Below are 54,376 nucleotides of genomic sequence, written 5' to 3' on the forward strand. Positions count from 1 at the left end.
GATCTCGCCCGGCAAGGCCTCGCCGGCCGACGAGCACATGCGCAGCGACACGGCTTCACGTGCCGGCAGCCTGGGCGATGCGAGCATGCCCGCGAAGCCCGTGGGCGCGCCGAAGAACACGGTCGGCTTGTGCTCGGTCCAGCGGCGGAAGGTGGCGTCGGGCGTGGGCCGCTCGGCCATCAGCACCACGGTGGCGCCCACCGACAGCGGAAAGGTCAGCGCGTTGCCCAGGCCGTACGCGAAGTACATCTTGGCGGCCGAGAAGCACACGTCGTTCTCGGTCAGCCCGAGCACCGGCTTGCCGAAGAGCTCGGCCGTCCACCACAGGTTGGCGTGCGTGTGCACGGTGCCCTTGGGCTTGCCGGTGGAGCCGGAGGAATAGAGCCAGAAGCCGGGGTCGTCCGACGCGGTGGTCACCGGCGCGGCCAGCGGCTGGGCGGCGGCGATGGCGGCGTCGAACTCCAGCGCACCTTCGGGCAATGCGCCCACGGGCTGCGACACGAACAGCGCCTGCACTTCATGGCCGCCGCGCGCCATCGCTTCCTGCAGCGGCGGCAGCAGCGCGCCCGACACCAGCACCGCCTGCGCGCGGCTGTGGTCGAGCATGTAGGCGTAGTCGTCGGGCGTGAGCAGCGTGTTGACGGCCACGGGCACGATGCCCGCGTACAGGCAGCCGAGGAAGCTCACCGGCCAGTCGTTGCTGTCGAGCATCAGCAGCAGCACGCGCTCTTCGCGGCGAATGCCGGCGGCCTTCAATGCCGATGCCAGCCGGCGCGCGCGGTCCTCGAGCTGGCCGTAGCTCAGCGTGCCGCGGTCGTCGATGTAGGCGATGCGTTCGGCGCGGCCGCGGTTGAGGCCGAACAGGTGTTCGGCGAAATTGAAGCGGGGGGGCAGGCTCATCGTGTTGTCTCCTTGGGGCCCGTTTATTCTTCTAGAGGCCCAGCGCGGCGAGCACGCCGGGGCTGGCTTGCACGGCCGTGCGGCGGTGGTAGAAGTCGAGCGCGCGCAGGCCGCCCAGCTCGGCGCCGCCACCCGCGCGGCCGGGGCCGCCGTGCAGCGACATCGGCATCACGTTGCCGTGGCCGGTCTGCGCCTGCGCCACCTCGGGCGTGATGACGTGCACGCGGCCGTGGCTGGGCGCCACCGCCAGCGCGGCCTGCGCCAGCGCGGCGTCGTCGCTGCCGTACAGCGAGGTCACCAGCGAGCCCTGGCCGCGGTGCGCCAACGCGATGCCGTGCGCCAGGTCGCGGTATGGCAGCAGCGTGGCCACGGGGCCGAACACCTCGACGTCGTGCACGCGCTGCGCCGCGTCGGCATCGCGCGCGCCGAGCAGCACGGGGCCGATGCAGGCGGCCACCTCGGGGTCGGCGTCGACCAGGGGCTTGTCGCGGCCGTCGTGCAGCACGGTGGTCTGCGCGGCCAGCGCGTCGAGCCCTTCGCGCACCGCGTTCAGCTGCGCGCGGCTCACCAGCGAGCCCATGCGCACGCCTTCGTTGCGTGGGTTGCCGACGCTGATGCCCGCGAGCTTGGCGCCGATGGCTTCGGCCGCCGCGTCGTACACCTCGGCCGGCACCAGGATGCGGCGGATGGCGGTGCACTTCTGGCCCGACTTGACGGTCATCTCGCGCACCACTTCGCGCACGAGCAGGTTGAACGCGTCGCTGCCGGGCGCGGCGCCGGGCAGCAGCAGGGCGCTGTTGAGGCTGTCGGCCTCGATGTTCACGCGCACCGAGCGCTCGGCCACCGCGGGGTGCGAGCGGATGATGGCCGCCGTTTCGGCCGAGCCGGTGAACGAGGCCACGTCGAAGGGCTGAAGCGCATCCATCAGGCCGGCGGAGCTGCCGCACACGACGGAGAGCGCGCCGGCGGGCAGCACGCCCGCGTCGACCACATCCTTCACCATGCGTTGCGTGAGCCAGGCGGTGGCGGTGGCGGGCTTGACGACCACGGCCACGCCCGACAGCAGCGCCGGCGCGGCCTTTTCCCACAGGCCCCACGACGGGAAGTTGAAGGCGTTGATGAACAGCGCCACGCCCCGCGTGGGCAGCTGCAGGTGCTGCGACTGGAACACCGGCTCCTTGCCGAGCTTGACCGCGTCGCCGTCGCGCAGCGCATGCACGTCGCCCAGCGTGTCGCCCCACTTGGCGTACTGGCCCACGGTGAAGATGGCGCCGTCGATGTCCACGGCCGAGTCGTTCTTCACGGTGCCGGCGTTGGCGGTGGCGATCTCGTAGTACGCGTCGCGGTTGGCCTGCAGCACCTTCACGATGGCGCCCAGCAGCCCGGCGCGCTGGCGGTAGCTGAGGGCGCGCAGCGCTTGGCCGCCTTGCTCGCGGGCGAAGGCGAAGGCCGCCGGCAGGTCGAGCCCGGTGGCGTCGACCCGCGCGAGCTCGGTGCCCAGCACCGGGTCGAACAGGGGCGTGCCGGCGCCCGATCCGTTTTGCCAGCGGCCGGCGACGTAGTTGGAAAGGAGTTCGGTCATGGGGTGAACTTGATCTGCCCTTCGGGCAGTAGATAGAGAACGAGTGCGCGGCCCTGGGCCACGGTCGGGCGGTGTGCGGTGCCCGGCCCGTAGACGCACCAGCCCGCGGGCCGCCCGTCGAACGTGGCGGGGTGGTCGTCCAGCGGCATGATCAGGTCGATCTCGCCGTTGGGGTGGGTGTGGTGCGGGCCGGCGATGTCCTGCATGTCGACCACGTCGACCGAGAAGCGGTGCAGCGCGTCTTCGGCCTTGAAGACGCGGCCGTACTTGATGCCGCCGCCTTCGCGCTCGCACAGCCAGCCTTCGGCGACGCCGCCGATGCAGGCCTGGCGCAGCGCCTCGAAGCGGGCGCTGCCGGCGCCGTGGGTGGCGTTGAGCCACTGGTCGAGCGTGCCGTCGAGCGGCTTGCCGGCGATTTCTGCGGTCAGGCCGGCAATCAACTGGTGGAATGCTGCCTTGCCAGGGGTGGCTGGGTTGCTGTCGGACATCGGGGGGCCTCGAACGTTGGAAACGACCTTGCGCGATTGCTGCGTGTGCAGTATCTTGCTTGTGGCCGAACAATAAGCATCGAGACAATGAGTGTCAAGCAATATAGTGCATATATGGTGTTTACCCTGAGCGCGCACAATCCCGCCGAAGAACGAGGAATTGCATGAACGAGCATGTAGACGCGGTGCTGGCCACCGCGCCGGAAGGCGCCAACGGCGGCGCCGCCACCCAGGCCGGGGAGGCCAAGAACCCCTTGCTGGCGGCGCTGGGCGATCGCGTGCGCAACCTGCGCGCGCAGCGCGGCCTCACGCGCAAGGCGGTGGCCCTGTCGGCCGACGTGTCGGAGCGCCACCTGGCCAACCTCGAATACGGCATCGGCAACGCGTCGATCCTGGTGCTGCAGCAGGTGGCGGGCGCGCTGCACTGCTCGCTGGCCGAACTGGTGGGCGACGTGACGACCAGCTCGCCCGAGTGGCTGCTGATTCGCGAACTGCTCGAAAACCGCAGCGAAGCCGACCTGCGCCGGGTGCGCGTGGCGCTGGGCGAACTGCTGGGCACGGCCTCGGTCGACCCGGCGCGCCACCGCCGCATCGCGCTGGTGGGGCTGCGCGGCGCGGGCAAGTCGACGCTGGGGCAGATGCTGGCCGAAGACCTGGAAATTCCGTTCATCGAGTTGAGCCGCGAGATCGAGAAGCTCGCGGGCTGCAGCGTGCGCGAGATTCACGACCTGTACGGCACCAACGCCTACCGCCGCTACGAGCGCCGCGCGCTGGAAGAAGCGGTGCAGATCTACAGCGAGGTGGTCATTGCCACGCCCGGCGGCATCGTCTCCGACCCGGCCACCTTCAACGAGCTGCTGTCGCACTGCACCACCGTGTGGCTGCAGGCCGCCCCCGAGGAACACATGGGCCGCGTGGCCGCGCAGGGCGACACCCGCCCGATGGCCGCGAGCAAGGAAGCGATGGAAGACCTGCGCCGCATCCTGAACGGCCGCGCCGCCTTCTATTCGAAGGCCGACCTGTCGGTGGACACCAGCGGCAAGAGCCTGTCGCAGAGCTTCCAGGCCTTGCGCGCCGTGGCCCGCCAGTCCATCGGCCTGGTCTAGCCCGCCGCGAATCTGAAAAAAAGAACAACAGGCATTGACTTGCCTGTGTGCATGCAGCATGATGCATGTCATCGGAGCAAGAAAGTGCACTATCTTTCCTGTTCACGGTTTCCGAACACAGCCCCACAGGAGACTTCTGCATGACCGACACCACCACGCTCCAGGCGCCCGCGCGCGTCGACTACCGCACCGAACCCGGCAAGTACCGCCACTGGTCGCTGAGCTTCGACGGCGCCATCGCGCGCCTCGTGCTCGACATTGCGGAAGACGGCGGCATCCGCCCCGGCTACAAGCTCAAGCTCAACAGCTACGACCTGGGCGTGGACATCGAGCTGAACGACGCGCTGAACCGCGTGCGCTTCGAGCACCCCGAAGTGCGCAGCGTGATCGTCACCAGCGGCAAGGACCGCATCTTCTGCTCGGGCGCCAACATCTTCATGCTGGGCGTTTCCAGCCACGCCTGGAAGGTGAACTTCTGCAAGTTCACCAACGAAACGCGCAACGGCATCGAAGACACCTCGAAGCACTCGGGCCTGAAGTTCCTCGCGGCCGTGAACGGCGCCTGCGCCGGCGGCGGTTACGAGCTGGCCCTGGCCTGCGACGAGATCCTGCTGGTGGACGACCGCTCCTCGGCCGTGTCGCTGCCCGAAGTGCCGCTGCTCGGCGTGCTGCCCGGCACCGGCGGCCTGACGCGCGTGACCGACAAGCGCCGCGTGCGCCATGACCTGGCCGACATCTTCTGCACCAGCGTGGAAGGCGTGCGCGGCCAGCGCGCGGTCGACTGGCGCCTGGTCGACGCCGTGGCCAAGCCCGCGCAGTTCCCGGCCGCGGTGCAGGAGCGTGCCTCGCAGCTCGCCGCCGGCAGCGACCGCCCCGCCGACGGCAAGGGCGTGGCGCTGACCCGCATCGAGCGCACCGACAGCGCCGACGGCATCGCCTACTCGAACGTGAACGTGCAGATCGACCGCAGCAAGCGCACGGCCACCATCACCATCAAGGCGCCCACCGGCGCGCAGCCGGCCGACATCGCCGCCATCGAAGCGGCAGGCGCCGCCTGGTGGCCGCTGGCGATGTGCCGCGAGCTCGACGACGCCATCCTCAACCTGCGCACCAACGAGCTCGACACCGGCACCTGGCTGCTGAAGACCGAGGGCGACGCCGCCGCCGTGCTCGCATCGGACGCCGTGATGTTCGCAAACAAAGACCACTGGCTGGTGCGCGAGACCATCGGCGCGCTGCGCCGCACGCTGGCGCGCCTCGACGTGTCGTCGCGCAGCCTGTTCGCGCTGGTGGAGGCCGGCTCCTGCTTCGCCGGCACGCTGGCCGAGCTGGCCTTCGCCGCCGACCGCACCTACATGCTCGCGCTGCCCGACGACGCCGACCGCGCACCCAAGCTCACGCTGGGCGAGGCCAACTTCGGCTACTTCCCGATGGTGAACGACCAGAGCCGCCTGCAACGCCGTTTCTACGAAGAAGCCGCGCCGCTGGAAGCCGCGCGCGCCGCCGTCGGCAAGGCGCTGGACGCCGACGAGGCCGTGAAGCTGGGCCTGGTGACGGCCGCGCCCGACGACATCGACTGGAGCGACGAGATCCGCATTGCCATCGAGGAGCGTGCGGCCATGTCGCCCGACGCGCTCACCGGCCTGGAAGCCAACCTGCGCTTCGCGAGCAAGGAAAACATGAACACCCGCATCTTCGGGCGGCTCACCGCCTGGCAGAACTGGATCTTCAACCGCCCCAACGCCGTGGGCGACAAGGGCGCGCTGAAGGTCTACGGCACCGGCGAGAAGGCCGGCTTCGACCTGAACCGCGTTTGAGCACCCGACCGTCCGAACAACCCAAGGAACAACGATGAGCACGATCAACTACGGCGAGAAGATCCCCAACAACGTCAACCTCGGCGAAGACCGCACGCTGCAGCGCGCGCTCGAAGGCTGGCAGCCCAACTTCATCAACTGGTGGGACGACGTGGGCCCCGAAGGCTCCACCAACCACGACGTGTACCTGCGCACGGCCGTGAGCGTCGACCCGCAAGGCTGGGCCCAGTTCGGCCACGTGAAGATGCGCGACTACCGCTGGGGCATCTTCCTGAACCCGGGCGATGCCAACCGCGAGATCCACTTCGGCGACCACAAGGGCGAGAAGGCCTGGCAGGACGTGCCCGGCGAGCACCGGGCCAACCTGCGCCGCATCATCGTGACGCAGGGCGACACCGAGCCCGCCTCGGTCGAGCAGCAGCGCCACCTGGGCCTGACCGCGCCCAGCATGTACGACCTGCGCAACCTGTTCCAGATCAACGTGGAAGAAGGCCGCCACCTGTGGGCCATGGTGTACCTGCTGCAGAAGCACTTCGGCCGCGACGGCCGCGAAGAAGCCGACGCGCTGCTGCAGCGCACCTCGGGCGATGCGAACAACCCGCGCATCCTGGGCGCGTTCAACGAGAAGACGCCCGACTGGCTGGCGTTCTTCATGTTCACGTACTTCACCGACCGCGACGGCAAGTTCCAGCTGGCCGCGCTGGCCGAGAGCGCGTTCGACCCGCTGGCGCGCACCACCAAGTTCATGCTGACCGAAGAGGCCCACCACATGTTCGTGGGCGAGAGCGGCGTGTCGCGCGTCATCGCGCGCACCGCGCAGGTGATGAACGAGCTGAAGACCGACGACGCGCAGAAGATCCGCGCGGCCGGCTGCATCGACCTGGCCACCATCCAGCGCTACCTGAACTTTCACTACAGCGTGACCATCGACCTGTTCGGCGCCGACCAGTCGAGCAACGCCGCCATCTTCTACAGCTCGGGCCTGAAGGGCCGTTACGAGGAAGGCAAGCGCGACGACGACCACGTGCTCAAGGGCCAGACCTACAAGGTGCTCGAAGTGCGCGACGGCCAGCTCGTGGAGAAGGACGTGCCGATGCTCAACGCGCTGAACGAAGTGCTGCGCGACGACTTCATCAAGGACTCGGTGGCCGGCGTGGGCCGCTGGAACAAGGTGCTGGAAAAGGCCGGCATCCCGACGCGCCTGACCGTGCCGCACAAGGCCTTCAACCGCCAGATCGGCGCGCTCGCGGGCATCAAGATGTCGCCGGACGGCCGCGTGGTGAACGACATCGAGTGGGCCGCCAAGCGCGACGAATGGCTGCCGAGTTCCGAAGACTTCGCTTTCGTGGCATCGTTGATGGGCCGCGTGGTGGAGCCGGGCAAGTTCGCCGGCTGGATTTCGCCACCGGTGATGGGCATCAATCGCCAGCCGGTGGACTTCGAGTACGTTCGTTTCGGCTGATTGGGGTATCACTCCCTCTCCCCTTTGGGGGAGAGGGCAGGGGTGAGGGTAGGCGGCGTCCCCACGACAAGCTGCCGCCCCCTCACCCTGACCCTCTCCCCAAGGGGCGAGGGAAAGGAGAAAAAGACATGGACATGGCCGTTGAAGCCGGAGTCATCAAGCAGCACCTGATCGACCCCGAGATCTGCATCCGCTGCAACACCTGCGAGGCCATCTGCCCCGTGAACGCGATCACGCACGACGACAACAACTACGTCGTGCGCGCGGACACCTGCAACGGCTGCATGGCGTGCATCTCGCCGTGCCCCACGGGCTCGATCGACAACTGGCGCACGATGCCGCTGGTGCGCGCGTACACCATCGAAGAGCAGCTGACCTGGGAGTCGCTGCCCGAGGAGCTTTCGCCTGAAGAGCTCGAGGCGGCCGGCGTGTCCGGCGCTGCGGCCGATGCTGCCGACGTGCCCGCGGAAACACAGGCGCAGGCGCAGGCCCAGGCGGCGGTCGACTCCGTCGAGCCCGTCTTCAATTCGGCGCAGTACGGCGCCAGCGTGCCGCCCTGGTCGGCGGCGCATGCGTACACCAACCTCTTTCCGCCGAAGACCCCGACGACCGCCACCGTGGTCGGCAACTTCAACTGCACCGAGGCGGGCTTCGACAGCGAGACCCACCACATCGTGCTCGACTTCGGCGTGGTGCCGTTCCCGGTGCTCGAGGGCCAGTCGATCGGCATCGTGCCGCCCGGCGTGGACGCCATCGGCAAGCGCCACCATGCGCGCCAGTACTCGGTGGCCAGCCCGCGCAACGGCGAGCGGCCCGGCTACAACAACGTTTCGCTCACCGTGAAGCGCGTGACCGAAGACCACGAAGGCGACCCGGTGCGCGGCGTGTGCTCCAACTTCGTGTGCGACCTGAAGGTGGGCGACACGGTGCAGGTGGTGGGCCCCTTCGGCTCGTCGTTCCTGATGCCGAACCACCCCAAGTCGAACATCGTGATGATCTGCACCGGCACCGGCAGCGCACCCATGCGCGCCATGACCGAGTGGCGCCGCCGGCTGCGCAAGAGCGGGAAGTTCGAAGGCGGCAAGCTGATGCTGTTCTTCGGCGCGCGCACGCAGCAGGAGCTGCCGTACTTCGGGCCGCTGCAGTCGCTGCCGAAGGACTTCATCGACATCAACCTCGCGTTCTCGCGCACGCCGGGGCAACCCAAGCGCTACGTGCAGGACATGATGCGCGAGCGCGCCGCCGACCTGGCCGCGCTGCTGAAGGACGGCAGCAGCCACTTCTACGTGTGCGGGCTGAAGAGCATGGAAGAGGGCGTGGTGCTCGCGCTGCGCGACGTGGCGAAGGACGCGGGGCTCGACTGGGACACCGTGGGCGCCGCACTGAAGCGCGAAGGCCGGCTGCACCTCGAAACGTACTAAGCTGCGGCGGATGCAGTTCGCCGACTTCCATGCGGGCCAGGTCATCGAGGCCGGCCCCTACGTGCTCACCGAAGCCGAACTCGTGCAATTCGCGCGGGCGTACGACCCGCAATGGTTCCACACCGACGCGCACGCCGCCGCCGACAGCCCCTTCGGCGGGCTCATCGCCAGCGGCTGGCACACCTGCGCGATCGCGATGCGGCTGGTGGTCGATGCGGTGCTGGCGGGGTCGGAGTCTTTCGCGTCACCCGGGCTCGAGCAGGTGCGCTGGCCGAATCCGGTGCGGCCTGGCGATGCGCTGCGCCTGGTGGCCGATGTGAGCGACGTGCGGCGTTCCGAGAAGCGGCCCACGCTGGGCATCCTGCGCTGGCGCTGGCGGCTGTTCAACCAGCGCGAGCAGATAGTGCTCGAGGTGGACGTGACCAGCCTGTTCAAGCTCAAGCCTGCGGCCTGAGCGCTGCACGAAGAAAAAACCCGCAACGCGCGAGCGCTGCGGGTTTTTTTGTGTGTGACAGCCTGGTTGTTACTTGGTCAGGTCGACCGCGCCGGAGCCCTTGGCCTTGCCGTTGGCCTTCACGCCCGCGCCGGGGGCCTTCAGCCCGCTGCCTGCGGAGCCTGCGGCACCGGTCGCGCCGTTGAGCGTGCCGCCGACGGTGTTGGTCAGTCCACCGGTGGTGTTGCCGACAGCGCCTGTCGCACCGCCGACCGTGCCGCCAACTGCGCCGGTCGCGCCACCGAGCAAGCCGCCTGCCGATTGGCCCAGACCACCTGCGGCGTTGCCGGCACCACCCGTGTTGGCGGATGTGTTGGCGCCTGCGGCCGCGCCGGTGTTGGCACTGGCAGCGCTACCTTGTGCGGGGGCTGCCTTCGCGCCCGCCGAGGTGTTCACGTCGGCATTCACGCCCACGCCTACACCCACGCCTTGCGCCTGCGCCATGCCGCTCACGGCCAGAAGGCCGGCGAGCAGGGCGCCGACGAAGATTTGCTTGTGTTGTTGTTGCTTCATGTGTGACTGTTCCTTTCGTTGAATGGTCACGAACCGGCTTTCGGCTGGTTCGGGTTGCACCTTCAGCGTTGGCACACGTGTCGCCGTGTGCGCGACAGTCGCCCTTGCGTGTGGGAACTGGCTGTCAGCGGCGGCGGGGGCTCGCGCGCTCGCGTCGACACGTCGGACAGGGAAAGACCCGACAGCGCGCAGGTGCAAACCGCCACTGGGCGCGCACGCTCCAACACACGCAACTAATAATGTTGCATGAAACGAGACAGCAAGCTTTCAGGCGTTCTCCACGTGCTGCTGCACATGGCCGAGATGGACGGCCCCGTCACCTCCGAGTCGCTCGCGGCCGCGATGCACACCAACCCCGTCGTCGTGCGGCGCGTGATGGCGGGCTTGCGGCAGGCCGGCTTCGTGAGCTCGGCCAAGGGCCATGGCGGCGGCTGGGTGCTGTCGTGCTCGCTGGGCGCGGTCACGCTGGGCGACATCCACAACGCCGTCGGCGCGCCCGCGCTGCTGGCCATGGGCAACCGCACCGAGAGCCCGGGCTGCATCGTCGAGCAGGCCGTGAATGCCGCGCTCGACGGCGCCTGCCAGGAGGCGGAGGCGTTGCTGCTTCGGCGTTTCAACAGCATCACGCTGGCCGACCTCTCCAAAGACTTTCATCGCCGTATGACGGGCGGCGGCTTTACCTTGAAGGACATCGAACATGCGCCATGACGCCTTGATCGTGGGCGGCAGCTTTGCCGGCCTTTCCGCTGCCATGCAGCTCGCCCGTGCGCGCCGCAACGTGTGCGTGGTCGACGCGGGCGCGCCGCGCAACCGCTTCGCCGCGCAGTCGCACGGCTTCTTCGGACAAGACGGCGTGCCGCCGCTGAAGATGATTGCCGACGCGCGCGACAAGCTGCTCGCGTACCCGACGGTGCGGTTCGTGCAGGCCAGCGTTGCCGCTGCAAGCGTCGACGACGCGGGCGGGTTCGCCGCCACGCTCGACAACGGCGAGCAGCTCTCCGCCCACAAGCTGCTGCTGGCCTTCGGCGTGCAAGACGGCTTGCCCGACATTCCCGGCGTGCGCGAACGCTGGGGCACCAGCGTGCTGCACTGCCCCTATTGCCACGGCTACGAATTCGGCGGCCGGCAACTGGGCCTGCTGTTCGCCGGCGCGCTGCCGCCGGACCACGCGTTGCTGATCGCCGAGTGGGGCCCGGTCACGTTCTTTTTGAATGGCAGCGACGCGCTCGACGCCGATGTGCGCGCGAAGCTGCAGGCGCGCGGCGTGACCATCGAGCCGGGGCGCGTCGCCGGCCTCGAAGGCCCGGGCACCGACCTGACCGCCGTGCGGCTGGACGACGGACGGCGCGTGCCGATCGACGCGCTTTACGTCGTGCCGCGCACGCGTCCGGCCAGCCCGCTGGGCGAGCAGCTCGGCTGCGCCTTCGACGAGGGCCCGCTCGGCCCGGTGCTGCGCGTGGACGCCATGAAGATGACGACCGTGCCCGGTGTGTACGCGGCGGGTGATGCGGCCATGGCGTTCACCAATGCCACGCTGGCCTCGGCGGACGGGCTGACGGCGGGTGTTTCATTGCACCGGTCGCTGGTGTTCGGCGGCTGATTTCAAATTTTTTCTACAAATCGGTGAAAGTGCCAAAAAAGCACCCTATAATCTGAGGCTGTCGCGGGAATAGCTCAGTTGGTAGAGCGCAACCTTGCCAAGGTTGAGGTCGAGAGTTCGAGACTCTTTTCCCGCTCCAAATCGCGCAAAAAGGCCACCTCACAAGGGTGGCCTTTTTCATTGGCGATTCGGTTCTTGCGGTTCAGTTGCTGCTTCGGCCGTCACTTCAGTTCCTGGCCGGCAGCACCGTCCCCCGGCTCTCCCCGAACCCGATGCGCGCATGCCCGGGCTTTTCGCACCAGCCGCGCAGCAGCACCGCGTCGCCGTCTTCCAGAAAGCTGCGTTGTTCGCCATTGGCCAGCGTGACCGGGCTTTGCCCCGCGCGCGCCAGCTCGATGATCGCGCCCGCTTCGCCCTCGCCGGGCCCCGAGATCGTGCCGCTGCCGAACAGGTCGCCCGGGTTCAGGCTGCAGCCGCCCATGGTGTGGTGCGTCACCATCTGCGCCACGCTCCAGTACTGGTGCCTGAAGCTGGTGGCCGACAGGCGCGACGGCCCGGTCTTCTCCCTGCGCGCCTTCTCGCTTTCGAGCCACACCTCGAGCCGGATGTCGAGCGCGCCGCTTTCGCGATTGGCCGCGTCCTCCAGGTAGGGCAGCGGTTGCGGATCGCCCGCGGCCCGCGTCCACGCCTGGCGATAGGGCGCCAGCGCCTCCATCGTCACGATCCACGGCGAGATCGTGGTGGCGAAGTTCTTCGCCAAAAAGGGCCCGAGCGGCGCCATCTCCCAGAACTGGATGTCGCGCGCCGACCAGTCGTTGAGCAGGCAGATGCCGAAGATGTGCTCGCCCGCGTGTTCCAGCGCAATCGGCTCGCCCTGCGCATTGCCCGTGCCGATCCACACGCCCATCTCCAGCTCGTAGTCGAGTCGCGCGCAGGCTTGATAGGTCGGTGCCTTCGCGCCCGGTGCCATGGCTTGCCCCATCGGCCGGTGAAAGCGCTGCCCGCTCACGCCGATGGTCGACACGCGCCCGTGGTACGCCGTCGGAATCCAGCGAAAGTTGGGCGTCACGTCGCCGTCGGGGTTCATCAGGCGGCTGATGTTCAGCGCGTGGTCGATGGATGTGTAGAAGTCGGTGTAGTCGCCGATGCGCGCGGGCACGGTGTATTCCACCTCGGCCTGCGGCACCAGGCAGTCGCGCAGCGCCTGCACGGTGGCGCTCGGTGCGTCGTGCTTCAGCAGCTCGAACAGCGCGTGGCGCAGCGCCTTCCACGCGCCTTTGCCGAGTGCGAAGAAATCGTTCAGCGCAGGCAACGCGGCCGCGCGTGCTGCATCGCGTGCCGCACCGTGCGCGGGGCCGTCGAGTTGCTGCGTCGATACCAGCGCCGCCAGGTCGAGCACCTGGTCGCCGATGGCCACGCCGCCGCGAAAGGCCTCGGCGCTGCCCGCGCGGCGGAACACCGCGTGCGGCAGGTTCTGAATGGGAAAGTCGCAGCCAGTGGCGTTCGCCGAGTCGACCCAGCTGCGTGCATCGGCGTCGTGTGTGTGGTTGAGCGCGCTCATCTGCAAACCCTTCACACCGACGCCATCAGCGCGTCGTCGAAGATCGCGACCGCGCGCGTCCAGCCCGCCGACGCGCCGCGGATCTTGTGCGGAAAGCAGCTGATGAAGAAGCCGGTGGGCGGCAGCACCTCGAGGTTGTGCAGCTTCTCGATGTGGCAGTAGCCGATGTCGCGGCCGGCCTTGTGGCCTTCCCAGATGAGCGAGGCGTCCTGCGTCTCGCCGTACTTCCTGGCGGTGTGCACGAAGGGCGCGTCCCAGCTCCAGGCGTCGGTGCCCGTGAGGCGCACGCCGCGCTCCAGCAGGTACATGGTGGCTTCGTAGCCCATGCCGGCGCCGGCCGACACGTAGTCGTCGTGGCCGTAGCGCGAGCCGGCGCGCGTGTTGACGACCACGATTTCCAGCGGGCTCAGCGTGTGGCCGATGCGTTTCAGCTCGGCCTCCACGTCGTCGGCCGTGACCACGTACCCGTCTGCGAAATGGCGAAAGTCGAGCTTCACGCCCGGCTGGAAGCACCACTCCAGCGGCACGTCGTGGATGGCGATGGCGGGCTTCTTCTCGCCCAGCGCCTTGTCCATGGTCGAGTGAAAGTGGTACGGCGCATCGAGGTGCGTGCCGTTGTGCGTGGACAGCTGCACCAGCTCCACGGCCCAGCCTTCGCCGTCGGGCAGGTCTTCTTTCTTCAGGCCCGGAAAGAAGGGCTCGATCTGCTCGTAGGTCTGCTCGTGCGTGAAGTACTGGATCTTCGGCGCGAAGGCCGGCGGGTCGGACATCACGTCGTTCTCCAGGAAGATCGACAGGTCGACGAATTGGCGTGGCATGGGGAGGCTCCTTGTTTTCGTGGGAATGAAGAGGACGACGAAGCAAAGCGGGTCAGGGCTGCTGCCAGCGCAGCAGGCGCCGTTCGGCGAAGGCGAGCAGCGCATTGCTCGCGAAGCCGATGAGCCCCAGCAGCACGATGCCGGCGAACAGCTCGCTGGCGCGGAAGGCGCGCGCGGCCAGCAGGATGGCCTGGCCCAGCCCGGTCTGCGAGGCAATCATTTCGCCCACCACCGCCACGATGAGCGCGATGGTCAGCGCCAGCCGCATGCCGGCCAGGATGTCGGGCATGGCGTTGGGCAGGCCCATCTTCCAGATGTACGCGGCGCGCGACATCTGCAGGCAGCGCGCCACTTCCGACAGCCGCGGCTCCACCGCCGCGAAGCCGTGCACCGTGGCCAGCAGCACCGGCCACATCGCGCCGAAGGCGACCACGAAAAGCACCATGCCGGGGTTGAGCCCGAAGATCGAAATGGCCAGCGGCAACAGCGCCGAGGCGGGCAGGGGGCGAATGAATTCGAGCGTCGGCTGCACCCACGCGCGCACCGCGGGCGACACGCCGATGGCCGCGCCCAGCACCACGCCGAACAGCGACGCCAGCAACCAGCCTTCGACCATGCGCCCGACCGTGGCCCGCGTGAACGCGAGCAGCTCGCCGTTGCCCGAATCGCCGGAGAGGTTGAGCCCTTCGAGCAGGCTTGCGAAGGTGGCCTGCGGCGTCGGCAGGAACACGCGGCTGACCCAGCCCGCGTTGCTCGCGACCCACCACAGCGCCACGAGCGCGAGCAGCACGCCCAGCGAGCCGAGCCAGTTCCAGCCCGCGTGTTCGCTGCTGCCGTTCATGGCTGCACCCCCATGCGCCGTGCCACGGTGCGTTGCAGCAGCAGCATGCCCGCGTTCACCGAAAAGCCCACCACGCCGATCCACCCCAGCCACGCGAGCATCAGCGCGGGGTCGAAGCTCTGTTGCGCGATCATCATCGCGTAGCCCATGCCGTTGGGGTTGGCGGCAATCTCGACCGTCACGGCCACCACCAGCGCCACCGCCACGCCGAGCCGCAGCGCCACGAACAGCCGCGGCACGATGGCCGGCAGCACGATCTTGAAGGCCCGCTCGCGTGCCGACAGCCCCAGCACGCGGCTTACCTCGAGCAGGCGCGGCTCCACCTGCTGCACCGCCGCCTGCACCAGCACCAGCAGCGGCCAGAAGGTGGCGAAGGCGACGATGGCCAGCTCCATGCGCACGCCGAAGCCAAAGCCCAGCATCGCGAGCGGAATCAGCGCGACCGAAGGCACGGGCCGCAGCACCTCGATGGACATCGACCCGAGCTGCGCCGCGCGGCGCGACAGCCCGAGCACCAGCCCCAGCGCAATGCCCAGCACCGCGCCCAGCAGCAGCCCGAGCGCCGCCGTGCCCAGCGTGAAGCCCGTGGCCTGCCAGAGCGAGCCGTCCATCGCCGCGCCCGCGAAGGCCTTGGCCGCGGCACTGGGCGGCGCGAGCGAGTCGCTGCCCAGCGCGGCAGCGCGCCGCGCGTACCACTCGAAGAGGCCGACGAGCACCACCGGAAGCACCCACGGCCGCACCCACCGGACGACGCCGCGCTCAGTCATGGCCCTGCTCGATGAAGGCGAACAGCTCACGCCGCAACTGCAGGTATTCGGGATGCTCCTTGGTCGTCAGCTGGTCGCGCGGGCGCGGGATCTTCACGTCGATCATTCGCGCCAGGCTGGGCCGGCCCGGGCCCGGGTTGGCCTGCAGCGCGATCACGCGGTCGCCGAGGTAGATGGCCTCTTCCAGGTCGTGCGTGACGAACAGCACCGTGAGCCCGTCGTCGCGCACCAGCCGCGCGAGCTCGTCCTGCAGGCTCTGGCGCGTGAGCGCGTCCAGCGCGCCGAAGGGCTCGTCCATCATCATCAGCTCGGGCTTCTGCGCCAGGCAGCGCGCAATCTGCGCGCGCTGCTGCATGCCGCCCGACAGCTGCACCGGAAACTTCTGCGCATGCCTGGCGAGCCCGACCTTGCCCAGCACGTCGGCGATGCGCGGCGCGCGTTCGGCCGCGGGCACGCCGGCCGCCTCGAGCGCCAGGCTCACGTTGCCTTCGACCGTGCGCCAGGGCAGCAGCGCGCGGCCGTAGTCCTGAAACACGAAAGCCACTTCGCGCGAAGGCTCGCTCATCTTCACGCCGTTGCGCCGCACTTCGCCCGCGCTGGCGGTGACCAGGCCGCTGGCCGCGCGCAGCAGCGTGGTCTTGCCGCAGCCGCTCGGGCCCACGATGCAGACGAACTCGCCGCGCGCCACGTCGAACGAGGTGGGAGAGAGAATTTCGCGCCCGCCCAGGCGGATGGTCACGCCGTCGAAGCGAAGGAACGGGGGGGGCTCTATCTCCGGCCCCGCCGGGCCCGCCGGACCCGCCGCGCCGTTGGCCGAAGGAAAGGTGCTGGCGGCCAACGCGGCACGCGCCACCACAGGAGCGGGTGCCGCAATCACTTGGCCACCAGCTTCGCCACGTCGATGTTCGTCTTGAGCATGTCCTGCTCCTTCATCAGCCCGGTCCAGTAGGCGAGCTGCTTCTCGGTCACCACGGGGCCGGGCGGAGAGACCTGCACCTTGGCCAATACCTCGGGCGGCAGCTTGATGTACTTGCCGATGGCCGCGCGCACCTTGGCATCGTTCTTCGGCTGCTGCATGAACGCGCCGGCTTCCACCAGCGCCTCGCGAAACGCGCGCGCCGCGCCCGGGTTCTTCGCCACCCAGTCGCGCTTGGCCGCATGCACGATGGTCTGGTTGTTCTCGGGCAGGAAGGTCGAGTAGTACGAGGCCACGTAGCCCGCGCCGCTCTCGGTGATGCGGCTCATGAACGGGTCGGCCGACACCACCGCGTCGACCGAGCCGCCGCGCAGCAGGTCGGCATGCTGCGGGAACGCGGCCTCCACGAAATTGACCTTGCGGTAGTCCACGCCGCTGTCCTTCAGCCAAGCGCGGAAGGTCACGTGCAGGAAGGCGCCCAGGCCGGGCACGCCGATCTTCTTGCCCACGCAGTCCTGCGGGCCCTTGATGCCCGAGCCCGCGCGCGCCACCAGGCCGAAGCCGGTGATGGTCTTCGAGGTGAGGCCGCCGCCGGCCACCAGCACCAGGTCGAGCCCGCCGTCCACCGCCTGCAGGAACACCGAGGGCGTGGGCCCGCCGATCTGCAGCGAGTCGGACTGCAGCGCCGCCGGAATGGTCGAGTTCAGCGGAATGAACTTGAGCTCGACCTCGAGGTTGCGCTTTTTGAAGTAGCCCTCCTCGGCGGCCACGAACACCGAGGCGAAATCGGTCACGGCGGTGTAGCCGAACACGATCTTCGGGTTGGCCTGCGCGAAGGCGGGCAGCGTGGCCGACGCCGCCGACGCGGCCACCAGGGCCGAGAGCAGGGTGCGCCGTTTCATCGTGGGAGTGCTCGTCATGGGGTCTGTCTCCTGGGGGTGGTTCTTGTGCGTGGGGTCTTGGCGACTGCGGCTGCTGCGGTGGCTGTGCTGGCCTTCGGCTTCGGCAGCGCCGCGCGCAGGCCACCGACGATGAAGTTCACCAGCATCGGCGCCACGGCCGGGTCGGCGCGCTTGTTCTCGCCGCGCGACAGGCGCTCGATGCGGCTGTCGTTCAGGTGGTGCAGCAGCGAGCCCAGCGCGAACTGGTAGCCCCAGGCGGCCTGGCTGCGCGTGGCGTGCGGCAGCGCGGCGTGCAGCGCGTCGATGTAGGCCTCGGCCAGCGGGTCGAAATAGCTGCGCAGCACGCGGTCGGCTTCCTCGGTGGCGTGGTACAGCTCGCGCGCCACCAGCAGCGCGTAGTACTCGCCCTCGGCGCTCGCGCGCAGCGCCAGCACGGGCGCGGTGAAGGCATCGATGATGCGCGGCAGCGTGCGCGCGTCGTCGGGGGCGATGTCCACCGTGGCCAGGCCGGCGAGCCGCGCCTCGATGGAGTGGCCCCAGTGCTCGAAGATGGCGTGGAACAGCTCGTGTTTCTGGCCGTAGTAGTAGCCCACGAGCGCCAGCGGCACGCCGGCCTCCTCGGCAATCTGGCGGATCGTGACCACGTGGTAGCCGTGGCGCGCAAAAAGTTTCTCGGCCGCCAGCAGGATCGCCTGCTTGCGGTCGGGCCGCGCAGTCTCGGGCGTGACTGCGGCGGCGGCTGGCGTGGGGGCGCGCGAGGCGCTGCGCCTTGCGGCAGGTGTGCGGGTGCTCATCGGGGCGTATTGAACGCTTGTACAAAAACATTGAACACGCGTACAAACCCTGAGGTCAACCCTCATTGAGCACCGTGGTTCGCAGCGCTACGCTCGTGGCATGCCTCCTTCATCTCAGCCTTCATCGCAGTCCTCGTCTCCCTCTACCGACACCGCTTCGAGCACGGTTCCCGGCGTTGCCCGCAACGTCCCCCAGATCCGCCTTTACCAGGACTGGCTGCGCACGCAGCGCGGCCTCTCGTTCGACAGCTACGACGCGCTGTGGCGCTGGTCCGTGACCGACCTGGACGCCTTCTGGCAGAGCATCTGGGACTACGCCCGCATCGAATCGCCCACGCCGCACACCGCGGTGCTGGCCGAGCGGCGCATGCCCGGCGCGCGCTGGTTCCCGGGCGCCCAGGTCAACTACGCGCGCGAGGTGCTGCGCCATGTCGACGCCGCGCACGCGGCCGGCATGCCGGCCATGGTGAGCGACAACGAGCGCGGCGAAGTGCGCGAAATGTCGTGGCCCGAAATGCGCCGACAGGTCGCATCCGTGGCGCTCACGCTCAAGTCGCTGGGCGTGCAGCGCGGCGACCGCGTGGCCGCCTACATGCCCAACGTGCCCGAGACCATGGTCGCGTTCCTGGCGTGCTCCAGCATCGGCGCCGTGTGGAGCGTGTGCGCGCCCGACATGGGCACCGCCGCCGTGGCCGACCGCTTTCGCCAGATCGAGCCCAAGGTGCTGATCGCGGTGGACGGCGTGCACTACGGCGGCAAGCCGCTCGACCGCAGCGGCGTGCTGCAGGAGCTGCGCGGCCAGCTGCCCAGCGTGCGCAAGCTGCTGCTGGTGAAGTCGCCCTACGCCACGCAGGCCGTGCCGCACGACGTCGAATGGGGGCACGCCACCGACCGCTACGACGACAAGGTGGCGGCCTTCGAGCCCGAGTGGCTGCCCTTCGACCATCCGATCTGGATCGTGTATTCCAGCGGCACCACCGGCCTGCCCAAGCCCATCGTGCACGGGCAGGGCGGCATCATCCTCACCATGCATGCCTGCGGCCTGCACAACGACGTGGGGCCCAGCTACGGCGCCAACAATTTCGGTGAGCGCTACCACTGGTACAGCTCCACCGGCTGGGTCATGTGGAACTCGCAGCTCTCGGGCATGGCCTTCGGCGCGACCATCTGCATCTACGACGGCAACCCGGCCGGCAGCAAGGACAAGCCCGACTGGGGCGTGCTGTGGCGCTTCGTGGCGCGCCACAAGGTCACCTTCTTCGGCGCGGGCGCGGCCTACTTCACCAACTGCATGAAAGCCGGCCTGGTCGCGAAAGACTGCGGCGACCTCTCGCGCGTGCGCGCGCTCGGCAGCACCGGCTCGCCGCTGCCCGAAGAGGTGCAGCGCTGGGGCTCGCGGCAGATCCTCGACGCGGGCTCGAAGGACGTGTGGTGGTGCAACATCTCGGGCGGCACCGACTTCTGCGGCGCCTTCGTGGGCGGCAACCGCGAGCTGCCCGAGGTGCCGGGGCAGATGCAGTGCCGCGAACTCGGCCACGCGGTAGAGGCCTGGAACGAGAGCGGCCAGCCTGTCATCGGCGAGGTGGGCGAGCTGGTGTGCACCCAGCCCATTCCGTCGATGCCGCTGTACCTGTGGGGCGACGACGGCAACGCGCGGTACCTGTCGAGCTACTTCGACACCTACCCCGGCGTGTGGCGCCACGGTGACTGGATCAAGATCGGCACCGACGGCGGCTGCGTCATCTACGGGCGCAGCGACGCCACCATCAACCGCCAGGGCCTGCGCATGGGCACCAGCGAGATCTACAGCGCGGTCGAAGGCCTGCCCGAGGTGCTCGACTCGATGGTGGTCGACCTGGAGTACCTGGGCCGCGACAGCTACATGCCGCTGTTCGTGGTGCTGCGCCCCGGCGTGGCGCTGGACGACGCGATGCGCGCGCGGCTGAACAACGCCATCAAGACCTCGCTGTCGCCGCGCTTCGTGCCCAACGACATCTTCCAGGTGGCCGAGATTCCGCGCACGCTGTCGGGCAAGAAGCAGGAGCTGCCGATCAAGAAGCTGCTGCTGGGCCAGCCCATCGAGAAGGTGGTCAACCGCGAGGCCATGGCGAACCCCGCGAGCCTCGACTGGTACGTGGCCTTTGCCGCGGAGCGCGCGGGCGCGGCCACGACTTCGGCCACGGCGTCGGCCACGACTTCAGCATGAGGCGGCGATGAACAGGCGCACCAACCTGCTGGGCTTTTTCGCATTGGCGAGCGCGTCGTTGTTGAGCGCCTGCGCCATGCCTTCCACGCCTTCCACGCCTGCGGCCTCCGGGGCCTCCACCGCCGCGCTGCGCGTGAGCGGCACCGTCGGCTACCGCGAGCGCATGGCCCTCGACCCCAAGGCCGTGGTCGTGGTGCAGCTGCTCGACGTGTCGCGCATGGACGCGCCTTCCACCGTGCTGGCCGAACAGCGCATCGAAGCCAACGGCAGGCAGCCGCCCTTCGCCTACGAGCTGAAGGTGGATGCCGCGCGCATCGACCCGCGCATGCGCTATGCCGTGTCGGCGCGCATCTTGCGCGGCGAGCAGCTGCTGTTCATCAACGACACGCAGCATCCGGTGCTCACGCAGGGCGCCGGTGCCAGCGTGGACCTGGTACTGGTGCGCGTCGCGCAGGCCCCTCGCTGAGCCGGCGGCAATTCACTCGGCATCAACCCGGCATCAACTCGTCAGGAGCTCGTACAGCACCATGCGCGTCTGCCGGCCGCGCAGCTCCACCAGCTCCTCGATGCGCCGCGCGTGCAGCCGGCCGGCCAGCCCGGCAAAGGTCACCTCCGACATCAGCATCTGCGTGCCCAGCTGCTTGTTGATGCCCTCGATGCGGCTCGCCACGTTGATGACGTCGCCGAAGGCCGTGTAAGAGAGCCGGTCGTTCGAGCCCAGCACGCCCGCGATCACCGTGCCCGTGTGGATGCCGATGCGCGTGCGGAACTCGGGCAGGCCCTGGTCCTGCCACTTCTGGTTGAGCTCGCTCATTTCCACATGCAGTTCCAGCGCGGCCAGGCAGGCCTTGTGCTCCGCGTCGGGCAGGTCGGCCGGCGCGCCCCACAGCACCATGATGCCGTCGCCGATGAACTTGTCGACCACGCCGCCGTGCCGCGCGAACACGCCGGTGGCCAGGTTGAAGTACTCGGTCAGCATGCCCACCAGCACGTCGGTGTCCAGCGACTCCGAGATCGAGGTGAAGCCCTCCACGTCGGTGAACATCACCGTGATGCGGCGCGGCGAGCCGTTGGGCGCGAGCGCGTTGCCTTCGTCGATGAGCTGGTTGATCACGTCCACCGGCACGAACTTGCTGAAGGCCCGCAGGCTGCGCGCGGAGTCGTCCAGCGCCTGGTCCAGGTGCTGGATCTCCAGCACCCGGCTGGTCTCGCGCGGCAGGTTGTCCAGCTCCAGCAGGCCGATGCGCCGCGCGATGTGCGAGAGGTTTTCCACCGGCGAGGTCACCAGCTTCGACAGCCTCAGCGACATGAACAGCGAGATCGCCAAAAAGGCCAGCGCCATCAGCAGCCCCCACAGCACCGCGCGGCGCAGGTCGCCCAGCAGCATGTCCTCGGGCACCCAGCTCACCAGCTGCCAGCCGGTGGCGGGAATGCGCGATGTCTGCGCCAGGTAGCGCCGCCCTTCGTGGGTGAACGAGAACTCCGTGTCGTCGCCGCTGCCGGCCGTGCCGTCGGCCAGCATGTGCTGGTGCAGCGCGCCCAGCACGCCGCTGGGCGCGTCGAGCTTGTGCATCACGCCCGGCTGGTCGCTGCGCGCGAGCACGCGGGCGTCGGCGCTCAGCAGCGCGCTGTCGCCGTAGCCGCCGCTGCTGAACTGCCGCACGAACTCCGACAGCCGTCCCAGCGACACGTCGCCCGCCACCACCAGCGCCTGCGGGCTGCTGTCCGCGTAGCGGCGCTTGCTGGGCAGCGCGTAGGTCACGCCCAGCTCCTGCGCGGCCGCAAACACGTAGGGCCGGGTCCAGATCGGGCCCTGCGTGCGGCTGGCCTGCAAATACCAGCTGCGCTGCGTCGGGTTGTAGTCGCTGCGGTACGAGGCGATGCGCTGCGTGGCGTAGCGCTGCTGCACGTCGGCCTCGGCGTCCAGCGGCAGCTTGTACTGCCAGGTCTCGGTGGTGAAGCCCGCGCCGAGCTCGATGTGGCGCATGGCCGGCACCGGGTAGCGCAGGGCCATCAGCATCTGGCCCCGCTCGTTGCTCACGTAGATGCTGTCGAGCTCGGGCGACTGCTGCAGCAGCGTCCACAGCAGCTCGGCCGTGTGCTCCGACTGCTCGCCCGCGGGCCGCAGGCTGGGCGCCGTGCCCACCGCGTTGACGACCGACTCGGCCTTCTGCAGAAAGGCCAGCACCTTGTCCTCGGTGCGGTCGTGGTTCGACTTGTGGGCCGACACGCCGATGCGCGACACCAGCCGCTGCGAGCCCCAGTAGCCCAGCGACACGAGCAGCAGCGACTGCGCCAGCGCCACCGCGCTGACGATGGTGCCCACGTCGACCCTGAAGCGGCGCGAGCGCCCGGGCGGCGCAGCCGCCGTGGCGGCGACAGGTTCCATCGGCGGCTCTGCGGCCGCGGCCGAGTTTCCGGTCGAGTTCCCGGACGAGTTCTTGTTCATGCAGCTCCCTGGCATCCATCGGACACACCCGCGGCGCCAAGGCCGCGGGTCGGCCTGCGGAGAGCCCACGGCCCCGATCGTGTGCGTCAGGGATCCTGGTGAGTGCCGCAGGCGGGCGAGATTTTCGCTTGTGTTCGCGGGCGGGGTGTCTCAGGCCTGTCTAGACCGCATGCCCGGGAAGGCACGGACGCTGCGGCGGCGCCGCTCAGCCCGCGTCGTGAAAGATCAGCCCCAGCGTATGGCGCCGGCCCGAGCGCAGCCGGCTCACGCCGTGGCGCATCGTGACGCGGTAGCTGCCGCGCGTGCCCGTCACGGGACGCTGGTTGACCGCGAAGACCACCGCCTCGCCCTGCGCCAGCGACACCACCTCCGCGCGCGACTGCATGCGCGGGCGCTGCTCGGTCAGCACGAACTCGCCGCCCGTGAAGTCTTGCCCCGGCACGCTCAGCAGCACCGTGAGCTGCAGCGGAAACTGCAGCTCGCCGTACAGGTCCTGGTGCAGGCAGTTGTAGTCGCCCGCCTCATAGCGCAGCAGCAGCGGGGTGGGGCGCAACTGGCCCGCGGCGTGGCAGCGCGCGAGGTAGGCGGCGTGCTCTGGCGGGTAGTCGGCCGGCTGGCCCATGGCCGCGGCCCAGGCGTTGGCCAGGGGCGCCAGGCGTTCGTACAGCGCGCTGCGCCAGGCCGCGAGCTTCTTGGGCAGTGGGTACGCGAAGTACTGGTACTCGCCCTGGCCGAAGCCGTGGCGCTGCATCACGACGCGGCTGCGAAAGCGCTCGCTCTCGTCGTACATCGCGATGAGCGCGGCGCATTCGTCGGGCGTGAACACGGGGCCGGCGATGGCGCAGCCGCGCGCGGCAAGGTCGGTTTCGATGCGGGGCCAGTCGAACGCCGCGACCTGGGAGGCGGGAGATGTCATGGCACGCAGTGTGTCGTTTCAGCGGGCGCGCGGCTCGCCGTTTCCGGACACGTCTTTCAGCCGCTCGCAACGCAACGAAACACAAGAGCAATGCAGAGCACTCGCGAGGCAGAATTCCGCGCATGACCCCATCGAACCCTTCCCCCGACAAGGCCGGCGCCGACTGGCAACTCCCCTGGAGCGGCGGCTGCCGCTGCGGCCAGGTGCGCTTGCGCATCACCGCGCCGCCGCTGCTGGCCATGGCCTGCCACTGCACCGGCTGCCAGCGCATGAGCGCCAGCGCGTTCTCGCTGTCGCTCGCCATCCCGACGCCGGGCTTCGAGGTGGTGTCGGGCGAGCCCGTCATCGGCGGGCTGCACGGCGACTCGCACCACTACTTCTGCCCGCACTGCAAGAGCTGGATGTTCACGCGCACCGAAGGCATGGACCAGTTCGTCAACCTGCGCCCCAGCATGCTCGACCACCACGAATGGGTGGCGCCCTACGTGGAGACCTGGACCGACGAGAAGCTGCCCTGGGCGACGACGCCCGCGAAGCACAGCTTCGGCGCGCTGCCTGCGATGGAGGCGTTCGCGGGGTTGATCGAGGCGTATGCGAAAGAGGGTGCGCGGCCTCCCAAGACTTTTTGAATGAAGCCGACCGGCGTCGCAAGACCGGGGTGGCCGCTGCCGAGCATCATGGGGGTCTTCGAATCGACAAAATGCCGATGAACTTCACGACGACTCACGCCGGATCGGTCTATGCATAACTACACGAGCCTCAACGCCGAGAAGGCATTGATCTGGCGCATCGTCCATCGGGACAACTTGCAATGGCTCTTGATGCATGGCCTGCATTGCCGCAGCTCCGCGGAGCAGGACCCCGACTATGTGGACATCGGCAACTCGGAGCTCATCGACAAGCGCGCGCATCGCGTCGTGCCTGTCGCGCCCGGTGGGAGTCTCATCGACTACGTGCCGTTCTACTTCACACCCTTCTCGGTGATGATGATGAACATCCGCTCAGGCCGCAGCGTGACGCAGCGGGCCAACGAGGAAATCGTGATGCTCGTTTCCAGCTTGCATCGAGTGCATGAAATGGGAATCCCGATTCTGTTCACGGACGCCCACGCGTATCCTCCGGCAACGCGGTTTTTCAATGACCTGAATTCGTTGGGCGAGATTGACTGGCCCATCTTGCAGGCGCGTGATTTCAAGCGCGATCTGGACGATCCTAGAAAACTGGAGCGCTATCAGGCCGAAGCCCTCGTGTACCGCCATTTGCCCGTTCACGGACTGCTTGGCATCGTGTGCTACACGGACGCCCTGAAACTCGAAATTGAGACCAAAATAGCCGAGCTGGGCCTGCAGCTGCCCGTTCACGTCCGTACAGGCTGGTACTTCTGATGATTAACTACACCCAAGGCAACTTGCTCGAATCCGGCGCGCAAGCACTGGTCAACACCGTGAATACCGTCGGTGTCATGGGCAAGGGCATCGCCTTGATGTTCAAGGAGCGCTTCACTCGCAACTTTCAGCTCTATGCCGCGGCTTGCAAGGCCGGTGAAGTGCGAACCGGGCACATGTTCGTGACCGAAACAGAAGAGTTGGATGGGCGTCGATGGATCGTCAATTTCCCGACCAAGCAGCACTGGCGCTCACCCTCCAGGCTCGAGTGGGTCGTCGAGGGATTGCATGATCTTCGACGCTTTCTGATCGAGAAGAAGGTCAAGTCGATTGCAATTCCCCCGCTGGGAGCCGGCAACGGTGGCCTGGAATGGGCGCTGGTGCGGGAGCAGATTGAAAATGTTCTGTCCGATCTGCCGGATGTGGACATCGTCGTTTTTGAGCCGACGGTCCAATATCAAAATATTTCCAAGCGCAGCGGCGTCGAAAAGCTCACGCCGGCGCGTGCACTCATTGCGGAACTGGTGCGCCGCTACTGGGTATTGGGCATGGAATGCAGCCTGCTCGAGATTCAGAAACTGGCTTGGTTCCTGGAGCGGTCCATCGAGCGAACCATGCCGGCGAGCAACCCACTCAAGCTCGATTTCAAGGCGCATATCTACGGCCCGTTCACGCCAAGACTCCGCTTTGTCTTGAACGATCTGGACGGCAGTTACCTGCACTGCGAAAAGCGCATCAGCGATGCCGGACCTTTGGATGTGATCTGGTTCGACGACGGCCGCAAGGACATGGTGAACGCCTATTTGCGCAGCGACGGCAAGGCTTACCTGCACGCGCTGGAAGACACGGCTGCACTGATCGACGGGTTCGAATCGCCCTTCGGCATGGAATTGCTGGCCACCGTCGATTGGCTGCTTTCACGCGAAGGCGTCAAGCCGTCCGTTGCGGCGATTCGCGCAGGGTTGGAGCAATGGCCCGTCGCGGGAGCCGGCGCGCGAAAGAGCCGGATTTTCGATGACCGCTCCATCGCAATTGCGCTGGAGCGGTTGTCGGCTGTTCCGGTTCAGGCTGGTTCCGCAGCTACTGCGCCTGTTCCAGCAGCCAATCACTGAAAAACTTCAACAACGGCCGCTGGTCCGCGCGCTCCGGCGTGACCAGGTAGTAGTTCCGCTCCCCCGACAGCGGCCGCGCGCACGCCACCACCAGTTCGCCGCGCGCCAGCTCGTCGGCCACCAGCATCGTCGGCATCAGCGCCACGCCCAGCCCGTGCGAGGCCGCCGCCGCGAGGATGGAGAACAGCTCGTAGCGCGGCCCGCCCCGCGCGTTGGGCGCGTCGATCTGCTGCGCATCGAACCACTGGCGCCAGCCGTCGGGCCGGGTGCTCTGCTGCAGCAGCGGCATCTTCGCGATGGCCGCGGGCGTCACGGCCTTCGCCTTGTGCCGGTGAGCCTGCAGGAGCGACGGGCTGCACACCGGCACCACGTCCTCGTGCATCAGCAGCAGCGCATGCGTGCCCGCCCAGTTCTCGACCTGCGCGGGCGTGCCGGCATACAGCGCGGCGTCGAACTCGGCGTCGGCGAACAGAAAGGGCCGCGTGCGCGTCTCGATGTGCACCACCACGTCGGGCTGCAGCGCCGCAAAGCCCTTCAGCCGCGGCATCAGCCAGCGCGTGGCGAAGGTGGGCACGGCCGCCAGCGACAGCGAGCCGCCTTCGCCCTGGTGCGCCATGGCGTCGAGCGCGTCGCGCTCCATGGCCTGCAGCCGCATGGCGGTCTGCCGCGCGTAGGCCGCGCCGCTGGCCGTGAGCGCCACGCCGTGGCGTGTGCGGCGGAACAGCGCCACGCCCAGGAAGGCCTCGAGCGTGCCGATCTGGCGCGACACCGCGCTCTGCGTGAGCGCAAGCTCCTGCGCGGCGCGCGTGTAGCTCTCGTGGCGCGCGGCGGCGTCGAAGCACACCAGGGTCTGCAGGGGTGGGATCTTGCGGCGCATGTATGCCTGGAATGTATGAATGGGAACGGGGCCTTGCCAATGAAGATGCGGCTCCAACATCTTGCAAGACATTCTACGAACGCATATCTGGGTGCGGAATCCTCGTTTGCCTCGGGGCCCCCGGGTGGCTAGGATCGGGCTATTCCCTTCAATTTTTCCTTCAATTTTTTCTCTTCCGGAGACCGCCACATGGCCGCCAAAGCGCAATTCCACTGGGACGACCCCCTTCTTCTCGACCAGCAACTGACCGACGAAGAACGCATGATCCGCGACGCGGCTAACGCCTACTGCCAGGAGCGCCTGGCGCCCCGCGTCATCGAGGGTTTCCGCACCGGCGAGACCGACCCGGCCATCTTTCGTGAAATGGGCGCGCTCGGCCTGCTGGGCCCGACGATTCCCGAGCAGTACGGCGGCCCCGGCCTCAACTACGTGGCCTACGGCCTGATCGCCCGCGAAGTCGAGCGCGTCGACTCGGGCTACCGCTCGATGGCCAGCGTGCAGAGCTCGCTGGTGATGGTGCCCATCTTCGAATTCGGCACCGAAGGCCAGAAGCAGAAGTACCTGCCCAAGCTCGCCACCGGCGAATGGATCGGCTGCTTCGGCCTGACCGAGCCCGACCACGGCTCCGACCCCGGCAGCATGGCCACGCGCGCCAAGAAGGTGCCGGGCGGCTACTCGCTCAGCGGCTCGAAGATGTGGATCAGCAACTCCCCCATCGCCGACGTGTTCGTGGTGTGGGCCAAGGAAGTCAGCGAAAGCGGCACGGTCGGTCCCATTCGCGGCTTCGTGCTCGAAAAGGGTATGAAGGGCCTGAGCGCCCCGGCCATCCACGGCAAGGTGGGCCTGCGCGCCAGCATCACCGGCGAAATCGTGATGGACGGCGTGTTCTGCCCCGAAGAAAACGCCTTCCCCGAAGTGCAAGGCCTGAAGGGCCCCTTCACCTGCCTGAACAGCGCCCGCTACGGCATCTCGTGGGGCGCCCTGGGCGCAGCCGAAGACTGCTGGCACCGCGCCCGCCAGTACACGCTGGACCGCAAGCAGTTCGGCCGCCCGCTGGCCGCCAACCAGCTCATCCAGAAGAAGCTGGCCGACATGCAGACCGAGATCACGCTGGGCCTGCAAGGCAGCCTGCGCCTGGGCCGCATGAAGGACGAGGGCATCGCCGCGGTGGAAATCACCTCGATCATGAAGCGCAACAACTGCGGCAAGTCGCTGGACATCGCCCGCATGGCGCGCGACATGATGGGCGGCAACGGCATCAGCGACGAGTTCGGCGTGGCGCGCCACCTGGTGAACCTGGAAGTGGTGAACACCTACGAAGGCACGCACGACATCCACGCGCTCATCCTGGGCCGCGCCATCACCGGCATCGCAGCGTTCGCGAACTGATCGAAGGCATGAGCAACAAGCCCGCAGCACTCGACGGCATCAAGGTCCTCGATCTGTCCCGCGTGCTCGCGGGCCCGTGGTGCACGCAGATACTGGCGGACCTGGGCGCCGACGTGGTCAAGATCGAGCGCCCCGGCGTCGGCGACGACACGCGCACCTGGGGCCCGCCCTTCATCAAGGACGCGGACGGCAACGACACCGACCAGGCCAGCTACTTCACCGCCTGCAACCGCAACAAGCGCTCGGTCACCATCGACATGGCCACGCCCGAGGGGCAGGCGCTGCTCAGGCAGATGGCGGCGCAGGCCGACATCGTGGTGGAGAACTTCAAGACCGGCGGCCTGAAGCAATACGGCCTCGACCAGGAAAGCCTGCGCGCGGCCAACCCGCGCCTCATCTACTGCAGCGTGACCGGCTTCGGCCACGACGGCCCCTATGCCGAGCGCGCGGGCTACGACCTGATGATCCAGGCCATGACCGGCATGATGAGCATCACCGGCCGCCCCGATGAAGTGCCCGGCGGCGGCCCGCTGCGCGTGGGCGTGGCGCTGACCGACCTGTTCACCGGCGTGTACGCCAGCACCGCCATCCTGGCGGCGCTGCAGGTGCGCGACCGCACCGGCGAAGGCCAGCACATCGACATGGCGTTGCTCGACGTGGGCATGGCCATCCTCGCGAACCAGGCCAGCGCCTTCCTCAACACCGGCAAGGCACCCGGGCGCCAGGGCAACACGCACCCCAGCCTGGCGCCGTACCAGGACTTTCCGACGCAGGACGGCGCCATGCTGCTGGCCGTCGGCAACAACGGCCAGTTCGCGCGCTTCTGCGAAGCGGCCGGCCACCCCGAGTGGGCGAGCGACGCGCGCTTTGCGACCAACACGCTGCGCGTGAAGCACCGGCTGGTGCTGATCCCCATGATGGAAGAGCTCACGCGCACCCGCACCACGGCCGCGTGGGTCACGCTGCTCGAGGACAAGGCCGTGCCCTGCGGCCCGATCAACGACATTGCCCAGGCCTTCGACGACGCGCAGGTGCAGGCGCGCGGCCTGAAGGTGACGCTGCCGCGCGACGCGGGCGACGGCATTGCCAGCATCACCGGCGTGGCGAGCCCGCTGCGCCTGTCGGCCACGCCGCCGGTGCTGCGGCATGCGCCACCGGCGCTGGGCCAGCACACGCGCGAAGTGCTGGCTGAAATGGGCATCGACGCAGCCCGTTTCGACTCCCTGCGTTCAGCCGGCGTCGTCTGACCCGACCGCTGGCCACGCGGCCAGCACGAATTCGATGCGCTTCGCCCTCGCGGCGAGGCGCATCGACCTGTGGCGCCTGACGCCCTGCACACCCCGCACGCTCAGCCGCCTTGCCGCGGCAACTTCCTCCAGAGATTTGTACGCCACTGTGTCCGGGTGGCGCGGCGTACACACGCGCATGCAAAGGGGCGGGGGTCTCGACACATCGGAGATACAGCCGGTCGATGTAATTCATTCATCGCCACCGACGGACACCCCACAGAGGCGGCGATGGTGCTCAAGCAGCACTTGCCCCGTTCATCGTCACCTCATTCATCTTCGAAAGACACTGCCATGCAAACCACCAAGCTCCTGATCGCCGCCGCCGCTCTCAGCGCCTTCGCCATGGGCGCCAGCGCAGAGACCTACCAGGGCGTCCTGCAATTCCAGTCGAACGCCAGCCGCTCCGCCGTGCAGGCCGGCGCCGTCGTCGCCGCCCACAGCGCCGATGCCTACGCCGAAGGCGCATCCGCAGGCGCGCCCACCGTGGTGGCCGGCCTGGGCGACCGTGCCCAGGCACGTGCCGACGCCATCGCCGCCGCCCGCGCCGGAAACATCTACGCCGACGGCGCGGGCGCAGGCCCCGACGAGCGCTTCGCCAGCACGCTGGACCGCGCCACCGTGCGCGCCCACGCGGTCGCCGCCGCCCACGGCGTGGACCGGCTCGCGCTCTGAGCCGCTTCATTCCCCCGCATTCATTTCACCCAAGGAACCCTCATGACCGACAAGCAAGTCCTCTACACCGGCAAGACCCACACCACCGGCGGCCGCCAGGGCGCCTCGCGCAGCAGCGACGGCCACCTCGACATCCAGCTCTCGCCGCCCGGCGGCAACGGCACGGGCACCAACCCCGAGCAGCTGTTCGCCGCGGGCTGGTCGGCCTGCTTCATCGGCGCGATGGGCCTGGCCGCCGGCAAGCTGAAGGTGAAGCTGCCGGCCGACCTGGCGGTGGATGCCGAGGTCGACCTGGCCAACGAGGACGGCCAGTACTTCCTGCAGGCCCGCCTGAACGTGAGCCTGCCGGGGCTCGATCGCGAGGTCGCGCGCCAGGTGGTCGACACCGCGCACCAGACCTGCCCGTACTCCAAGCTCACGCGCGGGAACATCGAGGTCGAGTTGAACCTGGTCTGAGGCTTTGGCCTGCCGCGGGCCCCGCTGGTCAACGGCCAGGCCCGCGCGCTCAGCGGCGTCGGGCGCGCAAGCGCGTCAGCCCGCGCGCCCGATGATCGCCACGCCGAACACCACCACGCCCAGCACCAGGTTCATGCCCACCAGCTGGCGCACCGTGTTCAGCAGCGAGGCCGCCTTGGGCCACGCGCTTTCCTCCACCGCGCGCCGCAGCGCCCTGAACACCGAGGCGCGGATGTACACGTAGATGGCCGCCATCACGATGGCGATGCTCATCATGGCCTCCACGCGCCAGTGCACGCCGCGAAAACCGCCGGTCGCCAGGATCATCGTCACGCCCGTCACGAACAGCAGCGTGACCGACGCGTCCACCCCTACGAAGAAGCGCCGCAGCGTGGCCGCCATCATGCGCAGGCGCAGCGGCGGCTCCAGCGTGGCGACGGCGGCGGGGCGCACCGCGAAGTGCATGGTGGCCATGCCGCCGACCCAGAAGGCGGCGCACAGCAGGTGGATGAAAAGCGGGATCAGGTAGGACATGGGGCCCGATCAGAACACCGAAGGGCCGGCGCGCGCAACGTGCTCGCGTGAAGAGCCCGCGCCTGTCATGCCGCCACGCTGCGCCGGCGCGGGGCCGGCCGCTTCTCCAGGCCCGGCGTCGTCAGCTCCGCGTAGCGCCGCATGTCGGCCACCACGCAGCGCAGCAGCTCCGCCGCGGCCGGCGACAGCATGCGCCCGTGGCGCGACACGATGTGCGAGCGGCCCTGCGACAGCAGCGGGTTCTTCATGGGCAGCTCGACCAGCTCCGGGTGCGTGGCGCTCGGCGTGAGCGAAATGCGCGTGCCCAGCGAATACCCCAGCCCCGCCGACACGAAGTGCCCCAGCGCGCTGAACGAGGTGGTGGTCAGCAGCGAAGGCAGGCGCACGCCCTCGCTCACCTCGGCCGCCTCGATGTGCTGGCGCACGCCGAAGTTGCGGTGCAGCGTGGCGCCGGGGTAGGGCAGCAGGTCGGCGAGCTTCAGCGGGCGGCCCAGCCGTGCCAGCGGGTGGCTGGCCAGCACCAGCGCCTGGATGGGCTGCGGGTGGCTCTGGTGCGAGGTGAGCCGCTCGTCCTTCGGCGGCTGGAACAGCATGCCGATGTGGGCGCGCTCCTCGACCACGCGCTGCACGATCTCGTCGGTGCTGGCCACGTCCAGGTCGATGGTGATCTTCGGGTGCGTGGTCATGAAGTCGCGCAGGCTGTGGCGCATCAGCCAGTCGACGTAGCCCTCGCCGGCCACCACGTCGATGTGGCCGCGCTCGATCTTGCGGATGCTGTCCATCTGCGCCATCAGGTGCTGCTTCTGGCTGTTCTGGCGGCGCACGTAGCCGGCCAGCATCTGCCCGGCGTCGGTGGGCACCACGCCGCGCCCGTGGCGCTCCAGCAGGGGCACGCCGCACTCCTGCTCGAGCAGGCCGATGGCGCGGCTCACGGCCGAGGGGTCCATGTCGAGCACGTCGGCGGCGCCGCGCACCGAGCCGCTGTCCAGCACCTGCATGAAGTAGCGCACGCGGCGCGTGTCGAGCTTGTCGTCCATGGCGCGGTCTCCTGGTGTTCGCGTCGAGTGTTGCATTTGATGCATCGAATATCCCGATTTACGGTCATTGATGCAAGAGCCCCGGCGACAGAAACTCGCCCGCATTCCGCCAGAAGAAGCCCACACCCCATGACCTCTGCCGCCTCCGCCAACTCTGCTCACCCGGCCCAACCGGTCCACTCGGCGCTTGCCGATGCCGCGCCCGCCGCCCGCGCCTCCGGAAAACTCAAGCTCGCGCTCGTCACGCTGGCCATCGTGGCCGCGGCCGAGCTCATCGGGCCGGTGCAGTTCAGCGTGGGCCCGGGCAAGGTGGCGCTGCTGCCCATGCTGTGGGCGCTGCTGATCGCGGCGGTGTGGGGCATCGCGCACCGGCGCGTGCCCGGCGTGGTGCGCGTGGCGACGGCCGAGCAGTCGTTCGCGGGCGGCCTGCTCAACGCGGGCCTGCTGCTGTTCATCGTGAAGCTGGGCCTGACCGTGGGCGCCGCGCTGCCGCAGATCAAGCAGGCCGGCTGGGCGCTGCTGTTCCAGGAGTTCGGCCATGCGCTGGGCACCCTGGCGCTGGGCCTGCCGCTGGCGCTGCTGCTGGGCATCAAGCGGGAAGCGGTGGGCGCCACCTTCTCGGTGGGCCGCGAGGGCAACCTGGTGATCATCGGCGAGAAGTACGGCATGGCCTCGCCCGAGGGCCGCGGCGTGCTGGCCGAGTACATCACCGGCACGGTGCTGGGGGCGCTGTTCATCGCGGTGCTGGCGGGTTTCATCGCCAGCCTGCACATCTTCGATCCGCGTTCGCTGGCCATGGGCGCCGGCGTGGGCTCGGGCAGCCTCATGGCCGCCGCGCTGGGCGCCATCGCCGCGCAGCAGCCGGCCGACATGCTGCCGCAGCTCACGGCCATTGCCGCCGCGTCGAACCTGCTGACCACCGTGGCCGGCTTCTACTTCACGCTGTTCCTGTCGCTGCCGCTGTGCTCGTGGCTGTACGGCAAGCTGGAGCCGGTGCTGGGTCGCATTTCGAAGCGCGGCGCGCAGGACGCCGCGGGCACCGCCGCCATGTCGCAGGTGAGCGTGGCGCACGGCGGTGCGCTGCCCTTGCGCGACACGCTCATCGCCTGGGCGGTGGTGGGCTGCGGCGTGCTCATCGGCAACTCGCTGACCTACAAGGTGCCGGTGCTGGTGTCGCTCGAAGGCATGGCCGCGGTGGTGCTCATCGCGCTGGTGGTCGAGGGCATCAAGCGCCTCGCGCCGCGCCTGCCCATGGTGCTGGTGCTGTCGGTGGTGGCCACCGTGGTGGGCATTCCGGGGCTGTTCCCGTTCTCCGACGCGCTGATCGGCATTACCTCCAAGCTCAACTTCCTGGCATTCACCACGCCGGTGCTGGCGCTGGCCGGCTTCTCGGTCGCGAAGGACCTGCCGGTGTTCCGCCAGCTGGGCTGGCGCATCGTGGTGGTGTCGCTGACCGCCACCGCCGGCACCTTCCTGGGCGCGACCTTGATCGCCGAATTCTTCCACTGACAACCACCCACGAGAGACCCACGCCATGTACCGCGACCCCGAAATCGCCGAAGACACCCGCGCCCGCATGCTCAGCTGGCGCCGCGACATCCACGCCAACCCCGAGACCGCCTTCGAGGAACACCGCACCGCCAACGTGGTCGCCAACGCGCTGATGCTCATGGGCCTGCCGGTGCACCGCGGCCTGGCCGGCACCGGCGTGGTCGGCACGCTGAAGAACGGCGAAGGCCCGAGCATCGCGCTGCGCGCCGACCTCGACGCGCTCAACATGCAGGAGCTGGGCACGCAGGCGCATGCTTCCAAGTGCGTGGGCAAGATGCACGCCTGCGGCCACGACGGCCACACCGCCATGCTGCTGGGCGCGGCCGAGCACCTGTCGCGCCACAAGCCCTTCAAGGGCACGGTGCACTTCGTGTTCCAGCCGGCCGAGGAGAACGAAGGCGGCGGCCGCGTGATGGTGGAGGAGGGCCTGTTCGACCAGTTCCCGGCCGACGCCGTGTACGGCATGCACAACTTTCCGAACCTGCCGCGCGGCAGGTTCGCGATTCGCAAGGGCACGATGACGGCCTTTCTCGACACCTTCGAGATCGTGGTCACCGGCAAGGGCAGCCACGGCGCCATGCCCGAGACCGGCATCGACTCGGTGGTGGTGTCGGCCCAGCTCGTCAACGCGCTGCAGACCATCGTGAGCCGGCGCACCGGCGCCACCGACTCGGCCGTGGTGAGCGTCACGCAGATCCACGGCGGCGACACCTGGAACGTGATTCCCGAGACCGTGGTGCTGCGCGGCACCGTGCGCACGCTGGAAGCGGCCATCCAGGACAAGACCCAGGCCGCCATGCAGCAGATCTGCGACGGCGTGGCCGCCACGCACGGCGCCAAGGTGGCGCTGGACTACCGCCGCGGCTACCCCGGCGTGGTCAACACGCCCGCCGAGACCGACGCCGCCATCGCAGCCGCGGCCAGCCTGGTCGAGCGCGAGCAGGTGCACACCGACATTCCGCCGGCCATGGGCTCGGAAGACTTCGCCTTCATGCTGCAGAAGCGCCCGGGCGCCTACATCGGCATCGGCGCGGGCGAGGGCCCGAACGACCCGAACGTGCACAACCCGTACTACGACTTCAACGACAACATCCTGCCGCTGGGGGCGGCGTACTGGGTGGCGCTGGTGAAGCAGCAGCTGCCGGTACAGCAGTCGCTCGCACAGCATTCGGCCGTTCAGCAGCCAGCTTGAAGCGCTGATGCTCTCCGCCTTCGACATCTTCAAGATCGGCATCGGCCCGTCGAGCTCGCACACCGTGGGCCCGATGCGCGCCGCGCTGCTGTTCGCGCAGGGGCTCGAACGGCGCGGCGTGCTGGCGCAGGCAGCGCGCGTGCACGTGGACCTGTTCGGCTCGCTCGGCGCCACGGGGCACGGGCATGCGACCGACCAGGGCGTGATCCTCGGCCTGCTCGGCGACGCGCCCGACACCGTGCGGCCCGAGACCGTGCAGCCGCGGCTCGACGCGCTGCGCCGCACCGGCCGGCTGAGCTTGCTGGGCACCGCGCCCATCGCCTTCGACCGCGTGCGCGACATCGCGTTTCGCGGTGAAGAATCGCTGCCCGAGCATCCCAACGCGATGCGCTTCACCGCCTTTGAGGCCGATGGACGCACGCTGGCCGAGGGCACGTACTTTTCGGTCGGCGGCGGCTTCGTCGTCGAGGGCGGCCAGGCCGTGGCCGAGACGGTGGCCGCGGCCGCCGCGGTGCCGCACCCCTTCGGCACCGGCGACGAACTCATGGCGCAGTGCGAGGCCACCGGCCTGTCGGTGGCCGCGCTGGTGATGCGCAACGAATGCGCGTGGCGGCCCGAGGCCGAGGTGCGCGCCGGCCTGCTGCGCATCTGGGGCGTGATGCAGCAGTGCGTGCAGCGCGGCTTCGGCATCGACAACCCGCTGGCCGCACACGCGCTGCCCGGCCCCCTGCGCATGCGCCGGCGCGCGAGCGAGCTGCACCGCGAGCTGCTGGCGCAGGCCGGCGCGGCCGACCCGCTCGCGGCCATGGACTGGGTCAACGCCTTCGCCATGGCGGTGAACGAGGAGAACGCCGCCGGCGGGCGCGTGGTGACGGCGCCCACCAACGGCGCGGCGGGCGTGGTGCCCGCGGTGATGCACTACTACCAGCGCTTCGTGCCGGGCGCGAGCGACCGGGGCATCGTCGACTTCCTGCTCACCGCCGCGGCCATCGGCATGCTCTACAAGACCAACGCCTCCATCTCGGGCGCCGAGGTCGGCTGCCAGGGCGAGGTGGGCGTGGCCTGCTCCATGGCCGCCGGCGCGCTGGCCGCGGTGCTGGGCGCCACGCCGGCGCAGGTCGAGAACGCGGCCGAGATCGGCATGGAGCACAACCTGGGCCTCACCTGCGACCCGGTCGGCGGCATGGTGCAGATCCCGTGCGTGGAGCGCAACGCCATGGGCGCGGTGAAGGCCATCAACGCGGCGCGCATGGCGCTGCGCGGCAACGGCAGCCACTACGTGTCGCTCGACGCCGTGATCCGCACCATGAAGCAGACCGGCGAGGACATGAAGTCCACGTACAAGGAAACCTCGCTCGGTGGCCTTGCGGTGAACGTGGTGGAGTGCTGACGAGGCGGCCCCGGCGCGGGGCGTGGGTCCAGAATGCGGGGCTTGTCGTTTCCGCACAGAACGCACAGAAGGACGAGAGCCCCATGACCAGCCCCACGACCAGCTCCATCACCAGCACCCCCCGCCCGATCCAGGCGACCCGCACCGTGGCCCAGAAGCGCGCCGACTTCCGCGCGCTCCACCAGCAAGGCTGCTTCGTCATTCCGAACCCCTGGGACACCGGCAGCGCGCGCTACCTCGAGGGCCTGGGCTTCAAGGCGCTGGCCACCACCAGCTCGGGCTTCGCGTGGTCGCACGGGCAGGCCGACGGCGCGATGTCGCGCGAGCTCATCCTCGCGCACCTGCGCGAACTGGTGCAGGCCACGAACCTGCCGGTGAACGCCGACTTCGAGAACGGTTTTGCCGCCGATGCCGAGGGCGTCGCCGAGAGCGTGCGGCTGGCCGTCGACACAGGCGTGGCGGGCCTGTCCATCGAGGACTCGACCGGGAATGCGGCGCAGCCGCTCTTTGCCATCGACATGGCCGTGGAGCGCCTGCGCGCCGCGCGCCGGGCCATCGACACGAGCGGGGCCGACGTGATGCTCATCGGCCGCGCCGAGAACTTCTTCGCCGGCCGGCCCGACCTGGACGACACCCTCGCGCGGCTGAAGGCCTATGCCGACGCGGGCGCCGACTGCCTCTACGCGCCCGGCATCAAGACGCGCGAGCAGATCGCCGCCGTGGTCGCCGTGGCCGGCGGCAAGCCCGTCAACCTGCTGGTGAGCGGCACCAGCGAGCTGACGATGGTGGACATCGCCGAGCTGGGCGTGCGCCGCGTGAGCGTGGGCGGCGGCATGGCGCGCGCCGCGTGGGGCGGCTTCCTGCAGGCGGCGCGCACGCTGGCCGACCAGGGCCGATTCGACGGCTTCGCGGACGCGGCGCCGGGCGCCGAGCTGAACGCCTTCTTCCGCCCCTTCGCCGGATAGCCGTGGCGTCGAAGCGCCCGGCCGCGGGGCCGGCGGACGCCATCGAGTTGATGGGTTCGATGGGTTCGACGGGCTCGATGGACCTGCTGCTCACCGAAATCCGCGCCTGCACCACCTGCGCGGCGCACCTGCCGCTGGGCCCGCGGCCCGTGGTGCAGGCCAGCGCGGGCGCGCGGCTGCTCATCGTCGGCCAGGCGCCCAGCCTCACCGTGCACCAGACCGGCGTGCCCTGGGACGACAAGAGCGGCGACCAGCTGCGCCGCTGGCTCGGCGTGGACCGCGACACCTTCTACGACGCCACGCGCATCGCGCTCGTGCCCATGGGTTACTGCTACCCCGGCCGCGGCACCAGCGGCGACCTGCCGCCGCGCAAGGAGTGCGCCCCGCTGTGGCAGCAGCGCCTGCTGGCGCAGATGCCGCACGTGGAGCTGACGCTGCTGGTCGGCCAGTACGCGCAGCGCCACCTGCTGGGCAGCAGGGCGCGCGGCGGCGTCACGGAAACGGTCGAGGCTTTCGCGGACTACGCGCCGCGCTTCATTCCGTTGCCGCATCCGTCGCCGCGCAACACGGGCTGGTTCAAGCACCACCCGTGGTTCGAGAGCGAGGTGCTGCCGGTGCTGCGCGAGCGGGTGCGGCAGGCGCTGGGGCCACGTTTCGTCGCAGGCCGAAGCGAGCCCGCCGCATCGCCGGCACCATCGAACGCCATTCCCTGAAGAAAGCTGCGTTCCCCATGAAGCGAGAAGTCATCCGCGTCGAACCCCTGTCGAGCTGGCTGGACAACTGGAAGGCGCCGGTGTCGGTCGTCACCCGGCATGCCGGCACGGTCTACGTGTCGGGCCTGCCGCCGTTCGACCCGGCCACCGGCGAGGTGGTGCTGAACGCGACGCTGGAGCGGCAGGCCGAGCTGGTGCTCGCGCAGCTCCAGCTGTGCCTGGAAGCCGCCGGCTCCTCCCTGGCGCAGGTGCTCAAGTGCAACGTGTACTGCACCTCGGTGGAGAAGTTCGCGGCGGTCAACGCGATCTATGCGCGCTACTTTCCGAAGGACCCGCCCGCGCGCATCTTCGTGTGCGTGTCCGCGTGGCCGGGGCGCTTCGACATCGAGATCGACTGCATCGCGGCCTGCGACTAAGGGGCGGAGGCCACCGAGGCGGTTGCGGCGGTAAAGGGCCGCGCCGCGTACACCACGCGCCCGCCCACCACCGTCATCAGCGAGGTCGTCTTGCCGATGCGTTCCACCGGCACGCTGAAGAAATCCTGGTCGAGCACCGCGAAGTCCGCGAGCTTTCCCACTTCCAGCGTGCCGCGCCTGCCCTCGTCGAAGCTGAACCATGCGCTGCCCGCCGTGTACAGCCGCAGCGCCTGCTCGCGCGTGGGCGTTTCGTCGGGTCCGCGCATCGCCTTGCCGCTCACGGTCTTGCCGTCGAGCATCCACTGCAGGGCCACGAAGGGGTTGTACGAGGCCACGCGGTGCGCGTCGGTGCCCGCGCCCACGTTCACGCCGGCGCACAGGGCGGTGCCGATGGGCGGCATGCGCCGCGCCGCCTCGCCGCGCACGGCGAGCGCGCGGTCGCCCTGGAAGTACATGGCGTCTTGCAGGGTCCAGCCGATGCCCAGCGCCTTCATGCGCGCGAGCGTCTCGGGCGAGGCGTCGTCCAGGTGGGCAATGGACCAGCGCAGGCCGTTGATCGGCACCTCGGCGTTCAGCTTCTCGTACAGCCCGAGCAGGTGCTCCACCGAGCCGTTCTCCTGCCAGTGAATGGTCACGGCGAGCTTGCGCTGCGCAGCCCATTTGACGAGCTCGTAGAACCTGGCCTTCACCGCCTCGTCGGGGAAGTTGTTGTTGTACATCGCGAGCGTCACGCGTTCGCCCAGGCCGTTGAACTTGAGCATGTCGTCGCCGAAGCCCATGGGCAGCATCTGCGTGAGATCGCGAAACTCCTGCAGCTCGGCGCCGGGCTTCTGCGCGAACACGCTGTAGGCCACGCGCAGCGTCAGCGCCTTCTCGCGCCACAGCTCGAACAGCGCCGCGTACTGCGAAGGCGCGATGCTGAAGCCGCCCGGGTCCACCAGGCCGGTGATGCCAAGGCGGTTCAGCTCGGTGAAGAAGGCGCGCGTGCCCGCCACGTTGTCGTCGTAGGTGGGCTTGGGCAGCTTGTCGAACAGGGCCGAGATGCCGACGATGTCGCCGGTCATCCAGCCCGGCGCGCCGTCGGGCGAGGGCTTCATGTTGGCGGGCAGCGTGCCGGGCGGCACGCCGAGCACCTCGAGCGCCCTGGGCGTCATCACCACCGCTTCGTAGAAGAGCTGCACGTACACCGGGTTGTTCGGCGCGGCCTCCTGCAGCTCGGCCAGCGTGGGCCGGCGGCGCTCGGCGAACTGCTGCTCGGTCCACCCGCCCGCCACGATCAGCCAGCCGCCGGGGCGTGCCTGCGCAGCGGCGGTGCGAATGCGCGCCATGGCCTCGGCGATGGTGCCCGCGCCGATCCAGTTGACCTCGGTGGAGTAGCTCAGCGCGGCGCGCACCGCATGCATGTGCGAGTCGATGAGCCCGGGAATCACCGTGCGGCCGCCCGCGTCGACGGTGCGCGTGAGCGGGCCCGAGAGCGCACCCATCTGCGCGGCGCTGCCCACGGCCACGATGCGCCCGTCGCGCACGGCGATGGCCTGCGCGGTGCTGCCGGCCGCGTCGAGCGTGGCGATCCTGGCGTTGGTGACGACGAGGTCGGCCGCCTGCGCCTGAACCGGTGCCTGCGCCTGCCCGGCCACGGGCAGCAGCAATGCGGCGGCAAGCGCCGCCGCGGTGAATAGCGTGGAGGTGCATGCCATGTCAGTCCACCTTGATGCTGGCGGCCTTCACGACCTGCTGGGCCTTGGCCGTCTCGTCGACGATGAACTTGTTGAACTGCGCGGACGGCATGGTGAAGGGCTCGGCGCCCAGCTTTTCCAGCCGCTCCTTCAGCTCCTGCGACACCATGATCTTCGCGACCTCGGCCTGCAGGCGGTCGACCACGGGCTGCGGCGTTTTCGCGGGCGCGAACAGCCCGACCCAGAACAGGTACTCCGAGCCCGGCACGCCGGCCTCCACCGTGGTCGGCGCATTGGGCAGCGCCGACGAGCGCTTGCCCGTGCCCACGGCCAGCGCCTGCAGCTTGCCGCTCTGGATCAGCGGCAGCGCCGACACCATGGGCGCGAAGAACCAGTCCACGCGCCCGGCCATCACCTCGGTCATGGCCTCGGGCGTGCCGCGAAAGGGCACGTGCTGCGCGTCCAGCCCGGCCGCGAGGCGGAACACCTCGGCGTTCATGTGCGTGGCCGAGCCGTTGCCCGCCGAGCCGTAGTTGAAGCTGCCGGGCTTGGCCTTGACCTTGACGACCAGGTCTTTCACGTCGGCGAAGTGCGAGGGCGCCGTGACCAGCACGTTGGGCAGGCTGGCCATGGGCGTGATGCCCGCGAAGTCCTTGATGGTGTCGTACGACAGGCCCTTGTAGATCCACGGGTTCACCAGGTGGCCGGCCGAGTGCACCAGCAGCGTGTAGCCGTCGGCCGGCGCCTTGGCCGTGAGCCCCGCGCCCAGCGTGCCGCCCGCGCCGGGCTTGTTGTCGACGATCACGCTGGTGCCCAGCGCCGGCCCCAGCTTCTCGGCCACCAGCCGCGCGACGATGTCGGTGCCGCTGCCCGCAGTGAAGGGCACCACCAGCTTGATGGGCTGCGTGCCCGGCCAGCTGCCCTGCGCGTGCGCGCCGCCGAGCGTGCAGGCCGCGGCCATCGTGAATGCGGCGGCCGCCGCCAGCGCTTGCCTGCGGCCGGGTTGGAATGTCTTCTTCATGCGTCTTGTCTCCGTTGATTTATTCGATGAGCGATGAATGACTGAAAAAAGAGAGGCTGCTGCTACGGCGGCGGCGCGTGGGGCATCACCAGCGCGACCAGCACCGGGCGGTTGCCGCGGTTTTCGAGCTGGCGCTTTTCACCGGGCGCGAAGCGGCAGCTGTCGTAGGGGCCGAGCACTTCTTCCCAGCGCGCGCCGTCGAGCTCGCCCACCACGTGCAGCTGGCCTTCGAGCACGAGGTAGAGCTTTTCCATCGGCGAGCCGTCCAGCCCGGTGTGGCCGCCCGGCAGGATCTGGCTCATGCCCATCCACATCTGCGTGGACGGGCCGGCCTCCTTGCCCTGCAGGCGCAGGCAGCGCATGTCGAAGTGGTTGGGCGCCTCGTAGTGCGGCGCCGCGTCGAAGCGGGTGACGTGCATGGCGTGGGTTCCGAAAGGAGAGAAAAAGGAGAGGAAAGGAGAAGGAAGAGGGGAGCCGGAGGAGAGCCCCGCGTCAGGGCCGCAGCACGACGCGGTCCGTGCTGCCCGACAGCACCAGCCGGTAGGCGTCCAGCGCCTCGTCGAGCGTGAAGCTGCGCGCCACCGGAAAGGGCTTCAGCGTGCCGCGCTCGAAGCCTTCGCGCATGGCGTCGAGCTGCGCGGTGCTGGCAATGCAGTCCATCGCGAGCGAGTCGATGCCCACGAAGGTGTGCATGCCGCGGTAGAACGCGAAGATGTCGAAGGGCACCGCCCGGTCGTGCGTGGCGATGAAGATCTGCGTCGCGCCCTTGGCCATCGCCTTGTGGGCCGCCTCGAAGTAGGCGCTGCCCACCGTGTTGTAGACGATGTGCGCGCCGCGCCCGTCGGTGAGCTCGCGCACGCGCGCGGCCACGTCGGTGTGGTGCCGCGCATCGATCACGTCCACCGGCCCGCTCGCGAAGCCCTCGAACGGCCCCGCGTGCCGCTGCACCGCGATCACCCGCGCGCCGGCCTGCGAGGCCAGCTGCACCGCCGCCTGCCCGACCTTGCCGTTGGCGCCGAGCACCAACACCGTCTGCCCCGCCTGCGGCATGCCGCTGCGGCGAAAGCCTTCGTACGCGGTGACGAAGGGCACGCCCACCGCGCCGGCCTCGTCCATCGAGATGCCCTGGGGCTTGGCGCGCAGCGCCTGCTCGGGCAGCACCAGAAAGCGCGCATGCGAGCCGTCGCGCGTGATGCCGATGTCGCCGCCGGAGCCGTACACCTCGCGCCCGATCCATTCCGTCGGCCCGCTCACGACGGTGCCCGCGAAGTCGCGTCCCGGCGTGCGCGGCCACACGGCCTGCGGCATGATGCCCAGCGTCGCCTTGGCATCGCTCGGGTTCACCGCGGCGGCCGCGATGCGCACCACGGCGTGGCCGGGGGGTGGCGTGGGTTCGGATTGCGCCACTGCCTCCAGGTGCAGTGCGTCGAGGTTGGCGGCCTTTTCGTTCACACGCAATGCGCGGGAAGCGTGTGAAGTTTGGGAAGTGTGGGTCGTGTGCATGGCTGCTGCGTTCATCTCTTTGGTCCTGCTTGCTGTCACGGCGCTACCCCCGCGCATCCGGCAACCCCAACATGGTCCGGGCCTCGCGCGGATTGGCCACTTCACCGCCAAGGCTCACGAGGATGTCGCGCGCCTTCGAAACCAGCTGTGCATTGCTCTGCGCGAGCACGCCCTTTTCGAGGTAGATGTTGTCTTCCATTCCCACGCGCACATGGCCGCCCAGCAGCCATGCCTGCGCGACGATCGGGAACTCCATGCGGCCGATGCCGAAGGCGCTCCAGAAGGCGCCGCGCGGCAGCATGTTGCGTGCGTACAGCAGCGTCTCGGGCGTGGGCGCGAAGCCGTACTTCACACCGAGCACGAAGGTCCACATGGCGGGGCCGTCGAGCGTGCCGTCGGCAATCAGGTCGAGCGCCAGGTTGATGTCGCCCGAGTCGAAGATTTCCAGCTCGGGCTTCACGCCCGCCTCGCGCATCACCTTCGCCATGCGCCGCACGTTCTTCGGCGTGTTGATGACCACGTCGGGGCCGGAGTTCATGGTGTTCAGGTCGAGCGAGCACACGTCGGGCCTGATGAGCGCGATGTGTTCCACCCGCTTCTCCGGCGGCAGCAGCGTGGTGCCGGGCGCCGCCACCTTGGGGTCGTCCTCGCTCGGAATGAAGCGGCCGCCGGGGCCCGTCGTGAGGTTGACGATCAGCTCGCGGTTGCCGCGGCGAATGCGCTCCACCACCTCGCGGTACAGCTCGACCTCCATCGACGGCTTGCCCGTCAGGGGGTCGCGCACATGGATGTGCACCTGGCTCGCGCCGGCCTCGGCCGCGGCCAGGCATTCGTCGGCGATCTGCACCGGCGTGATCGGCAGGTGCGGCGTCTGCTCGGGCTTCACGAGGTTGCCCGTGACCGCGCAGGTGATGAGTGTCTTGGTGCTCACAGGTGGCGCCCTCCGTCGACCACGATGCGCGTGCCCGTCACGAAGCGCAGCGTGGTGGCCAGCGCCTCGACCGTGGCGGCCACGTCGTCGGGCTTGCCGATGCGCCCCAGCGGCGTGGTGCTGGCCATCTTGCTCGCGAACTCCGCGCCGCGGCCGGGCACGAAGCCCGACTCCACCGCGCCCGGCGACACCGACACCACGCGCACCGCCGGCGCCAGCGCCTTGGCCAGCGCGTCGCCCACGACGTCGAGCCCGGCCTTGGCCGCCACGTACGCCAGGTTGCTGCCCACGCCCGTGAAGCCCGCGATGGACGAGATGTTGACCACCAGCCCGTCGCCGCTCGCCTTGAGCATCGGCGCGAAGGCGCGAATGGTGGCGAACACGCCGCGGAAGTTGGCGCGCACGATGTCGTCGATGAGTTCGTCGGTCAGCGCGTCGAGGTCCGCCGCCGGCACCGGCTGCGTGTGGCCGGCGCTGTTGACCAGGATGTCGCAGCGCCCGAACGCGGCCTGCACCTCGGCCGCGGCCGCAACCAGGCTGGCCGTGTCCACGATGTCGGCGCGCAGCGCCGCGTGGCGCTGGTTCTGCGCCGCGGGCAGGGCGGCGGCGCGCGCCGCGGCATCTTCGCCCTTGCGGTGCAGCAGCACGCAGGTGGCGCCCAGCGCGGCAAGGCGCGTGGCCGTGGCGTAGCCGATGGCGCCGAGGCCGCCGGTGATGACGGCCAGCTTGCCGTCGAGTCGGGATACAGGGTCGAAGCTCATGTCGGTGTCTCGTGTTGAATCAGGGTGAATCACGGAATGGGAGGGCGGGGGAACTTCATCTCGCCCGGCTCGAGCTCGAAGTCGTGGTGCATCGAGGCGCTGCGGCCGTCGGGCGCCAGGGCGAAGCGGCCGATCAGCCGCCGCGTCACGCCGAAGGTCGGGTCGCTTTCCAGGTTCTCGTCGTCGTCGGCGAACACCTGCGTGATCAGCACCTTGTGCCCCGGCTTGCTCACCATGAAGTGCAGGTGCGCGGGGCGGTTCGGGTGGCGCAGCTGCGCGCGCAGCAGCACGCCGCAGGGCCCGTCGGTGGGCACCGGGTAGCCGGCGGGACGCACGCTGCGGAAATGAAAGCGCCCCTCGGCGTCGGTGCGGAAGCGCCCGCGCAGGTTCATGTCTTCCTGGGCCGGGTCCTGGTTCTCGTACAGGCCCACGGGCGAGGCCTGCCACACGTCGACCATGGCGTCGACCACCGGCTGGCCGCGGTGGTCGCGCACCGTGCCCGTCACTTCGAGCGGAATGCCCGGCGTGCCCGAGCGCGCGATGTTGTCGCCCAGCGCGCAGGCCGGCGCGTTGGCGCGCCAGAAAGGCCCAAGCAGCGCGGCCGGGGACTCGCCGTGCGGGTCCTGGTTGTTCTGCAGCGCCACCACGGTCGACACGCCCAGGATGTCGGCCGCCAGCACCACCTCGTTCTTGGTCTCGCCCGTGGCGTGGCCGATGGCGACGATGAATTCGAGCGCCTGCTCGAACTCTTCTTCGGTGAGCTTCACCTCCTGCACGAAGGCATGCAGGTGGCGGGTGAGCGAGGCCATCACGCTGCGCAGCCGTGGGTCGGGCGTGCGGTTCATGGCGTCGAGGGTGAAGTCCAGCACGGAGCCGGGCGACGTGGCGATGTTCATGGCAGGTCTCGTGGAAAGTCTTGCAATCGTTTGCACGATAGTAGTCCAAATCTCCGAAAAGTAAAATGGCGGCATTCCGCAGGTCGTGAATGCAAGAAAGCCTTCAATGGCATCCAAGCCGCGCGACAATCGTTTGCACCAATGAGCACCCAACCGCCTTCTTCTTCCTCTCCCGTCACCATCCGCGACGTTGCCCGCGCCGCCGGCGTGCATGTGTCCACCGTGTCACGCGCGCTCAGCCCCGAGAAGCGCTCGCTGATCAGCGACGAGGTGCTGCGCGTGGTGGAGGAGGCGGCGCAGCGCCTGGGCTACCGGCCCAACCGCGCGGCCTCGGCGCTGCGCACCGGACGCACGCACACCATCGGCGTGCTGGTGCCCGACATCACCAACGCGGTGTTCCCGCCCATCCTTCAGGGCATCGAGGCCAGCGCGGCGGCGCGCGGCTACTTCGTGTTCGTCACCAACGTGGTCGACCCGGCCCTCGCGCGGCCGGTGCTGGAGCGCATGCTGGCGCAGCGCGTGGACGGCGTGGTCATGGCCACCGCCACGCGCGACGACCCGCTGGTCGACTTCGTCACCAAGGCCGGCATGACGGCCGTGCTGGTCAACCGCGCCGACGAAACCGGGCGCCTGCCCGCCGTGGTGAGCGATGACCGGCTGGCGATGAAGCTGGCGGTCGACCACCTCGTGGGGCTGGGCCACAAGCGCATCGCGCACCTGGCCGGCCCGCAGACCATTCCGACCGGCGTGGGCCGCCGGCTCGGCGTGGAGCAGGCGCTGCGCGACCACCGCATGAAGCCGTTTCGCGTGGTCGAGTGCGCCAGCTACAGCCGCGAGGCCGGCGCGGTCGCGATGCGCCAGATGCTGGAAGCCGGCGCGCCGCCGCAGGCCGTGGTGTGCTGCAACGACCTGGTGGCGCTGGGCGCCTACGACGCGCTGCGCGAGGCGGGGCTGCGCGTGCCGACCGACATCTCCGTGACCGGCCACAACGACATGCCGCTGGTCGACATGGTCGACCCGCCGCTCACCACCATCCGCCTGCCGCACCGCGAGCTGGGCTGGCGCGCGGCGGAAATGCTGTTCGACGAAATCGACGGCCGCTCGATGTCGGCCTCCACCGTGGTGCTGCGGCCCGAGCTGGTGGTGCGCAAGTCGACGGGCGCGCCGGGCGGCGGGCGCTGAGCGGCGGCGGGGCCGCCCTCGCGTTGTCGCCCGATCAGATCAGCGCGTCACCACCATGCGGCGATGTCGTCGCTCAGCCCCGCGAGCAGCAGCGCCACGGCCACCAGCGCCACGATCAGCTTGGTGCGCCGCGACAGCCCTTCCTTGGGCGCGAAAGCCTCCGCGCGACCGCTGAAATGCACGCCGCAATGAGGGCAGCGCGGCGCGTAGCCGAACACGGGCTGCTTGCAGCGCACGCAGGGCACCTCGCCCGGGCCCATGCCGGGGCCGGGCTGCGCGGCATCGTCGGCGCCGGCATCGGCATTGGCATCGGCGTTTCGCTGTGCCTGCGCCACGGCGCGCTGCTGCTGCAGCTTCTTCAGCCGGGCGCGGCGCTCCCGGTGCGCGGCCAGGTCGATGGGCGCGTTGGGCTTCGGGGGGCGGTCATCGGGGCCAGCGTGGTCTTTGTGGTCGTCGTTGTCGGGCATGGGAATGAACCAGTTCTAGCGCGCACGCGGCGCAGCCTTTTTTCGTGCGGCCGGCCGCCGCGGCGGCTTGGCTTCGAGCACCAGCTCGGCCGGCAGCGTGTCGTTCCACGATTCGGTGAAGTAGGCGCGGTCGCTGGGCACCAGCTGCGGCAGCGCTTCGCGCAGCAGCCCGAGCGATGCCTCGGCGGCCTTCAGCTCGCCCGCGTGCGCGGCGTACCAGGCGTGCTCGAACAGCAAGCTGCAATGCTGCAGGCCGGGGTAGCGGCGGCGTCCCGCCTGGTGGTCGGCCAGCCGCGCCTGCGCCACGTCGACCCAGCGCGCAGGCCAGTGCGTGGCGTCGAAGGCATCGGCCAGCGGACCGGCCAGCCTGGAGACGGCGGCCGGGTCCAGCGGCTTCTGCGCGCGGAACTGCGCGAGCGTGGGATGCCCGGCGGATTCATCGGCCCTGCCATGGCAATGCCCGCGCGCGATGCGCATCAGGTAGATCGCGTTCCACGCCGAGCGGCCCTGGCCGTCTGTGTGGCCGCACAGCCATTCGCTGAAGGCGATCCATTGCACCGCGCGGCGCGTGGTGTCGGCGTTGCCGTCGTGCGCCAGCGTGGGAAGGTCTGAGAGTCCCACGCGGTCGAACAGCCACGCGGCCATGCCCATGTTGGCGGCCACGTGCTGGGCCGCGTCGAAGGAGTGCGACTCGAAGGCCGCCGCCAGCGCCTCGCCGAAACGGCGCAGCGACTCTTCGGCCAGCGCGGCGGCGGCCGGCTTGTCGTCGGCCGCGAGCCCCAGCGCGCGCGAGCGGCAGGCCAGCGCCCACAGGTTGCACCACTCGAAGCGCACGTCGGGGTGGTGGCGCAGCACCAGGCCGCGCGCCGCGTCCTCGGCCATGCCGGCCAGCAGCGACTGCGCCAGCGGCAGGTCGCGCGCGGTGTAGGCGCACCAGGCCGAGACGATGCATTCCATCGCGCCCAGATAGTCGTTGCCCGCCACGTGGTGCGCGAGCCGCTGCTTCTTCAATGCCTGCAGGCGGCGCCGCGCCTGCTCGTTGTCGCCCAGGCGGCGCCACAGCATGGCTTCGTTCAGCGTGACCAGCGCGCGCTGGAAGTCGGTGGCGGCCAGCGTGCCGGCGAGGCGGATCGATTCGAGGGCGCTGCCGCTGGTGCTCACACCCGCACTGCCGGCCACGCCCGCACTGCCGACCACACCCGCTACACCCGCCACTGGCGCCATCAGCCGGCCCTGGCGCGCGGCCTGCTGCGAGGCGACCAGCTGCTTCCAGAAGGCCGCGTCCTGCAGGTGCACCGCGTCCGGCGGCGGCGCGTTGGCGGCCGGTGCCTTGCGCGCGCGCAGGCCGAGAAACGACGCCACTTCGGTGGCCGTGGCCGCGCGGCCGTCCACCAGCACGCGCACGCGCTTCGCCTGCGCGGCCGGCAGCCAGAACGGGCCCTGGCTGCGCCGCTCGGCGTTCAGGAAGCGCGGCTCGCGCTGCGTGTCCTCGCCCCATCCGACCTCGATGTCCCAGGCCTTGAAGTCGCGGAACGCGCGGCTCACCACCATGCGCAGCGTGCTCGCGTCGGACACCTCGCCGCGCAGGTCGGCCAGCCGCACCATGCCGCCACCGGTGTCGTGCGCGTGCCGCATGCGCACCAGCAGCCACAGCGACTGGAAGGCCGCGCGCCGGCCGTCGACCGTCTGCGGCGAGGTGAGTTCGATGGAGAGCGGGGCGGGGCTGGGGGCGGGCTTGGACACGCCCCGAATTGAACCTCAAAACGGGCGCGAAAAACTGAAGCGCTGCTTGCCGGTTGCGTCCGCTGGCGGTTGCGCTCAGTGCCGGTGGCGGTCCAGCAGCTCGGGCACCTCGCTGCGCCCGATGCCCAGGTCGCGCAGCTCGTGGTCGTTCATGCCGCACAGGTGGCGCCGGTCGGCGCGCGCGCGTCGGCCGGTCACCACGCGGCGGCGCCAGCCGCGCAGGGCATGCATCAGGCGTTGATGAAAAGACGTTGGCTTCGGCGCGGTCACGGTGGGCTCCTTGGGGTGGGTGCGCCCATCTTCTTGCGGCCGGTGCTATTGTGGAAGTTGAGAATGCTGACACTGCCGATCAGCTTCCCTGATACACAGGCCTGCGCCAAACCGCTCCCTGCCATTCCCCACAGCTCCCCACCTCACCACGCCATGCGCCAACTCAACCTCGACCAGCTGCGCACCCTCATCTCCATTGCCGACCTGGGCACCTTCTCGGCCGCGGCCAAGGCGCTGCACCTGGCGCAGCCCACGGTGAGCCTGCACATCAGCGAGCTGGAGTCGCGCCTGGGCACGCCGCTGGTGGTGCGCGGCAACCGGCATGTCATGCCCACGGCGGCCGGCGCGGCGCTGGTGGAGCGCGGCCGCAAGCTGCTGCGCGACACCGACGACGCGCTGGAGGCCGTCAAGCGCCAGACCGAAGGCCGCGTGGGCCGCGTGCGGCTGGGCACCTCGACCGGCGTGCTGGTCGACCTGCTGCCGCAGGTGCTGGAGGCACTGGGCGAGGCGCACGCGGGCATCGACGTCGAGGTGAGCATTCGCGGCTCCTTCGAGGCCATGGAGCGGCTGGCGGCGGGCACGCTCGACATCGGCCTGGTGGCGGTGCCGCAGCCGCCGGTGCGCGGCATCGTGGTCACGCCCTGGTGCGAGCAGCCCATGATGGCCTTCGTGCCCCGGCGCTGGAAGGCGCCCCGGCGCGTCACGCCGGCGTGGCTGGCGGCGCAGCCGCTGATCTTCAACGAGGCGACCACGCACATGTACCGGCTCACCATGGAGTGGTTCGCCGCGGCCGGCCACGCGCCGCGCGCGCGCATCGAGCTGAACTACGACGCGGCCATGCGCAGCCTGGTGGCGGCCGGCTACGGCGCGGCGCTGCTGCCGCTGCAGAAGTCCACCGACATGCAGGACGACGAGCGCATGAAGATCCTGCCGGTCACGCCGAAGCTCACGCGCCGCGTGGGCATCGCGCACCGCCAGCATGCGCTGCTCGACGGCGCCACGCTGAGCGTGCTGAAGGTGCTGAACACGTTTCGACAGGCCTGAGCCGGGGGGCTTTTCCCGCAGGGTGGAAGGGTGGATCAGCGTTGCGCCGGCGACCCGTTCGGCAGCCCTTCGATCGGGCACTCGGGCGTGCCCACCGTGCTGCGCGTGAACGACTCGACCTGTTCGCGCGCGCCCTCGGGGTCGTGGATCCACTGGCTGTAGAAGTCGAACGGGCAGGCGGCCACGCCCTTGTCGCCCTCGCCCGAATTGACGATGCCGGTGTAGCCGCGGTGCATCAGCTTGAACAGGTGGTTCTGCGACTGGCCGTTCCTGCGCGCGTCGCGAATCAGGCCCATCGACAGCTCCGCGTAGTTGATGCCCATTTCTTCCTCGCCGCATTCGCCCAGCGTGCGCCCGTCGAAGCCGATGAGCGCCGAGTGGCCGAAGTACGAGTACACGCCGTCGAAGCCCGCCGCGTTGGCCACCGCCACGTAGGTGTTGTTCATGAAGGCCATGGCCTTGGACACCAGGATCTGCTGCTCCTTGGCCGGGTACATGTAGCCCTGGCAGCGCACGATGAGCTCGGCCCCGCGCATGGCGCAGTCGCGCCAGATCTCGGGGTAGTTGCCGTCGTCGCAGACGATGAGGCTGATCTTCATGCCCTTGGGCCCGTCGCTCACGTAGGTGCGGTCGCCCGGATACCAGCCCTCGATGGGCACCCACGGCATGATCTTGCGGTACTTCTGCACGATCTCGCCCTGGTTGTTCATGAGGATCAGTGTGTTGTACGGCGCCTTGCGCGGGTGCTGCTCGTGGCGCTCGCCGGTGAGCGAGAACACGCCCCACACGTTGGCGCGGCGGCAGGCGTCCGCGAAGATGGCGGTCTCCTCGCCGGGCACGGTGGCGGCGGTGTCGTACATCTCCTTCGCGTCGTACATGATCCCGTGCGTGGAGTATTCGGGGAACACCACCAGGTCCATGCCCGGCAGGCCGCGCTTCATGCCGACCAGCATCTCCGCGATCTTGCGGGCGTTGTCCAGCACCTCGGCCTTGGTGTGGAGGCGGGGCATCTTGTAGTTGACGACCGCGACGCCCACGCAATCGTTGCTGCTCGAAATATCACCATGTCTCATGACGCTGCTCCTGAGGGGGTTGAGAAAAAACAAAAGGCCCGGGCCGGTGTTCAACCGGTTCGGGCCTCTGTGGGGGGTGTGCGGTGCAACGGCCTGGTGTCGTCGCTGCCGATTTTTCTCAACTCACCGAAGGCTGCACATACGTCATTTCGCTGATTGCGGGGCCGTGCGGGCGGGGCGCTTCAGCGCGGTCGCGCGTAGTCGGATTCGATCCACGCGGTGGCGCTCGACGCGCTGAGCTTGAACGCGGGCGACACGTTTACGCTGGCGAGCTCGGCGTCGTCGGTGTCGTCGTAGGCGGTGAGCGTGGCCGAGGGGTTGTCCTCGTCGGGCACGATGGCCAGCGCCACGCGAATGCGCTGGTCGTTGCGCGCGGTGACGGTCACGCTCTTGTTGAGCGTGGCGTGCAGCTGCTGCTCGTGGCGGCGGATGACTTCGGCGGCGGTCTTCACCAGCGTGGAGAAGGCGGGGCCGTCCAGCGGCTTGGGGTTCTTCTTGTCGCGGCCCATGGTCCAGGGGCCGACCAGGGCGGGCTCGGGGTCGCCCTGGCGGGTCATTTCGACGGCCCAGCCGTCGTCTTCCTCGTTCTTGATCACGCGGGCGGTCCAGACGCCGTCGCGCCAGAGGCGGGGTTCCTGCGTGGGGAGGGTGTCGGCGTCGGCGGTGTCGGTGGCGTGGGTCGGATCGGTCGGTTCTGTCGGGTCTGTCATTGGGGTGCTCGTGTTCTTGCGCGGGTCATTTTCCCCTGCGCGGCGGGTGCTTCGGCGCCGCCAACGTACTGTTGCAGTCCGTCGGCCAGCGCATCGAAGGCGGCGCGGCAGTGCGGGCTGTGGCGCAGGTCTTCGTGCATGGTGACCCAGGTGTCCAGCTTCAGCGAGAAGGCGCGCGGCAGCAGGTGCACCAGCGCCTCGCTGCGCCGCGCCAGCCCCAGCTGGCACACGCCGATGCCCGCGCCCGCGCGGATCAGCGCGAGCTGGGTCAGGTCGCTGTCGCTGCGCAGCGAGAAGGCCTCGCGGCTGTAGCCCTCGATCGACTTGAACGACTTGCCCGCACTGCGCACGAAGGCCGTGGGCTGGTCATGGCCGATGACGGCGTGGCCGGCCAGGTCCTCGATGCGGCGCGGCGTGCCGTGGCGCGCCAGGTAGTCGCGGTGCGCGTGGAAGCCGAGCGCGATGTGGCCGATGCGCCGCGCCACCAGCTGCTCCTGCTGGGGCCGCACCATGCGCACGGCGATGTCGGCCTCGCGCCGCAGCAGGTCCTGCACACGGTTGGTGGCCACCAGCTCCACCTTCAGCAGCGGGTGCGCCTCGCGCAGGCGCGCCACGATGGGCGGCAGCACCTCGACGCTGACCACCTCGCTGGCCGAGATGCGCACCACACCCCGAACGCCCTGGCCTGCACCGCTGCCGTCCCCCTGGCTGCTGGCCACGCGCCGCAGCGACGCGGCAGTGCTCTCCATCGCCTCCGCATGCGTGCGCAGCGCCAGCGCGATGTCGGTCGGCAGCAGCCCGACCTGCGAGCGCGTGAACAGCACCACGCCCAGCGCCGCTTCCAGCGCGGCCACATGGCGCCCGGCCGTGGGTTGCGTGATGCCCAGCGCACGCGCCGCGCCTGAAAGAGAACCCTCGCGCAGCACGCCGAGGAAGGAGCGGTACAGCTCCCAGCCGATGTCTGGAGTCATGCATAAATGTATAGCTGCTGGCTCATGTTCGGCAATTTCAATTGAACCGGGGCCGGACCAGAATTCTTCCATCGACCCTTCTTTTTGGAGCATTTCATGGCACGCAACGACACGGTTCTGGTTCTGGGCGCAACGGGCGGCATCGGCGGCGAAGTGGCCCGCCAGCTGCGCGATGCAGGCTGGGAGGTGCGCGCGCTCAAGCGCGGTGCGCCGCCGGCCGATGCATCAGGGCAACGCGACGGCATCACCTGGCTGGCCGGCGACGCGATGGACGCGCAGGCCGTGCGGCAGGCGGCCAGGGGCTGCGCGGTGATCGTGCATGCGGTCAACCCGCCGGGTTACCGCGGATGGGCGCAGGTGGTGCTGCCGATGCTCGACAACACCATCGCCGCCGCCAAGGCCGAAGGCGCGACCATCGTGCTGCCGGGCACGGTCTACAACTTCGGGCCCGATGCCTTTCCGCTGCTGAAGGAAGACTCGCCGCAGCACCCGCTCACCCGCAAGGGCGCGATCCGCGTGGAGATGGAAAAGCGCCTGGAAGCCGCGAGCCGCGAGGGCGCGCGCGTGCTGATCGTGCGCGCCGGCGATTTCTTCGGCCCTAGGTCGGGCAACACCTGGTTCTCGCAAGGGCTGGTGAAGGCGGGGCAGGTCGTGAAGACCGTGAGCTACCCCGGCCGCGCCGGCATCGGCCACCAGTGGTCGTACCTGCCCGACGTGGCGCGCACCATGGTCGAGCTGCTGGCGCGGCGCGAGCGGCTCGAGCCTTTCGCGCGCTTTCACATGGCCGGCCATTGGGACGCGGACGGCACGCGCATGACCGGCGCCATCCGCAAGGTGGCGGCCCGCCGCACCGGCGCCGAGGTGCGCGTGTCGGCCTTTCCGTGGTGGCTGCTGGCGCTGGCCTCGCCCTTCGTCGTCACCTTCCGGGAGATGCGCGAGATGCGCTACCTGTGGCAAACCCCCCTGGGCATGGACAACGCGAGGCTGGTCGCCGTGCTGGGCCGCGAGCCGCACACGCCGCTGGAAGAAGCGGTGGAGGCCACGCTCGACGGCATGGGCAACCTGCCCGCCGCCCCGGTGGGCGCCGCAGCCTGATCAGAACACCGACAGCCCCGTGCGCGCCACGAACAGCTCCAGCGCCTTCATGCCCAGCAGCGAATTGCCGGTGGCGTCGAGCGCGGGCGACCACACGCACAGCGTGAGCGTGTCGGGCACCACCGCCACGATGCCGCCGCCCACGCCGCTCTTGCAGGGCAGGCCGATGGAAAAGGCCACGTCGCCCGCCGCGTCGTAGGTGCCGCAGGTGAGCATCAGCGCGTTGATGCGCCGTGTTTGCCGTTCGCCGGTGACATCGGGCTGGCCATCGATGGGGTGCGCGCCGTCGCGGCACAGGAAGGCCGCGGCCCGCGCCAGCTGGCGGCAGCTCATGCGCAGCGCGCACTGGTGGAAGTAGGTGTCGAGCACGGTCGCGACGTCGTTGTCGATCTTGCCGAAGCTCTTCATGAAGTTGGCCAGCGCCACGTTGCGAAAGCCCGTGTCGGCCTCCGACTGCGCCACCTCGTCGTCGAAGGCGATGGGCTCGCCGCACAGGCTGGCCA

At 69.4% G+C, this 54,376-nt stretch carries 55 protein-coding genes and 1 tRNA gene (2 of these 56 cut by a window edge); 26 read left to right on the forward strand and 30 right to left on the reverse strand.

The window, feature by feature from the left end; all coding sequences use genetic code 11:
- The 3 genes in view from AB6807_RS11680 to AB6807_RS11690 are tightly spaced (at most 31 nt apart) and all read right to left on the reverse strand, a layout consistent with a single transcriptional unit that may run on beyond the window.
- A protein-coding gene (locus tag AB6807_RS11680) for a benzoate-CoA ligase family protein (protein ID WP_371084640.1) crosses the window boundary here: on the reverse strand, positions 1–900 show its 5' portion. The gene continues 648 nt to the left of window position 1, outside the view; only the first 900 of its 1,548 coding nucleotides appear in the window; its start codon is at positions 898–900; its stop codon lies beyond the left edge, outside the window.
- A gap of 31 nt (positions 901–931) precedes the next feature.
- A complete protein-coding gene (locus AB6807_RS11685) occupies positions 932–2,482 on the reverse strand; it encodes a 3,4-dehydroadipyl-CoA semialdehyde dehydrogenase (RefSeq protein ID WP_371084641.1) in 1,551 nt (516 codons plus the stop codon).
- Positions 2,479–2,970, reverse strand: coding sequence for a DUF4863 family protein (locus AB6807_RS11690; protein WP_371084642.1), 492 nt, complete (start codon positions 2,968–2,970; stop codon positions 2,479–2,481). The genes AB6807_RS11685 and AB6807_RS11690 overlap by 4 nt, the downstream gene beginning before the upstream one ends.
- A 164-nt stretch (positions 2,971–3,134) precedes the next feature.
- Between AB6807_RS11690 and AB6807_RS11695 the strand changes: the two genes are divergently transcribed.
- The 5 genes from AB6807_RS11695 (at position 3,135) to AB6807_RS11715 (ending at position 9,230) form a co-directional block, all read left to right on the forward strand.
- Positions 3,135–4,076 (forward strand): helix-turn-helix transcriptional regulator, encoded by a 942-nt coding sequence (locus AB6807_RS11695; RefSeq protein WP_371084643.1) that lies wholly within the window; start codon positions 3,135–3,137, stop codon positions 4,074–4,076.
- Between the two features lie 140 nt (positions 4,077–4,216).
- Positions 4,217–5,893, forward strand: a complete 1,677-nt coding sequence (gene boxC / locus AB6807_RS11700; RefSeq protein ID WP_371084644.1) for a 2,3-epoxybenzoyl-CoA dihydrolase — start codon at positions 4,217–4,219, stop codon at positions 5,891–5,893.
- A 34-nt stretch (positions 5,894–5,927) separates the two neighbouring features.
- The gene (gene boxB, locus AB6807_RS11705) at positions 5,928–7,355 is read left to right on the forward strand and encodes a benzoyl-CoA 2,3-epoxidase subunit BoxB (RefSeq protein ID WP_116911813.1); all 1,428 of its coding nucleotides are present in this window, start codon (positions 5,928–5,930) and stop codon (positions 7,353–7,355) included.
- 128 nt (positions 7,356–7,483) lie between these two features.
- Entirely contained in the window at positions 7,484–8,776 is a 1,293-nt protein-coding gene (gene boxA / locus AB6807_RS11710) for a benzoyl-CoA 2,3-epoxidase subunit BoxA (protein WP_371084645.1), read from the forward strand.
- Between the two features lie 10 nt (positions 8,777–8,786).
- Entirely contained in the window at positions 8,787–9,230 is a 444-nt protein-coding gene (locus AB6807_RS11715; protein ID WP_371084646.1) for a MaoC family dehydratase, read from the forward strand.
- Between the two features lie 69 nt (positions 9,231–9,299).
- Here the strand turns inward: AB6807_RS11715 and AB6807_RS11720 are convergent, their stop codons facing one another.
- Positions 9,300–9,782, reverse strand: coding sequence for an adhesin (locus tag AB6807_RS11720; RefSeq protein ID WP_371084647.1), 483 nt, complete (start codon positions 9,780–9,782; stop codon positions 9,300–9,302).
- A gap of 246 nt (positions 9,783–10,028) precedes the next feature.
- Here AB6807_RS11720 and AB6807_RS11725 point away from each other — a divergent pair, with 246 nt between their 5' ends.
- The 3 genes from AB6807_RS11725 to AB6807_RS11735 all read left to right on the forward strand — a co-directional run bounded on the left by AB6807_RS11725 (position 10,029) and on the right by AB6807_RS11735 (position 11,521).
- Positions 10,029–10,490, forward strand: a complete 462-nt coding sequence (locus AB6807_RS11725; RefSeq protein ID WP_371084648.1) for an Rrf2 family transcriptional regulator — start codon at positions 10,029–10,031, stop codon at positions 10,488–10,490.
- The gene (locus AB6807_RS11730; protein ID WP_371084649.1) at positions 10,480–11,382 is read left to right on the forward strand and encodes an NAD(P)/FAD-dependent oxidoreductase; all 903 of its coding nucleotides are present in this window, start codon (positions 10,480–10,482) and stop codon (positions 11,380–11,382) included. Before AB6807_RS11725 ends, AB6807_RS11730 begins: the two co-directional genes overlap by 11 nt.
- 63 nt (positions 11,383–11,445) lie before the next feature.
- Positions 11,446–11,521, forward strand: a tRNA-Gly gene (locus AB6807_RS11735).
- Positions 11,522–11,608: 87 nt separating this feature from the next.
- Here AB6807_RS11735 and fahA read toward each other — a convergent pair.
- From fahA to AB6807_RS11770, 7 genes are read right to left on the reverse strand one after another with little or no spacing between them, the layout of a single operon-like run.
- Positions 11,609–12,943, reverse strand: a complete 1,335-nt coding sequence (gene fahA / locus AB6807_RS11740) for a fumarylacetoacetase (RefSeq protein ID WP_371084650.1) — start codon at positions 12,941–12,943, stop codon at positions 11,609–11,611.
- An 11-nt stretch (positions 12,944–12,954) separates the two neighbouring features.
- Entirely contained in the window at positions 12,955–13,761 is an 807-nt protein-coding gene (locus tag AB6807_RS11745) for a cyclase family protein (protein ID WP_371084651.1), read from the reverse strand.
- A gap of 52 nt (positions 13,762–13,813) precedes the next feature.
- Complete coding sequence (locus tag AB6807_RS11750) at positions 13,814–14,602, reverse strand: ABC transporter permease (protein ID WP_371084652.1); 789 nt, start codon at positions 14,600–14,602, stop codon at positions 13,814–13,816.
- Entirely contained in the window at positions 14,599–15,369 is a 771-nt protein-coding gene (locus tag AB6807_RS11755) for an ABC transporter permease (RefSeq protein ID WP_371084653.1), read from the reverse strand. The genes AB6807_RS11750 and AB6807_RS11755 overlap by 4 nt, the downstream gene beginning before the upstream one ends.
- Complete coding sequence (locus tag AB6807_RS11760) at positions 15,362–16,246, reverse strand: ABC transporter ATP-binding protein (RefSeq protein WP_371084654.1); 885 nt, start codon at positions 16,244–16,246, stop codon at positions 15,362–15,364. Before AB6807_RS11760 ends, AB6807_RS11755 begins: the two co-directional genes overlap by 8 nt.
- Positions 16,243–17,205 carry an ABC transporter substrate-binding protein gene (locus tag AB6807_RS11765; RefSeq protein WP_371084655.1) on the reverse strand — a complete coding sequence of 321 codons (963 nt, stop codon included), beginning with the start codon at positions 17,203–17,205 and terminating at the stop codon, positions 16,243–16,245. Before AB6807_RS11765 ends, AB6807_RS11760 begins: the two co-directional genes overlap by 4 nt.
- Positions 17,202–17,981, reverse strand: a complete 780-nt coding sequence (locus AB6807_RS11770; RefSeq protein WP_371084656.1) for a TetR family transcriptional regulator — start codon at positions 17,979–17,981, stop codon at positions 17,202–17,204. The genes AB6807_RS11765 and AB6807_RS11770 overlap by 4 nt, the downstream gene beginning before the upstream one ends.
- 100 nt (positions 17,982–18,081) lie before the next feature.
- Here AB6807_RS11770 and AB6807_RS11775 point away from each other — a divergent pair, with 100 nt between their 5' ends.
- Together AB6807_RS11775 and AB6807_RS11780 are read left to right on the forward strand one after the other, a co-directional pair.
- Positions 18,082–20,187 (forward strand): acetoacetate--CoA ligase, encoded by a 2,106-nt coding sequence (locus AB6807_RS11775; protein ID WP_371084657.1) that lies wholly within the window; start codon positions 18,082–18,084, stop codon positions 20,185–20,187.
- A 7-nt stretch (positions 20,188–20,194) separates the two neighbouring features.
- Complete coding sequence (locus tag AB6807_RS11780) at positions 20,195–20,653, forward strand: YbaY family lipoprotein (protein ID WP_371084658.1); 459 nt, start codon at positions 20,195–20,197, stop codon at positions 20,651–20,653.
- Positions 20,654–20,686: 33 nt separating this feature from the next.
- Here the strand turns inward: AB6807_RS11780 and AB6807_RS11785 are convergent, their stop codons facing one another.
- On the reverse strand, positions 20,687–22,636 hold the full coding sequence (locus tag AB6807_RS11785; RefSeq protein WP_371084659.1) for an adenylate/guanylate cyclase domain-containing protein: 1,950 nt from the start codon (positions 22,634–22,636) through the stop codon (positions 20,687–20,689).
- A gap of 205 nt (positions 22,637–22,841) precedes the next feature.
- A complete protein-coding gene (locus tag AB6807_RS11790) occupies positions 22,842–23,552 on the reverse strand; it encodes a 2OG-Fe(II) oxygenase (protein ID WP_371084660.1) in 711 nt (236 codons plus the stop codon).
- Between the two features lie 122 nt (positions 23,553–23,674).
- On the opposite strand from AB6807_RS11790, the gene AB6807_RS11795 reads away from it, so the two are divergent.
- The 3 genes from AB6807_RS11795 to AB6807_RS11805 all read left to right on the forward strand — a co-directional run bounded on the left by AB6807_RS11795 (position 23,675) and on the right by AB6807_RS11805 (position 26,049).
- Positions 23,675–24,181 carry a GFA family protein gene (locus AB6807_RS11795; RefSeq protein WP_371084661.1) on the forward strand — a complete coding sequence of 169 codons (507 nt, stop codon included), beginning with the start codon at positions 23,675–23,677 and terminating at the stop codon, positions 24,179–24,181.
- A 111-nt stretch (positions 24,182–24,292) separates the two neighbouring features.
- Entirely contained in the window at positions 24,293–24,937 is a 645-nt protein-coding gene (locus AB6807_RS11800) for a DUF4433 domain-containing protein (RefSeq protein ID WP_371084662.1), read from the forward strand.
- Positions 24,937–26,049 carry a macro domain-containing protein gene (locus tag AB6807_RS11805; RefSeq protein WP_371084663.1) on the forward strand — a complete coding sequence of 371 codons (1,113 nt, stop codon included), beginning with the start codon at positions 24,937–24,939 and terminating at the stop codon, positions 26,047–26,049. Before AB6807_RS11800 ends, AB6807_RS11805 begins: the two co-directional genes overlap by 1 nt.
- Here the strand turns inward: AB6807_RS11805 and AB6807_RS11810 are convergent.
- Positions 26,018–26,926 carry a LysR substrate-binding domain-containing protein gene (locus AB6807_RS11810; RefSeq protein WP_371084664.1) on the reverse strand — a complete coding sequence of 303 codons (909 nt, stop codon included), beginning with the start codon at positions 26,924–26,926 and terminating at the stop codon, positions 26,018–26,020. The two genes, AB6807_RS11805 and AB6807_RS11810, sit on opposite strands and share 32 nt — an antisense overlap.
- A 189-nt stretch (positions 26,927–27,115) precedes the next feature.
- Between AB6807_RS11810 and AB6807_RS11815 the strand changes: the two genes are divergently transcribed.
- The 4 genes from AB6807_RS11815 to AB6807_RS11830 all read left to right on the forward strand — a co-directional run bounded on the left by AB6807_RS11815 (position 27,116) and on the right by AB6807_RS11830 (position 30,732).
- Positions 27,116–28,315 carry an acyl-CoA dehydrogenase gene (locus AB6807_RS11815; RefSeq protein ID WP_116911830.1) on the forward strand — a complete coding sequence of 400 codons (1,200 nt, stop codon included), beginning with the start codon at positions 27,116–27,118 and terminating at the stop codon, positions 28,313–28,315.
- An 8-nt stretch (positions 28,316–28,323) separates the two neighbouring features.
- Positions 28,324–29,562, forward strand: coding sequence for a CaiB/BaiF CoA-transferase family protein (locus AB6807_RS11820; protein ID WP_116911831.1), 1,239 nt, complete (start codon positions 28,324–28,326; stop codon positions 29,560–29,562).
- Between the two features lie 333 nt (positions 29,563–29,895).
- A complete protein-coding gene (locus AB6807_RS11825) occupies positions 29,896–30,276 on the forward strand; it encodes a helicase SNF2 (protein WP_371084665.1) in 381 nt (126 codons plus the stop codon).
- 42 nt (positions 30,277–30,318) lie between these two features.
- Positions 30,319–30,732 carry an organic hydroperoxide resistance protein gene (locus AB6807_RS11830; RefSeq protein WP_371084666.1) on the forward strand — a complete coding sequence of 138 codons (414 nt, stop codon included), beginning with the start codon at positions 30,319–30,321 and terminating at the stop codon, positions 30,730–30,732.
- A gap of 75 nt (positions 30,733–30,807) precedes the next feature.
- On the opposite strand, the gene AB6807_RS11835 is transcribed toward AB6807_RS11830, so the two are convergent.
- Positions 30,808–31,266 carry a CopD family protein gene (locus tag AB6807_RS11835; RefSeq protein ID WP_116911834.1) on the reverse strand — a complete coding sequence of 153 codons (459 nt, stop codon included), beginning with the start codon at positions 31,264–31,266 and terminating at the stop codon, positions 30,808–30,810.
- 65 nt (positions 31,267–31,331) lie between these two features.
- Positions 31,332–32,303, reverse strand: coding sequence for a LysR family transcriptional regulator (locus AB6807_RS11840; RefSeq protein WP_116911835.1), 972 nt, complete (start codon positions 32,301–32,303; stop codon positions 31,332–31,334).
- Positions 32,304–32,432: 129 nt separating this feature from the next.
- Between AB6807_RS11840 and AB6807_RS11845 the strand changes: the two genes are divergently transcribed.
- The 6 genes from AB6807_RS11845 (at position 32,433) to AB6807_RS11870 (ending at position 38,530) form a co-directional block, all read left to right on the forward strand.
- Positions 32,433–33,812, forward strand: coding sequence for a DUF3100 domain-containing protein (locus AB6807_RS11845; RefSeq protein WP_371084667.1), 1,380 nt, complete (start codon positions 32,433–32,435; stop codon positions 33,810–33,812).
- Positions 33,813–33,837: 25 nt separating this feature from the next.
- Positions 33,838–35,046, forward strand: a complete 1,209-nt coding sequence (locus AB6807_RS11850; RefSeq protein ID WP_371084668.1) for a M20 aminoacylase family protein — start codon at positions 33,838–33,840, stop codon at positions 35,044–35,046.
- Positions 35,047–35,050: 4 nt separating this feature from the next.
- Entirely contained in the window at positions 35,051–36,436 is a 1,386-nt protein-coding gene (locus AB6807_RS11855) for an L-serine ammonia-lyase (RefSeq protein WP_371084732.1), read from the forward strand.
- Positions 36,437–36,519: 83 nt separating this feature from the next.
- Positions 36,520–37,401: an oxaloacetate decarboxylase gene (locus AB6807_RS11860; protein WP_371084669.1), complete on the forward strand. Its 882-nt coding sequence runs from the start codon at positions 36,520–36,522 to the stop codon at positions 37,399–37,401.
- Positions 37,402–37,478: 77 nt separating this feature from the next.
- Complete coding sequence (locus AB6807_RS11865; protein ID WP_371084733.1) at positions 37,479–38,114, forward strand: uracil-DNA glycosylase family protein; 636 nt, start codon at positions 37,479–37,481, stop codon at positions 38,112–38,114.
- A gap of 17 nt (positions 38,115–38,131) precedes the next feature.
- A complete protein-coding gene (locus AB6807_RS11870; protein WP_371084670.1) occupies positions 38,132–38,530 on the forward strand; it encodes a RidA family protein in 399 nt (132 codons plus the stop codon).
- Here the strand turns inward: AB6807_RS11870 and AB6807_RS11875 are convergent.
- From AB6807_RS11875 to AB6807_RS11905, 7 genes are all read right to left on the reverse strand, one after another.
- Complete coding sequence (locus tag AB6807_RS11875; protein ID WP_371084671.1) at positions 38,527–40,227, reverse strand: amidohydrolase; 1,701 nt, start codon at positions 40,225–40,227, stop codon at positions 38,527–38,529. The genes AB6807_RS11870 and AB6807_RS11875 overlap by 4 nt on opposite strands.
- Before the next feature lies 1 nt (position 40,228).
- Positions 40,229–41,227 (reverse strand): tripartite tricarboxylate transporter substrate binding protein, encoded by a 999-nt coding sequence (locus AB6807_RS11880; protein WP_371084672.1) that lies wholly within the window; start codon positions 41,225–41,227, stop codon positions 40,229–40,231.
- 62 nt (positions 41,228–41,289) lie between these two features.
- Positions 41,290–41,646: a cupin domain-containing protein gene (locus AB6807_RS11885; protein ID WP_371084673.1), complete on the reverse strand. Its 357-nt coding sequence runs from the start codon at positions 41,644–41,646 to the stop codon at positions 41,290–41,292.
- A gap of 73 nt (positions 41,647–41,719) precedes the next feature.
- Positions 41,720–42,745, reverse strand: coding sequence for a zinc-binding alcohol dehydrogenase family protein (locus AB6807_RS11890; RefSeq protein ID WP_371084674.1), 1,026 nt, complete (start codon positions 42,743–42,745; stop codon positions 41,720–41,722).
- Between the two features lie 28 nt (positions 42,746–42,773).
- Positions 42,774–43,661: a 3-keto-5-aminohexanoate cleavage protein gene (locus AB6807_RS11895; protein ID WP_371084675.1), complete on the reverse strand. Its 888-nt coding sequence runs from the start codon at positions 43,659–43,661 to the stop codon at positions 42,774–42,776.
- The gene (locus AB6807_RS11900; protein ID WP_371084676.1) at positions 43,658–44,422 is read right to left on the reverse strand and encodes an SDR family NAD(P)-dependent oxidoreductase; all 765 of its coding nucleotides are present in this window, start codon (positions 44,420–44,422) and stop codon (positions 43,658–43,660) included. The genes AB6807_RS11895 and AB6807_RS11900 overlap by 4 nt, the downstream gene beginning before the upstream one ends.
- A gap of 29 nt (positions 44,423–44,451) precedes the next feature.
- On the reverse strand, positions 44,452–45,318 hold the full coding sequence (locus AB6807_RS11905) for a dioxygenase (protein ID WP_371084677.1): 867 nt from the start codon (positions 45,316–45,318) through the stop codon (positions 44,452–44,454).
- Between the two features lie 141 nt (positions 45,319–45,459).
- Between AB6807_RS11905 and AB6807_RS11910 the strand changes: the two genes are divergently transcribed.
- Positions 45,460–46,500, forward strand: coding sequence for a LacI family DNA-binding transcriptional regulator (locus AB6807_RS11910; RefSeq protein WP_371084678.1), 1,041 nt, complete (start codon positions 45,460–45,462; stop codon positions 46,498–46,500).
- A 47-nt stretch (positions 46,501–46,547) separates the two neighbouring features.
- Here the strand turns inward: AB6807_RS11910 and AB6807_RS11915 are convergent, their stop codons facing one another.
- The 3 genes from AB6807_RS11915 to AB6807_RS11925 form a co-directional block, all read right to left on the reverse strand.
- A complete protein-coding gene (locus AB6807_RS11915) occupies positions 46,548–46,967 on the reverse strand; it encodes a hypothetical protein (RefSeq protein ID WP_371084679.1) in 420 nt (139 codons plus the stop codon).
- A gap of 15 nt (positions 46,968–46,982) precedes the next feature.
- Positions 46,983–48,710: a hypothetical protein gene (locus tag AB6807_RS11920; protein WP_371084680.1), complete on the reverse strand. Its 1,728-nt coding sequence runs from the start codon at positions 48,708–48,710 to the stop codon at positions 46,983–46,985.
- Positions 48,711–48,785: 75 nt separating this feature from the next.
- Positions 48,786–48,980, reverse strand: a complete 195-nt coding sequence (locus tag AB6807_RS11925; RefSeq protein ID WP_371084681.1) for a DUF1127 domain-containing protein — start codon at positions 48,978–48,980, stop codon at positions 48,786–48,788.
- Between the two features lie 153 nt (positions 48,981–49,133).
- On the opposite strand from AB6807_RS11925, the gene AB6807_RS11930 reads away from it, so the two are divergent.
- Positions 49,134–50,024 (forward strand): LysR family transcriptional regulator, encoded by an 891-nt coding sequence (locus AB6807_RS11930; protein WP_371084682.1) that lies wholly within the window; start codon positions 49,134–49,136, stop codon positions 50,022–50,024.
- Between the two features lie 35 nt (positions 50,025–50,059).
- Here the strand turns inward: AB6807_RS11930 and AB6807_RS11935 are convergent, their stop codons facing one another.
- The 3 genes from AB6807_RS11935 to AB6807_RS11945 all read right to left on the reverse strand — a co-directional run bounded on the left by AB6807_RS11935 (position 50,060) and on the right by AB6807_RS11945 (position 52,778).
- A complete protein-coding gene (locus AB6807_RS11935) occupies positions 50,060–51,097 on the reverse strand; it encodes an aliphatic amidase (RefSeq protein ID WP_371084683.1) in 1,038 nt (345 codons plus the stop codon).
- Positions 51,098–51,279: 182 nt separating this feature from the next.
- Complete coding sequence (locus AB6807_RS11940; RefSeq protein ID WP_371084684.1) at positions 51,280–51,807, reverse strand: hypothetical protein; 528 nt, start codon at positions 51,805–51,807, stop codon at positions 51,280–51,282.
- Positions 51,804–52,778 (reverse strand): LysR family transcriptional regulator, encoded by a 975-nt coding sequence (locus AB6807_RS11945; RefSeq protein WP_371084685.1) that lies wholly within the window; start codon positions 52,776–52,778, stop codon positions 51,804–51,806. Before AB6807_RS11945 ends, AB6807_RS11940 begins: the two co-directional genes overlap by 4 nt.
- A gap of 96 nt (positions 52,779–52,874) precedes the next feature.
- On the opposite strand from AB6807_RS11945, the gene AB6807_RS11950 reads away from it, so the two are divergent.
- Positions 52,875–53,873, forward strand: coding sequence for an NAD-dependent epimerase/dehydratase family protein (locus AB6807_RS11950; RefSeq protein ID WP_371084686.1), 999 nt, complete (start codon positions 52,875–52,877; stop codon positions 53,871–53,873).
- On the opposite strand, the gene AB6807_RS11955 is transcribed toward AB6807_RS11950, so the two are convergent.
- Positions 53,874–54,376, reverse strand: the 3' portion of a protein-coding gene (locus AB6807_RS11955) for a glutaminase (protein ID WP_371084687.1). 463 nt of this gene lie beyond the right edge of the window; the window shows 503 of its 966 coding nt (coding positions 464–966); the start codon falls outside the window, past its right edge; it ends in the stop codon at positions 53,874–53,876.

It is taken from the genome of Variovorax sp. RCC_210 (assembly GCF_041355175.1).
Lineage (GTDB): Bacteria > Pseudomonadota > Gammaproteobacteria > Burkholderiales > Burkholderiaceae_C > Variovorax.

Bases quoted from the DNA above. Each gene is read 5' to 3' on its own strand.
- AB6807_RS11885 (WP_371084673.1), bottom strand. From the start codon at position 41,646: ATGCACGTCACCCGCTTCGACGCGGCGCCGCACTACGAGGCGCCCAAC.
- AB6807_RS11695 (WP_371084643.1), top strand. From the start codon at position 3,135: ATGAACGAGCATGTAGACGCGGTGCTGGCCACCGCGCCGGAAGGCGCC.
- AB6807_RS11930 (WP_371084682.1), top strand. From the start codon at position 49,134: ATGCGCCAACTCAACCTCGACCAGCTGCGCACCCTCATCTCCATTGCC.
- AB6807_RS11835 (WP_116911834.1), bottom strand. From the start codon at position 31,266: ATGTCCTACCTGATCCCGCTTTTCATCCACCTGCTGTGCGCCGCCTTC.
- AB6807_RS11865 (WP_371084733.1), top strand. From the start codon at position 37,479: ATGGACCTGCTGCTCACCGAAATCCGCGCCTGCACCACCTGCGCGGCG.
- AB6807_RS11780 (WP_371084658.1), top strand. From the start codon at position 20,195: ATGAACAGGCGCACCAACCTGCTGGGCTTTTTCGCATTGGCGAGCGCG.
- AB6807_RS11800 (WP_371084662.1), top strand. From the start codon at position 24,293: ATGCATAACTACACGAGCCTCAACGCCGAGAAGGCATTGATCTGGCGC.
- AB6807_RS11875 (WP_371084671.1), bottom strand. From the start codon at position 40,227: ATGGCATGCACCTCCACGCTATTCACCGCGGCGGCGCTTGCCGCCGCA.
- AB6807_RS11690 (WP_371084642.1), bottom strand. From the start codon at position 2,970: ATGTCCGACAGCAACCCAGCCACCCCTGGCAAGGCAGCATTCCACCAG.
- AB6807_RS11950 (WP_371084686.1), top strand. From the start codon at position 52,875: ATGGCACGCAACGACACGGTTCTGGTTCTGGGCGCAACGGGCGGCATC.
- AB6807_RS11775 (WP_371084657.1), top strand. From the start codon at position 18,082: ATGCCTCCTTCATCTCAGCCTTCATCGCAGTCCTCGTCTCCCTCTACC.
- AB6807_RS11810 (WP_371084664.1), bottom strand. From the start codon at position 26,926: ATGCGCCGCAAGATCCCACCCCTGCAGACCCTGGTGTGCTTCGACGCC.
- AB6807_RS11915 (WP_371084679.1), bottom strand. From the start codon at position 46,967: ATGCCCGACAACGACGACCACAAAGACCACGCTGGCCCCGATGACCGC.
- boxA (WP_371084645.1), top strand. From the start codon at position 7,484: ATGGACATGGCCGTTGAAGCCGGAGTCATCAAGCAGCACCTGATCGAC.
- AB6807_RS11870 (WP_371084670.1), top strand. From the start codon at position 38,132: ATGAAGCGAGAAGTCATCCGCGTCGAACCCCTGTCGAGCTGGCTGGAC.
- AB6807_RS11910 (WP_371084678.1), top strand. From the start codon at position 45,460: ATGAGCACCCAACCGCCTTCTTCTTCCTCTCCCGTCACCATCCGCGAC.
- AB6807_RS11890 (WP_371084674.1), bottom strand. From the start codon at position 42,745: ATGAACGCAGCAGCCATGCACACGACCCACACTTCCCAAACTTCACAC.
- AB6807_RS11845 (WP_371084667.1), top strand. From the start codon at position 32,433: ATGACCTCTGCCGCCTCCGCCAACTCTGCTCACCCGGCCCAACCGGTC.
- boxC (WP_371084644.1), top strand. From the start codon at position 4,217: ATGACCGACACCACCACGCTCCAGGCGCCCGCGCGCGTCGACTACCGC.
- AB6807_RS11860 (WP_371084669.1), top strand. From the start codon at position 36,520: ATGACCAGCCCCACGACCAGCTCCATCACCAGCACCCCCCGCCCGATC.
- boxB (WP_116911813.1), top strand. From the start codon at position 5,928: ATGAGCACGATCAACTACGGCGAGAAGATCCCCAACAACGTCAACCTC.
- AB6807_RS11745 (WP_371084651.1), bottom strand. From the start codon at position 13,761: ATGCCACGCCAATTCGTCGACCTGTCGATCTTCCTGGAGAACGACGTG.
- AB6807_RS11715 (WP_371084646.1), top strand. From the start codon at position 8,787: ATGCAGTTCGCCGACTTCCATGCGGGCCAGGTCATCGAGGCCGGCCCC.
- AB6807_RS11795 (WP_371084661.1), top strand. From the start codon at position 23,675: ATGACCCCATCGAACCCTTCCCCCGACAAGGCCGGCGCCGACTGGCAA.
- AB6807_RS11935 (WP_371084683.1), bottom strand. From the start codon at position 51,097: ATGAGACATGGTGATATTTCGAGCAGCAACGATTGCGTGGGCGTCGCG.
- AB6807_RS11840 (WP_116911835.1), bottom strand. From the start codon at position 32,303: ATGGACGACAAGCTCGACACGCGCCGCGTGCGCTACTTCATGCAGGTG.
- AB6807_RS11940 (WP_371084684.1), bottom strand. From the start codon at position 51,807: ATGACAGACCCGACAGAACCGACCGATCCGACCCACGCCACCGACACC.
- AB6807_RS11880 (WP_371084672.1), bottom strand. From the start codon at position 41,227: ATGAAGAAGACATTCCAACCCGGCCGCAGGCAAGCGCTGGCGGCGGCC.
- fahA (WP_371084650.1), bottom strand. From the start codon at position 12,943: ATGAGCGCGCTCAACCACACACACGACGCCGATGCACGCAGCTGGGTC.
- AB6807_RS11685 (WP_371084641.1), bottom strand. From the start codon at position 2,482: ATGACCGAACTCCTTTCCAACTACGTCGCCGGCCGCTGGCAAAACGGA.
- AB6807_RS11820 (WP_116911831.1), top strand. From the start codon at position 28,324: ATGAGCAACAAGCCCGCAGCACTCGACGGCATCAAGGTCCTCGATCTG.
- AB6807_RS11805 (WP_371084663.1), top strand. From the start codon at position 24,937: ATGATTAACTACACCCAAGGCAACTTGCTCGAATCCGGCGCGCAAGCA.
- AB6807_RS11790 (WP_371084660.1), bottom strand. From the start codon at position 23,552: ATGACATCTCCCGCCTCCCAGGTCGCGGCGTTCGACTGGCCCCGCATC.
- AB6807_RS11725 (WP_371084648.1), top strand. From the start codon at position 10,029: ATGAAACGAGACAGCAAGCTTTCAGGCGTTCTCCACGTGCTGCTGCAC.
- AB6807_RS11830 (WP_371084666.1), top strand. From the start codon at position 30,319: ATGACCGACAAGCAAGTCCTCTACACCGGCAAGACCCACACCACCGGC.
- AB6807_RS11755 (WP_371084653.1), bottom strand. From the start codon at position 15,369: ATGACTGAGCGCGGCGTCGTCCGGTGGGTGCGGCCGTGGGTGCTTCCG.
- AB6807_RS11750 (WP_371084652.1), bottom strand. From the start codon at position 14,602: ATGAACGGCAGCAGCGAACACGCGGGCTGGAACTGGCTCGGCTCGCTG.
- AB6807_RS11785 (WP_371084659.1), bottom strand. From the start codon at position 22,636: ATGAACAAGAACTCGTCCGGGAACTCGACCGGAAACTCGGCCGCGGCC.
- AB6807_RS11825 (WP_371084665.1), top strand. From the start codon at position 29,896: ATGCAAACCACCAAGCTCCTGATCGCCGCCGCCGCTCTCAGCGCCTTC.
- AB6807_RS11765 (WP_371084655.1), bottom strand. From the start codon at position 17,205: ATGACGAGCACTCCCACGATGAAACGGCGCACCCTGCTCTCGGCCCTG.
- AB6807_RS11905 (WP_371084677.1), bottom strand. From the start codon at position 45,318: ATGAACATCGCCACGTCGCCCGGCTCCGTGCTGGACTTCACCCTCGAC.
- AB6807_RS11720 (WP_371084647.1), bottom strand. From the start codon at position 9,782: ATGAAGCAACAACAACACAAGCAAATCTTCGTCGGCGCCCTGCTCGCC.
- AB6807_RS11815 (WP_116911830.1), top strand. From the start codon at position 27,116: ATGGCCGCCAAAGCGCAATTCCACTGGGACGACCCCCTTCTTCTCGAC.
- AB6807_RS11730 (WP_371084649.1), top strand. From the start codon at position 10,480: ATGCGCCATGACGCCTTGATCGTGGGCGGCAGCTTTGCCGGCCTTTCC.
- AB6807_RS11945 (WP_371084685.1), bottom strand. From the start codon at position 52,778: ATGACTCCAGACATCGGCTGGGAGCTGTACCGCTCCTTCCTCGGCGTG.
- AB6807_RS11900 (WP_371084676.1), bottom strand. From the start codon at position 44,422: ATGAGCTTCGACCCTGTATCCCGACTCGACGGCAAGCTGGCCGTCATC.
- AB6807_RS11770 (WP_371084656.1), bottom strand. From the start codon at position 17,981: ATGAGCACCCGCACACCTGCCGCAAGGCGCAGCGCCTCGCGCGCCCCC.
- AB6807_RS11850 (WP_371084668.1), top strand. From the start codon at position 33,838: ATGTACCGCGACCCCGAAATCGCCGAAGACACCCGCGCCCGCATGCTC.